Consider the following 57,671-nt stretch of genomic DNA (forward strand, 5'->3'; position numbering starts at 1 on the left):
GGTAGATCCTGAGTTTATTGTGGCTGACGAACCCATCTCAGCACTGGACGTTTCTATTCAGGCGCAGGTGCTCAATCTGTTGATGGATGCTCAGCAGGCGCATAACCTGACCTATCTGTTTATCACTCACGACTTGGCTGTTGTCGAGCATTTCGGCACGCGAGTGGCGGTCATGTATCTTGGTCGAGTCTGTGAAGTGGCACCTACGGCTACGCTGTTTGCCGAGCCACTCCACCCTTACACGCGAGCCTTGATGTCAGCTATTCCTCGCCTTGAGGATGAACGGCCACAACATTTGCGCCTTGAAGGCGAGGTACCAACACCGATTCACTTACCCTCAGGCTGCGTATTTCATGGGCGCTGCCCGCATGCTGAGCGGCGCTGCCGAGAAGAAATTCCACGTTTGATTGCTACAGATAATGGCGCAATGGTGGCCTGCCACGGTATCGAGGAAGGACGTATTCCACTCTGATTGCACCCTTTGATCGCGCTTAGCTTAGCGGACAACTCACCCCGGTGCCTTGCAAACCGCAATAACCACCGGGGTTTTTGTGTAAATATTGCTGATGGTATTCCTCAGCGTAGTAGTAATCATCTAAGGCGATAATTTCCGTCGTTACCGGGCCTTTCCCTGCCCTGGCTAACGCTTGGCTATATGACTCACGGCTACGCTCAGCTACTCGCTGTTGGTGGGCATCACACGTCAGAATCATTGAACGGTATTGGGAGCCAATATCGTTACCCTGCCGGTTACCTTGAGTTGGGTCGTGAGCTTCCCAGAAATGCCCTAACAGTGTTTCAAAATCAATGATCGCTGGGTCGAATACCACACGCACAACCTCAGCATGTCCCGTTTTCCCAGAGCAGGTTTCATCATACGTTGGGTTAGGCGTGATGCCGCCCGCATAGCCTACCGATGTTACAACAACCCCGGGCAGCTGCCAAAACAGCCGCTCCGCCCCCCAGAAGCAGCCCAGCCCGAAAACAACGTCCTGCAAGCCTGGAGGCCAGGGGGGCAACATTGACTGACCATTAACCGCATGTACTGCGCTAATGACCATCGCTGTATCACGCCCCTCTGGGGCATTTTTACCAAAGTGCAACATCCCACATTTCTCCTGACGAATCGGTGGCTGGCACCTTCATTTAAGGGCTCGCGTAGGCTGTATTTTGGGCGGGTTGCCTGGCAGGCTAAATGTATAGATCAGGTCTACTGCTTGAGCAACGCCGGAGACCGCCTCGACATAGAGGTTATTCAAGATTTTATAACGCAAGGTTAGTCTGGCAATGGGCGAAAATATCCCAACGCCATAACTCATGCTCAATCTATCGGTTAAATTACCACTGACTTCTACTTGACTGTCATCGCCACTACCTGATGTATCTAGGCTAAGATCTTGAATGCCAAACGCTTCGCCTATTGCTCCAACAGCTCCCCCCGCTTTTCCTAATGTCATACCAAGCAGCGCGCTCGTCAGAGCATCGCTGGCCCCGCCGCCCTCGCTTGGGCCTCGGCCTTGGAGCAAATAGGAAAGTGCGCTGGCCTCATCAAGCGCTGGTTCAGAGAAAATCTGAAGGCTAGGATTGCTGGCGAGGCCTGTGACCCTAAGCCCGGCAATGACATTATCGGCAGTACTTGATGGATTACGAATCGCCTCAAAATCCAATAGCGGCTCTGCTGGAGGACCACTGAAATAAAGTACGCCTTCTCGAATAACCAGGTCTTGACCGAAAGCCTGGAAACGACCGTCTTTGAGCGTAACGTCTCCGAATAGCTGTAGCGGGCCATTTTTCTGACTCACATCCAGCTTACCAACCAGCTTTGTTTTAAGCCCATAAGCTGACAGCCGCATATCAGGGCCAAGCGTTAAGCTGACTTGAATATCAGTGACCATACCGGCCTTTCTCACCGCCTCAGCGGTTGTTTCGCCACGCGCCACTAGCTCCTGCCGTAGTCTTTCCTCGCGGTCTTCCTGCTCTGTAATAATGACTTCATCGGAACTGGGAGAAACCGCCGAGGGCGGTATGCTGCCAATTTCAAGGCGTGACCAGGGAATATGAACTTCACCGCGCACGGTCAAACGTGCCGGTGTGGCACGAATTGTTAGGTCCGGAGCAAGCTGCAGTTTACCAAATGCGGGCAACGAGGCTTGTAACGGTTCATCTCGTGCCTCTAGCGCAGCGGCAACCTGCCATTGGTCCACAGAGGGCCAGCTGGCATTACCCGTAACATTCAGACGACCTGTCTCGCTAGCAATAAAGCCGTTGATTCTGGCACGATCTCCATTAAGCGCAACGTCCAGTTGGCCATCCTTGATTTCCAAGGGCAGGTCCAGACCACTGGCTTCAAGCTCGGTGAGCCCGATATTGCCTTGCATTACCGGATTATTGCGATCACCACTAATGCTAACGACACCAGCCAAATTGCCGCCCAGGGCATCCACCCCACCAGCCAATGGTGCGTATGGCTTAAGTTGAATGTCATCGATTGTCAGTCGGCCTTCCAGAGCGCCCTTACCCATCGGATCAGCAATAGCAAGTTCTACGCGAAGATCTCCCGTGTCTCCCAGGTTGAGAGCTACCGTGCTATTAATCTTTTCCTGATCCGCATCCAGCTGCACCGTCAACGCGCTACCTGGTACCGTCCATGGTTGCCCATAGGCATCTTCACCCGTTATTTCAGCATTGCTGTCTAGTGTAACGTTAGCCTGCCAACGCGCGGCACCGGCTGACCACTGAGCTTGAATTGTGCCTTCAGTGGTTCCGGTAACACTCCAGCCAGGAGGTAGCGCGGCGTCAGCCAAGTCCATAGGCAGCTCACGAATCTCAAGGTTAGCATTACCGGCATCTGCTGAAGCCAATAAGGGGTCAATCAAGCAAATAGCGCCGCCCTGTTCACGCTGAATACAAAATGGCTGTAATTCAGCGCTGGATTTAGCCAAGTCAGCATCAAAAACCAGTGCGTTGCTAAGAGCAAAGCTGCCGTAGGGGGTTTGCGCGTCCAGTCGCTCAAGCTGGCCAGCATAGTGCTGGGCTTGCTGATCCAGTCCGCTTTCCAGGACGACATCCAAGCGTGTTAGTGGGCCATCACTCTGGCCATCAAGGTCAATTTCCAAGCGGTGATTAGATAACAGACCATCCAGCGCAACCTGTACTGAATCAATAGATTGGCCGCCAGCGAACACGTTCTCGGCCAGAAGAGCAAGGTCAATTTCCGGGTCCTTAACGCCAGCTACCTGGCCTTCAACAGTCAGTGAGGCAATTTGATTGTCGGCAAATATCAGTTGCTGGCCGGCAATATCAATATTCATCTGCGGCGTCTCAAGGCTGCCTGCCGCCTTGATGCTACCTTTGAGTGTACCAGCCAGTTCTGGGTACAGTGTATTCAGTGCGGGCATGTCGATGTTGGCTGCAATGTCCATCAACTCCGGTGACACCTTGCCCGACGCGCTCAGATGATTTTTTCCCTGATAAAAGTTTAGCGTATCTATCTGCCAGTTCATGCGACTGTCACCGGCAAGTTTAGCGCTTAGTGACAGCGGGTAAGACGCCAGTGTGCCATCAACTGAGATACCTGGCACTGTGACGCCCCAACCATCATCCCCTTGGTGAAAGCTTACTTCCGCCTGACCATTAAGGCGCCCTTCCAGTCCTTCAACAAACGCCTCAGGATTGATGTTATCAAGGGTCAGCGATGCGCTGACATCCAGCGCCTCAGCCCAGCCAACACGGCCGCTACTGGCCAAACTGCCCTCTGCTATTCTTACGTTGAGCGGCGCCCAATTAAAGTGTTCCAAATCACCGTTTCCGGTCAGGTCTAGTTGCGTCAAGGGCAGCGACGGCCCTTGAGCTGCCAGGGCTAGCTGTAATGAGTAGTCAAGCAGTGACCCTTCGGCTGTCAAACGAACATCACGGGCTTCCCAGGGTTCGGCACGTTGACTTTCTGCCGCTTGGTGTTCTGCACTATTATTCGTAGCCTCTTCCATACCTGGCAGTGGCCATTGCAAGCCAGGGCTCTCGAGTTGGGCATGAAACGGTAGCGTCGGAGCCAGTGCATCTAATGTGGCGTCAAGGCGAGCCTGAGCTGGGCCGTTCATCGCTAGCTTGACCGCCAGATCCGATAGATCGCCGCTAAGCTCAAGGCTTACGTCTTCACCATTAAGAGCAGGAAAACGCTCAGGAAGAAAGAGTTGGCTGCTCAGTGAAAACTCCAGCGGATAGTTGCCACTAAGGGTTATGTTGCCAGCCAAGCGTGCATCGGCTTCACGGCTGACAATCGTCAAGGGTTTTATCGTGATCGTTTGACCGCTGGCGCTGACCGCTAGCTCCAGTCGCTCGACACCGTACAAACGTGAGTGCTCAGATCCGCCTTGCAGTTCAGCATTTTCAACCAACAGGCTAGGAATATTCACGGTTAATGGTAGGTTGATTTCAGGCAATTGAATTCGTGGTTTATCCGCTAGGTCTAACTGCTGTAGGCCCTCTGCCTCAGCGGCAATAGCCGCAGGCAGCGGCGATTCGACGGCAATTGCCGCATCAATCGCTTGCGCGGAGAGTGCTGTACCCTCATGTTCCGCATCGCTCAACGCCAATTGTTGGCCCGCGCTTAGAGGCAAGCGTGTGATAAGCCCTGCTAAGCGTGTGGGTAATAGGTCAACCTGTTGTTGCTGTGCTGTTACCCCACTACTGAACGACGCCCAATAAATGCGTGTACCGTCGGCCAACAATATGTCGATGTCATCCGCCACGATCTCACGCAATGCCACGGGAAATGGCAACGTGATATCGCTCATCGCACTTTTCTGTTCAGGCTCGGTGCTTTCTTCACTACTACCCAACCGGATGTCAGCACCCTTTGCTGCTAAGCGGTCGATGCATACTTTGCCCTGCAACAAGCAGTCGTCAGCCCAGGCCAGCTCAAGGTAGTCAAGATCCACTGCGACAGGGCCTGCAGAGAGATGAAAATCGTTGAGTACTAGGGTTTCCAGCGGCGAGCCTTTAACCTCTCCGACTTCAAATAGTCCCAGGCGCTGCCCCTGATTAAACAGAAAAGACGTTCCCCAGGGCGATAGCCCTAAACCTAACAACAAAGCCAGTAGGCCCAGCAAGGTGATGGGGGCAATAATTAGCAGGCGGGCCAATGCCCATGTCAGTCGACGTAATCTCACAATAGCTGTCTCAGAATTCTGGGCCAATGGCAAAGTGAATGCGGAAGTTGTCGTCGTTATCAAACGGATGTGCAACGTCAAATCGAATGGGGCCAACGGGTGAGATCCAGCGTACACCTAAACCGGCACCGGTATACAGGTCGTCAGGTGCCCATTTAGTGAAAGCATCTCCCGTATCAATAAAGCTGGCCAACCACCATTTTCCAGTTAGTCTGCGCTGGGCTTCGAGACTTGCAACGAAACGCTGCTGACCGCCGATAAGGCGCCCTTTGCTATCTCTTGGGGATAAGCTTTCGTAAGAATACCCTCGTACACTGTTATCCCCGCCAGCAAAGAAGCGCAATGATGAGGGAATATTACTGAAGTCGTCTGTTTCGATGGCACCTACATTCATTCGTGCAATGAAACGGTTGTTGTCTCCCAGCATCCGTATCCATTGGGTATCACCATTGAGGCGGAAAAAGTCAGCATCAGACCCCCAGGCCTTGTTGGAGTACTGCAGGGTGAGCTGCTGGCTATCCCCCCAGGTGGGGAAGTTCGGATGTTTGGTACGACTACGGCTCCAGCGCACCCCAGGGTATAGGAGCAGCACTTGGTTCTTCTCTCCCGCCAAGGTGAAGTCTTCATAAGTTGCCCGCAAATAAATGGTTTGTTCCCAGTCGTTAGCGAACGTCCAGTGGCGGCCAAATTCAACACTGGCTTCCAGTGTTTTGATGTCATTGTTGTCTTGGTTGCGAAGCCCGTATTGAAGGCGGTAGCTGTCACGCAGCGGATCCTTTAGCGGCATCCGGTATTCGCCGGTGAATTTCTGCTCCGGCCCCGAGACATAAAGATCATGATTCAGGCTGTGGCCATAACGATTAACCCACGGCTGGTTCCAGCTCATCCGCGCACGCGGGCCCACATCGGTAGAAAACCCAACGCCAAACTCGAACTGGTGGCGGTCAGCCGGTGCAAGTACGACATCAATTGGAATACTGGGTGGACCAACCTGCATAACATGGGTGGCCGCCAGAATCGCATCACTGGTCAGCTGAGGCTGCTGGGGGGAGGGCTCGACGCCATTCACATCCAGCTCATTATAGAACCCTAACTCCTGAGGCGGTAAAGCCAGCTGTCCGGTATCCAAGCGCGGCTTAACGCTGATCAGGCTAAACCAGCGGGTTTGAGCCAAGTCTTGACTGAGTTTGGCAATGTCACTCGCTAAATAGAAGTCGCCAGTATGATAGGGAAGCAAGTTGGACAGTCGCTCTATCTCAATATGGCTACCATGGAACAAGGTGTCGCCGAAGTGGTAACGCTCACCACTATTCAGGTCTAAATAAAGCCGAGCACTGTTCTCCCATGGCCGTATTTCCATGCGGTGCTCAAGAAGGTCCCAGTCGAAATACCCTTTCTGTAGTGATAATGACGTAAACTTTTCGCGCAACGCGTCGTAGGGGGCGTGCTCCAGTATGTCGCCTTTTTTCTGGGGGTAGGCATCAAGAGCACTGATAAACGAGGGGTCACTCTTGGCATCGCCCTGAATGGAGAAGTCGATAACCTGAATCCGCACCGGCTCGCCTGGTTTAATACTGACCTTGGCTTGTTTTTCCTGCAGGGTGACCTCGACTTCCGGCGCGTAGTAACCGAAAGGTCGCATGGCGGTTTTCGTCAACCGCTCAATTTCACCCACTAACCGTTCAGGGCTATATGCCTGAGATTTGATAGGGTCGAGATAGATTTTGACGTTGTTCTCTACCGCTTCGTCAACACCTGTCACTTCGGCATCTATGGCTAGCGCCGACTGATGATGCATTACACTGACGAGGACCAGACTCGCCACTGCTGCGTTACAAGCGAGTCGCTGCAGAGAGTTTTGAGCACGTAGGGGCGTCACTGTGCCATACCCTCCAGTTGGGCATTGATAACCAGTTGTGTCTGGCGCATTTCTCTGACCTGCTGTGCTAGTGCATCAAGGCGTTGCACCTGTTGTTCGCCACGCGTAAGGCGCTCATTCAACTGTGTTTGAATGGCGTCGATGTGTTCAGCCATATTTTCCTGCTGTTTCTGATAGTCGGGCATACGCTCTATCACGGGATCCAAATGGTTACTCACACTTTCCTGTAACCCGCTTATTTGTTGTTGCTGTGTTCGCTGCCGCTGACGAAGCGTCTGTTGCTCCGCGGCTAACGTATCACGATGTTCTTTACTTATCTTCTCGAAAGCGGCCAGCGATGTTTGAATCGCAGAAATTCGCCGATCAAGCGACGCTGATACGGCTCCTTCATGCTCACTGTCGTCGCGGCGCTGCTGAATGCGTGCCTCAACACTATCAAACGCCTGAGCAACAGAAGCTAAGCGTGCCTCAACGTCTTCAGAATAACGACCTTGTTCGCTTTCAAAGCGGTCAAACCTCGCCGCTAACCGGCTGATTTCATCGTTATACTGGCGCTCACTTTCACGTTCGCCAGCCTGCTGTGCGACCAAGTTGGAGAGCTCTCCCTGCATGGTTTCCAACTGTTGCTCAAGCTGCTGAGAATACCACCACCCATAAGCAGCTAGCGATGAGAGTGTTGCCAACAACACACAACAAAGAAGCCATAGCGGCCATAGTCGTGGCCGTTGGAAACGATATGGCCGTTGACTCAGGCTGGCTTGTGGATCTGGCACAATAGGTCGCGCCTTTGGCGATAGCTCAGAATGCTCAGCCATGACAGTCTCCTAGTCTCAGGGTGTGGTCAGGAAAAACAATAACGATGGACTCATTCGATTGACAACATATGTAAATTCAGCCGCTGAATCAGAATTGGCGGACCTCCAGACGAGTGTTATGATATTTAATGAAATCGAAAACCACATACTCTACTGAATAGTGTAAGGTTTTTTTAACAACGCAGCGAACTGACTAGCACAGCATATAAGCCTAGCTGGGTTGATCGCTAGCGTCATATGACACAACATGCGTTGGAACATGGGGTGTAACGAAAACTACACTCCCCCATTGATGATGAGGAGAATAACGATGGCATTTGAACTGCCCGCACTTCCCTACGAAAAAAATGCTCTTGAACCGCATATTTCTGCTGAGACGCTGGAATATCACCACGGCAAACACCACCAGGCCTACGTCACAAAGCTTAACGAGCTGACCGAAGGTACGGATAACGCCAACAAGTCACTCGAAGAGATTATCAAGACATCTTCTGGTGGCCTATTCAACCAGGCAGCTCAAGTCTGGAACCACACTTTCTACTGGCACTGCCTTTCTCCCAACGGTGGTGGCGAGCCGACGGGGGCTCTGGCAGATGCGATTAACGCCAAATTTGGTTCGTTTGCTGAATTCAAAGAAGCCTTCAATGCCAAAGCAGTAGGTAATTTCGGTTCTGGCTGGACGTGGCTGATCAAAACAGCAGACGGTGGTGTGGATCTTGCCAACACCGACGACGCTGACTGCCCGATCGCCCATGACCAAACGCCGCTGATGACAATTGATGTGTGGGAGCATGCGTATTACATCGATTATCGTAATGCGCGTCCGAAGTACCTTGAGCACGTGTGGAACGTGCTGAACTGGGACTTCGTTGCCAAGAATTTTGGCTAAATAACGTGAGTTAAAAAGACATTAGCCACAAGAGTTTTGGTTAATGTGTGGCAAGTAAGCCGCCTCTAAAACGACCTCACTTATCACCTATTGGCGAGGTCGTTTTAATACGTGTTACTCACCTGACGGCGGATCAGCTCGGCGACCAATGCCGCGATAGTGTAAGCCGACGCTAGCCACGTGGCCTGGATCGTAGATGTTGCGGCCATCCAGCAGTAGCTTTCCCTTTAATGCACTAGCGAGAGTTTGCCAATCGGGATTCCAGTAAGCCTTCCACTCAGTGACCAGCATAAGCACGTCCGCGCCCTGCAGCGCATCCATAGGGTCGCTTGCATACAGAGTTAACTGCGGGTGGTCACCAAATTTATCCTGAAGGGCCGGCACAGCGGCGGGATCATGCAACTGAACTTGGGCACCTTGCGCCCATAGCGCATCAAGTAATGGCAAGACCGGCGCATGATCAATGCGGGCGGTACCAGGCTTGAAGGCGGCTCCCCAGATAGCGACAACACACCCTTCTAGCTTGCCTTGATAGTGGTGCCATAGCCTGCGAAAAAGCGCTTCTTTTTTCTGCTCGTTGATATCCAGTACGCGGTCGAGTAACGCCGAATGACGCCCCGTCGTATTCTGGGCATCGGCTAGGCGCATCAGGTCACGTGAAAAGCTGGGTCCGCCAAAACCGCAGCCAGGGTAAAGATACTCATAGCCGATACGGCTGTCTGACCCCATGCCTTGACGAACATACTCCACATCAACATCCAAGCTATCAGCCAGCCCTGCAATTTCATTCATGTAGCTAATTCGTGTGGCCAGCATCCCGTTAATAGCTAGCTTGGTCAGCTCGGCAGCACGGCGTGGCATGCGATGAAAAATGTCGCTGCGGCGATTAAAAGCCCGCAAAACTTCCCGTACGGTTGCTTCTGCGTTGTCGTTATCACAGCCAAGCAGCCAGCGTGCGGGGCGGGTAAACGAGTCCCAGGCACGCCCTTCTTCGATCAGGTCAGGTAGTGATACAGCGCGCCCGCTTTGAGCCATTAGCGATTCAAGCTGTTCGGTCTCGCCCACAGGAAACGTAGAGTTATTTACTAATACAGCGGCTTCACTGAGCTGCGTTGCACTGCTGAGAACAATCTCAACAGCTTGGTCACGCTGCTCCGGTGACAGTGCAAGCCACAGTATGTCCTGAGGTACATCAGTGGCAGACCCCATAAACTGAAGACGGCCGCTGTGTATGGCTTCTTCAAGCCGTTCCATTAACTGGGGCTCACTGGCCAACCATTTGCTGGTAGAGAGTTGCTGCCAGCTTTTACCGTTCAGCAAGTGCCAAGTCACTTGGTGCCCTACCCAAGCTAAGGCGGCGGCGGCTGTTGCTGTGGCTAACTCATTACCGCATATTATAATACGCATGCATCATCCTTCGGCTGCATAGCGCGTTAGCAACGCGCGAAATTCTTGCCCGAAACGAGGGTGGCGACTTGCGTAAGCCAAGGTGGCTTCTAAGTAGCCCAGTTGGTGACCGCAATCGTGTGTGTGTCCCGTCATGCGCCATGCATCTACGCCCTTCTGCTGACGGAGTGTTTCGATAGCATCAGTCAGCTGAATTTCTCCGCCAGCACCTGGTGGTGTTTCCGCCAGTAATGTAAAGATTTCTCCAGGCAGAATGTAACGACCAATAACGGCCAAACGTGAGGGGGCAGAAACGGTATCCGGTTTCTCAACAACGCCATCCAGTGCGCAGCACTCTCCAGCCTGAGGCTCTTCTCCACGCGGCGCAACAATGCCATATTTACTGACGTCTTCGGCCGCTACCTGTTCAACCATTAACTGAGCACGACCTGTTGCGTCAAAGGACGCTATCATGCCGGCTAGATCGGTGCGTGGCTGATCACGGTTGTCTACCAGAACATCAGGCAGCAGCACAGCAAACGGCGATGCATCCCCGATGACAGGCCTTGCGCATAATACGGCATGCCCAAGCCCTAGCGGTTCCGGCTGACGGACGCTGATGATATTAACCGAGGCGGGCACGATGGAGCGTAGCTCTGCCAGCAGGTCATACTTGCCTTTGGCCTCAAGGCTGGCTTCAAGCTCGAAATTTTTGTCAAAGTGGTTTTCGATAGCCCCCTTACTCCCGTGAGTGACCAGTATAATATCGCGGATTCCTGCAGCCACAGCCTCTTCAACCACATACTGAATCACTGGTCGGTCAACGATGGTGATCATTTCTTTGGGAATGGCTTTGGAAGCCGGCAAACAACGAGTGCCAAACCCAGCAACTGGGAGTACAGCCTTGCGAATCATCAGTATTCCTTTTCAATTCACTGTGCATTGTATATCGGCAGATCAACAACGAATGCAGAAAGCCGAGCCAGTAGTGGGTAGAATGGCCTGTATGATACCGAATGCACGCACGCATGCCATATGCCATACGGCCGCGGCCAAGTGAACACGGAGAAAAGCATGACCGTAACGTCACCCGTTTCAGGCAACGTCGATACTAGTGAAATTGCCAAATTTGAAGCACTTGCAGATCGCTGGTGGGACCCTCACGGCGAGTTCAAGCCATTACACGAGATTAATCCACTCCGTTTGGACTTCATTGACGCCCGCGCTGGCTTGGCAGGCCACAAGGTCATCGATGTGGGGTGTGGTGGCGGAATCCTGTCAGAATCCATGGCACACCGCGGAGCAGAGGTCACCGGCATTGACCTTGGCGAAGCTCCGTTAGCCGTCGCGCGACAGCATGCCCAGCAAGCCGGTGTTGAGGTGGACTATCAACGCATTAGTGTTGAAGAGATGGCCGAGCAACATGCCGCTGAATTTGATGTCGTGACTTGTCTTGAAATGCTTGAGCATGTGCCTGATCCCGCGTCAGTCGTACGCGCCTGTATGCAGTTAGTGAAGCCGGGCGGCCAAGTCTTTTTCTCTACCATTAACCGCAACCCTAAGGCTTACGCCTTTGCCATCATTGGTGCGGAATACGTAATGAACATGCTCCCCAAAGGAACGCATGATTACTCACGCTTCATTCGCCCATCTGAACTCGCTGGCTGGTGCCGTGCAGCAGGTCTTACGGTATGCGAGCAAATGGGGATGAGCTATAGCCCACTCTCACGGCGCTTCCAGTTATCGCCCCGCGATGTATCAGTCAATTACCTGATGCATTGCCGCCGAGGGTTGGTATGAGCACACCACTTACGTTACCAGCTGCCTTGCTGTTTGACCTTGACGGTACCTTGGTAGATACCGCACCAGACTTGGCCATGGCAACTAATGCGCTACGCCAACATCATGGATTACCGCCGTTAGACTACCCAACGATACGCGCTCAGGTTTCTAATGGCGGAAACGCGCTAACCACGCTGGCGCTGAATATTGATGCGACACACCCTGACCATGCAACCGCTAGAGACTTTCTGCTCGATGCCTATGGCGCTGCGGTGGCTGTGCACAGCCGTGTTTTCCCTACGCTGGAAGCCCTGCTTAACACCTGGCAAAAGGCTGGCCGTGCATGGGGTATTGTTACCAACAAGCCGCGCCGTTACGCCGAGCCGCTGGTTGAGGCGCTAACGCTCTCGCCAGATGTGTTGTTGTGTGCTGACGATTTGCCCGTGCGAAAGCCCAACCCTGAACCGCTGCTTGAGGCGGCTCGCCGGCTAGGTGTGTCACCACAAGGTTGCTGGTATATCGGTGATCATCTGCGTGATATCGAAGCTAGCCTAGCCGCTAGCATGCCGGCAGTTGCCGTAGCTTATGGTTATTTGGATGACCCGAGTGAAGCGCTTGAGTGGCAGGCTGACGCCTGTTTTGACACGCCTCAGGCGCTCTCAGAACAACTATTGTCACTGCTGGAATCGGTAGCAATAGCCACTGATGACTGACGTACCCACGCTAATTCGCCCGAAGGTTATTCGGGCGAATTAGCGTGCAGCTGAAGGTGTCATTATGAACCTGCCGTCAGCCTTACGCTGGCTGGGCGTTAAACCTTTCGCCGTTGTGTCCGCGGCTATCAGGTCCCATCAGCCATAAGTAGGTAGGCATGATGTCCTCAGGCGTGCGCAGTGTCATTGGATCCTCTCCTGGATAGGCTCCTTTGCGCATGGAGGTACGTGTTGCTCCTGGGTTCAGCGTATTGATGCGCAGGGTGCCAAGGTGTTCCACCTCTTCTGCGAGTACTTCACTGAAACCTTCAACAGCAAACTTAGATACCGCGTAGGCGCCCCAGAAGGCACGCCCTTTACGCCCCACCGACGATGATGTGAAAATCACAGACGCGTCATCAGATGCCTGTAACAACGGCAGCAAGGCTTGTGTCATCCACAAAGGTCCATTGACATTGACCTGCATTACCTGTTCCCAAAGCTCAGGATTATATTGCTCAAACGGTGTGATCCGCCCAAGTAGCCCCGCATTGTGCAAAATGCCATCCAAGCGCCCAAACTCCTTGTCGAGCGTTTCGGCCATATCGTGATAGTCCTTGAGACTGGCCCCTTCAAGATTCAGCGGAAAAATGGCCGGTTGAGCCAACCCCTCCGCTTCAATAAGGTCATAGGTCGCTTCCAGTTTAGCAATGGTCCGCCCTAGAAGAATTACCGTAGCGCCATGGCGTGCATAGCTCAACGCTGCACATTGGCCAATGCCGTCACCGGCACCGGTAACAACAATAACGCGACCTGCCAGCAGGTCAGCCGGAGCCTCATAGTCAATCTTGCAGCTCATTGGTGCTCCCAGAAGTTATTCGCTTGAATCACGCATGAAGTCTTTGGCTAAGCCCGCTGCGGAACTGTCCGGATAATCGTTACGAACCTGATTAAATAGGGATTCGCTAGCCTTCAAGTCACCCTCGCGGGCTTTCAGCAACGCTAACTTATAGATGGCATCAGGCACTTTTCCACTTTGAGGGTAGTCATTAATGACACGCTGGAATGAATCGCTTGCTTTATCAGATTCTGATTTGGCTGAATATAGCTCGCCCAACCAATAGTATCCATTAGCCACTAACTCATCGTCAGGGTAATCGCTGACAAAACTTTCGAAAGCGCTGATTGCTGCATCGAACTTGCGATTCTGAACATTAGAAAAAGCCGCAGTATAGGCAGCTTTAGCATCACTACTGCTGGTGCTGGGAGACGCTTGCTCGTTCTCACTGTCGGGCTGGCTAGCGGTACTCGCCGCTGGCGCGCTGTTGCCCTGCTCTAACATGGCAAGGCGGCTATCAAGATCCATATATTGCTGTTGACTTTGTTGACGAAGCTTACCCAGTTCATGGGTAAGCTTTTCAATTTGCCCGCGCAGTTCACGAATAGTTTCTTGATTGCTCTGAGTTGCATTGAACAGCGCCAGACTGCCACCCGCCTCTTCACGGGTGACGGTCCTGTCATAAAAGCTGTTGCTGGTCAGATCATCAACCCTGGGTTGCTGGGCAAGTGAGTTCCCCGCCAACGCGAGTAAAGACACTGCAGCACCGGTAGTGAGCAGATATTTGGCACACTGTCGCATCAATGACTCCCTGTGTCGCAATAACACGCCAAATCAGTAAGCAAAAACCACGCGACGATTACGTGCAAAGTCTTCTTCCGTGTTGCCGCGCACGGCAGGACGCTCTTCGCCATAGCTGACGACTTCCAGCTGCGATGGGGAAACGCCCTGCACATCGAGATAGCGCTTGACCGAATTAGCACGGCGCTCGCCCAGTGCCAAGTTATACTCGCGAGTACCACGCTTATCCGTGTGGCCCTGCAGGATCACTTGAGTCCCTGGGTTAGCACGCAGGTAGCGAGCGTGTGCTTCAAGCACCGATTGAAACTCTGGGCGGATCGTGTCGCTGTCAAATGCAAAGTAAATAGTGCGCACGTCTGGTATCCGTGAATCAGCCATCTGGCCAGCCCCCGAACTCACACCAGTGCTTCCAGCCTGTCCGCTACCATAACCACTGGTGCTGGTGCCCGTACCGCCTGCGCCTGCGCCGCCAGCGCCAGAGGAAGTGCCACCTTGGGTGCCACCAGTACTTGAACAACCAGCAATAGCTACCAAAGACAACGCAATAGTCAGCGAACGAACATAAGGTTTGAGACGCATCGTAAAACTCCTTTTCAAGTACATGTGTGAAATTAATTCAAAAAAGGTGACCAAGCAGGATCGCGCACATCACCTTGGGCTGCCGGCAGGAAAAATGAGGCCCTGCCATCGGCAGAGACTGCCCCCAGCACTCCCTTGCCGTTTCGCTGAGTCGCAAAGATTACCATGGTGCCGTTGGGTGCAACACTGGGAGACTCTGCAAATCGACTGTCGCCCAACTCTACCAGACGGCCACTACTAAGGTCTTGACGCGCCACCTTGTACCCTCGGTTGCCGCGATGAATCAGAAATAGCTGTTCTCCATCAGGAGAAAACTGGCCGCGAGCATTGTAGCCACCCGTATAGGTCAGACGCTCTGCACTACTGTCACCCAGCATTTGACGGTATACCTGAGGGCCGCCGCTGCGGTCAGAGGTGTAGATCAAGCTGCGTCCATCGGGCGACCAGGAAGGCTCTGTTTCAATGCTGCCACCGTCTGTAAGGCGCTGCAGATTACCTGAGCCAATATCCATCAGATAAATATCTGGCTGGCCATCTTTCGATAACGCCATAGCCAGTTTACGTCCATCCGGTGACCACGCTGGCGCGCTGTTGAGGCCCTCAAATGATGTTAGCTTGGCGCGTCGGCCACTGGCCAAGTCCTGCACATAAATTGCTGGGCGTTGAGTTTCAAAAGAGACATACGCCAGTTTTTTACCATCTGGCGACCAGGCTGGTGACATCACAGGCTCATCCGAGCTGAGTATCTCTTGGCTGTTACGGCCATCAGCATCAGCGATATACAGACCATAGCGTGTGTTATCGCCCAGCCCACTCGAAGTAACGTAAGCAATACGCGTGGAAAAGGCGCCACGGATGCCGGTAATTTCTTCAAAAATTCTGTCACTGATACGATGAGCTGCCGCACGAAGTGCTGTAGGAGACGCATTGACGGTCTCTTCCAGCATCAATGACTCGCCACCGATGTTAAGCAGCTCATAGCGAATAGTAATGTTATTTCCGTTTTGGTTAACTTGCCCTACTGCCAGATAGCGCGTATTAAGCGCTTTCCAGTCGCCATACGTTACCTGGTCGCGGCTGCTTGGCTGGGTAAACATGGCACTGCGCGCCAACGGCGTAAAATAGCCGCTGCGCTCAAGGTCATCAGCAACGATTTGCGCCAAATCCTCAGACAGCCCTTCGCCACCAGCAAACGGAACTACAGCAATAGGAGTCGCCTGCTCATTACCTCGTGTGATATCAATGGTGAGATCAGCCTGCGCCAAGGCGCTGAACATCATCAGTATGGCGAATAGCCAAGGTGTCATCAGATTTCGCATCAGCGTATGTCTCCTGGTCGGAATCGAAGATTGAAGTTCCTGAAGTCCCGCTGCACTGATGCGGGAAGCTGCGTTAACTCAGAGAACGGTGCCGCTGCTTGCACTGCTTCTTCTACTGAGCGGTCAAATGCAGTGTTACCACTGCTCTCGGTGATTCTCACAGCAAAAATCTCGCCAGAAGGACCAAGCGTTACGGCGACTTTTGCTTGAGGATTACCCATCACATTAGGCGGGATAACCCATGCCTGCTCTACAGCACGCCGTACCAGTGAAATAAAGCCGCTGGCCGCTTGCTCACCCTGAGCCGCATTCGACTCACTTGCAATTGCCTGTTCCAGACTACGCTGAGCGGCTTCTGCCGCAGCCTCGGCTTGGCGTTTGGCTTCAGCGGCTGCCTCGGCTTCGGCCTGGCGTTTGGCTTCAGCGGCGGCTTCGGCCTCGGCCTGACGTTTGGCTTCAGCGGCGGCCTCGGCTTCGGCCTGGCGTTTGGCTTCAGCGGCGGCTTCGGCCTCGGCCTGGCGTTTAGCTTCAGCGTCAGCGGCGTTTTGACGCGCCTGCTCGGCTTCGTCTGCTCGACGTTGTGCTTGCTGCTCGGCCTCTTTTGCCTGTTCACGCTGTCGGTCGATTTCAGCTTGTCGCTCTTGCTCAGCCTGACGCTGACGAGCCAGCTCTTCTCGTTGCTGCTGTTGCTGAGCTTCCGCCTCTGCCTCTGCTTGCTCTGCCGCCTGAGCTTGTCGAGCGTCTTGTTCAGCCCGTTCTTTATCAAGCGCCTGCTGCGCCGCGGCCTTGGCTTGCTCTGCACGCTGAGCACGGTCTGTCACACTTTCTGTGCTGACCAGTGTTGCGTGAACAATCGGGTCCTGGGGCGCTTCAACGTCTGGCGTGGGAAACCGCAATACACTTATCACCACGACACCAAGGTGCAGGCTAATCGCTAAAAACAGAGGTAGTCCGTAGCCTTCGCCACGACGATGTCTGGCCATTTTTATCAGCCTTCGGCAGGTGGCGGTTCGGAAATCAGCCCCACATTGGCCACACCAGCCACCTGCAGGGTGCCCATCAACGTAACAATATCGCCATAAGGCACCCTACGATCGCCGCGCACCAAAACTTGAGTACCAGGGTTACGCTCCATCAGGATGATTACCCGTTGGCTCAACTCGTCCAGGCTTACTTGGGTTTCATCGCCGCTCAGGCTGACGAAATATTCACCACTGGAATCCACTGACACAATAATAGGATCTTGATTGTCGTTGGAATCAATAGGCTCAGACGTCACCTGTGGCAATTCGACGTCAACCCCCTGGGTCAGCATCGGGGCTGTGATCATAAAAATGACCAGCAGCACCAACATCACATCGATGAAAGGTACCACATTGATTTCATTCATCGGCTTGCGCCGACCCATCCGGTTAAATGGTCCTAGCATGGCGTGTCGTCCTCAGCTGTCGTCAGACTCGCCGCGTCCTTGCAGGTTGCGGTGCAGAATGGAGTGGAACTCTTCGGCAAAATCTTCATATTTACCCAGCAGCCGCGAGGACTCAGACGACAGTCGGTTATAGAAAATTACCGCCGGAATCGCGGCAAACAAGCCCATCGCCGTTGCGATCAGAGCTTCAGCAATCCATGGCGCCACGGTAGAGAGTGTCGCCTGCTGCGACATGGATAAAGACTGAAACGACCCCATAATTCCCCAAACGGTGCCGAATAGCCCGATATAAGGGCTAGCGGAGGCCACAGTGGCCAAAAACACTAAGTGATGGTTGAGCCGCTCTTCTTCGCGCGACCAGGCCACTCGCATACTGCGCTGTACACCATCAAGAATGGCCGCAGGACTGCGAGTACGCGACAGTAGTCGGTTAAATTCACGAAAGCCCGCACGGAAAAGATGCTCTGACCCCTGTGGTTCGCCGTTTGCTGGCTCTTCGCGATACAGCTCGTTTAGATCCACTCCCGACCAGAAGCGTTCCTCAAACTGCCGGTGGGCTTTGGCGGCATGACGCATCACGATGCTGCGCTGAAAAATAATAACCCAGGACAATACCGACCCAACTAATAACAGCAGCATAACAGCCTGAACAACACCGCTGGCATTAAGTACAAGGTGAGGGATAGACATCGTTTCGTTCACGGAATACCTCGTGTGTAGCAATCGACAGAAGTCAGTTGTGATCTGTTGCCTGGCCTGCAGGCGACAGTCCAAAATGAAGCCAGGCCTGACGCGTAACGACTCGACCTCGGGCAGTTCGCATCATCAGACCTTGCTGGATCAAATACGGTTCAATCATGTCTTCAATGGTGCCCCGCTCTTCACCAATGGCAGCGGCCAATGAATCGACCCCCACTGGTCCGCCCTCGAATTTTTCGATCATGGCCAACAGCAGCCGGCGATCCATATGATCCAGCCCATGATGATCGACGTGCAGCATATTCAGGGCGCTATCAGCAATATCCGCGCTAATAACACCATTCCCTCGAATGTCAGTAAAGTCTCGAACCCGCCTTAACAGACGGTTGGCAATCCGCGGAGTTCCCCTGGAGCGGCGCGCAATTTCATAGGCCCCTTTCGGATCACTCTCAACCTGCAATAGACGCGCAGAACGCTCAACAATGACAGCTAAATCTTCCGTACTATAAAATTCAAGCCGTTGCACAATACCAAAGCGGTCGCGCAACGGTGACGTTAATAGGCCTGCTCTGGTTGTCGCGCCCACCAACGTAAAGGGAGGCAGGTCAAGTTTGATAGAGCGTGCCGCTGGCCCTTCACCAATCACGATATCCAGCTGAAAGTCTTCCATGGCTGGGTACAGAACTTCTTCTATGGCGGGTGCCAGACGATGAATTTCATCGATAAACAGAACATCACCAGGCTGCAGGTTAGTCAGCATGGCGGCTAAATCACCGGCACGTTCAAGTACTGGCCCGGAGGTGGACTTTAGCCCCACCCCCATTTCGGCAGCAATAATATTTGCCAAGGTTGTTTTTCCCAAGCCTGGCGGGCCAAATACCAGCGTATGGTCAAGGCTTTCCTCACGTTGACGCGCCGCGCCGATGAAAATTTCCATTTGCTCACGCACTCGCGGTTGGCCGATATAATCGTCCAACCGCTTAGGCCGAATGGCATGATCCAGCCGAGTTTCGCCCGAATGGGTATCACCAGCTATCAGCCGATCAGACTCCAGCATGCCGCACGCTCCTGAAAATGAAAGACGCCTGGAGGCATATGTTAAAGGACAAACGCCGACAAGTACTGTGATGCTTTTGCGTCATCAATTACCTGCCATACGACGGGCAAGCGCAGCTTTGATCATGGCTTCAACGCTGACTTCATGCTCAAACCCGGATAGCATGCGTGTGGCTTCAGCAGGCTTGTAGCCTAGGCTGACCAGGGCCGCCTCTGCGTCAGCCAGCAGAGAGGCGCCATGATTTGCCTCCGTGTGGCTTTCGCTTATTAATTGCCCTGTGGGTTCCCAGTCAGGCAGTCGGTCACGCATTTCAATGATCAAGCGCTCCGCGGTTTTCTTGCCGACACCAGGTAAGCGCGTTAACGACTTGGTATCGTCTTCGCGAACACTGCGTACGAAAGCGTCTTCATCCATGCCAGAGAGAATCGCCAATGCTAAGCGTGGCCCCACGCCGTTAACCTTGATCAAGGCGCGAAATAGAGTGCGCTCGCGCTCCCCGGCAAAGCCGTAGAGTAAGTGAGCATCGTCACGCACCGTCAAATGCGTAAACACCACCACGTCTTCGCCGGTGGCGGGTAGCGCCGACAGTGTTGTCATGGAGATTTCCAGCTCGTAGCCAACCCCAGCCACATCAACCAGTAACCAAGGTGGACGTTTTTCTAACACAGTGCCACGCAGGCGTCCGATCATGTTTTTTGGTCCTTAGGGAAGGCAAAAGGCATCCTCAAGCAGAGGTGCGGTATATCTCATAGCGAAGCAATGACCGCCCACTATACTGCTCAGCCAGCAGTCATGCCAGTTTGAGCAAACAGTGTTCGCTAAAAGAAAGAGTGTTCACAAAAACGGGCAAACCTGCTCGGCGAAAGCGCGCTCAGTCAGGGCGGTATTCCCGCCAGCTGGAGCTGCGTTTGGCTTGTCGGCCATAGCCCTTGCGAGGCACGAGCCCTGTGCGTGAATACGCATGGGTTAGCGCTATCGCCAAGGCATCGGCGGCATCGGCCTGGGGTGTGCTCGAGAGCGCTAAAATAGCAGTAACCATGTGCTGTACCTGAGCCTTCTCAGCAGCACCTGTGCCAGTGACTGCCTGTTTGATCTGGCGTGGGCCATACTCATTGACCAATAAGCCGTGGTTGGCAGCACACACAATCGCACAGCCTCTGGCCTGCCCAAGCTTTAAGGCGGAGTCAGCGTTTTTGGACATAAACACCTGCTCGATGGCAAATTCACCCGGCGCATAACGAGCAACTACTTCACTGATGCCGGCATATATCTGTGCCAGACGCTGGGCCAGGTCGTCACCCGAGGTGCGAATACAGCCGCTGGCCACGTAACATGGTTGGGCGGCCGAGACATCAACGACGCCATAGCCGGTAACCCGTGATCCCGGGTCAATGCCAAGAATCAGCACGACGCTTTCCCAGCAAGGCTCATGCGCCGGCCTCACTGTTCATTGTTTCGACGATGGCATCGCTGAAATCAGCATTAGTCACAACATTTTGCACATCGTCTAAGTCGTCAAGATGGTCTACCAGTGCAATCAGGCGCTGACTCAGTTCACGATCATCGATCAACGTATAGGTCTCAGGAAACAATCCCACCTCTGAGGCTTCAGGGATAATGCCCGCCACGTTCAACGCATCTTTGACCGCGCCGAACCCCTCTACCGTTGTCACTACCTCGATGCGGCCATCTTCCAGTATTTCGATATTTTCAGGCTCTGCCTCTAAGGTGGCTTCCATGGCGTCTTCTTCGCTAATCTCCGCTGGTAACGTTAATCGGCCTTGACGATGGAACATGAAAGCAACCGAGCCAGACGTTCCCAAATTTCCGCCATGCTTGCTGAACGCGTGGCGAACTTCCGATACGGTTCGATTACGGTTGTCGGTCATGGTCTCAACCAGAATCGCCACACCGTCAGGTCCATAGCCCTCATACACCACCTCATCCATGTCGACGTCATCACCGGTACCTGCTCCACGGTCGATTGCTCGCTGAATGGTCTCTTTGGTCATGTTACTGGCCAAGGCTTTGTCGACTGCAGCTCGCAAGCGCGGATTATCTGCTGGTTCGCCGCCCCCTTGGCGGGCAGCAACAGTAAGCTCGCGGATCAGTTTGGTAAAAACCTTGCCCCGTTTGGCGTCTTGAGCCGCCTTACGGTGCTTAATATTCGCCCATTTACTATGGCCGGCCATGTCGCATCTCCTTACCAGCAAGTAGAAACGTCACACATTCTCAGACAGTAGACAAGACACCGGCGCCACATGGGCGCCGGTGGAACAGCTCTAGCCGCTGACTAACACTCAGTGACCGGCGGTTTCTTCTTTATCACCTTCTGCTTTGACCTTCTGGCGCAGCCGAATATTCAGCTCTTTAAGCTGTTCCGGACGCACATCACCAGGGGCATCGGTCATTAGACACGCAGCACTCTGGGTTTTCGGGAAGGCAATGACTTCACGAATGGTGCGCGCACCACTCATCAGCATCACCAGACGGTCAAGACCAAAGGCCAAACCACCGTGAGGCGGCGCGCCATATTGCAGCGCATCCAGCAAGAAGCCAAACTTCTCATTGGCTTCTTCCTCGCCAATGCCCAGTAACTCAAGCACGCTCTGCTGCATGGCTTGGTCATGGATACGAATCGAGCCGCCACCCAGCTCAGTGCCATTCAGTACCATGTCATAAGCTCGTGACAGCGCGGCCTCGGGGTTGGCCTTGAGTGTTTCAAGGTCACAAGATGGCGCTGTGAATGGGTGATGAAGCGCTTGCAAACGCGTGCCATCGTGTTCGAACATCGGGAAGTCGACCACCCATAACGGCGCCCATTCAGCGGTGTAGAGATTCAGGTCTTCACCCAGCTTAACGCGCAGCGCACCAATTGCCTCGTTCACGATATTGGCCTTGTCGGCACCAAAGAAGATGATATCGCCATCTTCAGCGCCCACGCGGTCAAGCAACTCTTCAATCACGCCTTCCATGAACTTCACAATCGGTGATTGCAGTCCTTCAAGCCCAGCGGAGCGGTCATTCACCTTGATCCATGCTAGGCCTCGAGCACCATAGATACCAACAAACTTGGTGTACTCATCAATTTCTTTACGTGACAAGGAAGCGCCGCCCTTGACTTTAAGTGCCGCGACGCGCCCGTCTTCAGCATTCGCTGGGCCGGAGAATACCTTGAAATCAACGCCTTTCATCAAGTCGTCGACGTCAGTAAGTTCCAGAGGAATGCGCATATCCGGCTTATCAGAGCCAAAACGATTCATGGCTTCGCTATATGGCATGCGGCCAAATTCAGGCAGGTCCACATTAAGCACATCGCTGAATAGCTGGCGAATCATGCCTTCGGTGATCGACATAATGTCCTGCTCTTCAACGAAGGAGGCCTCGATATCGATCTGGGTGAATTCTGGCTGGCGGTCAGCACGCAGGTCTTCGTCACGAAAACACTTGGCAATCTGATAGTAACGATCGAAGCCAGACACCATCAGTATTTGCTTGAATAGCTGCGGTGACTGAGGCAGAGCGAAGAAGCTACCGGCATGGGTACGGCTAGGTACCAGATAATCACGCGCACCTTCTGGTGTCGCGCGGGTCAGGATCGGAGTTTCGATATCAAGGAAACCCTCGGCCTCTAAATAGCCGCGGACACTGTGTGAGATACGCGAGCGCAGCCGCAGCTTGTCGATCATTTCTGGGCGACGCAGGTCGATATAGCGATGTTTCAGGCGAATTTCTTCACCGACTTTGCCGTGCTCATCGAGCTGAAAAGGTGGTGTTGCAGCACTGTTTAGCACTTCAACATCCTTGGCCAGCACTTCAATCAGGCCTGTCGGCATACCTGGATTTTGAGTGCCCTCAGGGCGCAGCCGTACACGGCCCTGAATGCGCAGTACGTATTCGCTACGCGCACGGTCTGCCGTGGCAAAGGCCTCGGCGGTATCGGGGTCTACCACGACCTGGGCTACACCTTCCCGGTCGCGCATGTCGAGAAAGATCACCCCACCATGGTCACGGCGGCGATGAACCCAGCCGCACAGAGTGATCGTCTGATCCACCATGGTTTCATTGAGCTGGCCGCAATAATGGCTGCGCATGTCGTTTCCTGTTTCGTTGCGTTGGCGTTTAAGAGGGAGCGGCAAAGCGTTTACGCTGATGCTCCGTCCTTGGTGCTGGGTGTTGTAGCGTTGCCCGAGGCGCTGTCGCTAGCCAAATTTTGCTTGCTGCCGGTTTTGAAATCGGTTTCATACCAGCCGCTTCCCGCCAGACGAAAGCCTGCCGCGGAAACCAAGCGAGCCAACTCTGCCTGCTCACAGGCAGGACAATCACGTAATGGCTCAGCGGAAAGCCGCTGCAGTTTTTCCAAACGATGGCCGCAGGCCTTGCACTTGTATTCGTAGATGGGCATGTTTGAAGCTCCAAAGACGACGATGTTGACAATATTTCAGTGGGCAATGCAACAACGCATCGCTGTTTATTCACATGATTCAACAGATGCCTGAAATCAAGGCGCACTATTATACCCTGCTGCGTCGATCAAGGCACAATTCTGTGTGATTACCTGATGATCGCGCAGTGAGATCGCTCTATATTCTTCTTTCACTTAGCCATCTTCACTCACTTCAGCTCCAGGGGAGCCAGATACCATGCACGCAGTCATACTTGATGCCGATAGCCTTGGCCAGGGAGTTGATCTATCGGCAATCAAAACACTCACAAGCCAACTGACCATCCATGGAAAAAGTGAACCAGAGCAGGTTGTTGCGCGGCTGAAAGGTGCCGATGTTGCGCTGGTCAATAAGGTGCGCCTGACCGACGATGTGCTGTCTTCATTACCATCCCTGCGGTTGATTTGTGTCATGGCGACGGGAACCAATAATATTGATATGTTAGCCGCTGAGCGACGAGGCATCAGCGTGCGTAATGTGACAGGCTATGGCACAGAAAGCGTCGCTCAGCATACGCTGATGATCTTGCTATCGCTGGCGGCTCGCACTCCGCTTTATCAGCGTGATGTTGCTGATGGCAAGTGGCAACAAAGCCCCTACTTCTGCCTGTTTAATCACCCAAGCATGCAGCTTTCAGGCAAGCATCTCGTCATTGTTGGCGAAGGAGAGCTTGGCTCGCGTGTCGCCACATTGGCAGGGGCCTTCGGTATGCGAGTCAGCTTTACGGCGCGTCCTGGAGCGGCGGATGACCCGCGCCCAGGCCTCGATAGCCTTGCCCCTGACGCTGATGCCATCAGCTTTCACTGTCCACTAAACGACGACACCCAGCACGTAATGAACGCCACCCTAATTAAGCGCCTGAAGCCAGGAGCACTGCTAGTAAACTGCGCGCGCGGTGGCATCATTGATGAAAAAGCGGCACTGGATGCTCTGCGTGAAGGACATCTTGGTGGGCTGGGTGTTGACGTGCTGCCAGTCGAACCACCTAGCGATGGCCATCCGTTGCTGGATGCGTTACATGAGCCGCTCAATCTGATAGTAACGCCACACAATGCCTGGATAGCCCCTGAAGCACGCCAGCGGATTCTCGATTTAACTGCCGAAAACATCCGCTCTTTTACTAACCAAGCTGTTAACCCGTCGTAAAGGCATCAGGCAAGGGCTTGCTGGCGTCGTGATTCACCGGCTCCAGCTCAACCTTAGCTACCTGGGCGTCTTCAGAGCCCTGCCACAGCCATTGGCTAAGTGCGTCCACTTGCATAGCACCGCCATACATCAGCACTTCAACACTGCCATCCTCCAGATTAATGGCATGCCCTGTCACTCCTAAGCTAACGGCTTTTTGCTGAGTCGAGCGTCGGTACCATACCCCCTGCACTTTGCCACTAATTCGTGCTTTTACGCATAAGCTGCTCACTTGATGTCCTCTCCTTCGGTCTCCAGCTCTTGGCTAACGCGTACAGCCGTATTGCGCGGGATCACTTGTCGTCCCGTCGCTAACAGGTGGCACTTAGTGAAGGCCGCCCCAAACAACAAGATCAGTGATGAGTAGTAAACCCACAGCAAGATTACGACGACAGAGCCTGCCGCTCCATACGTTGAAGCGGTAGCGGTGTGGGCGAGATACATGGAAATGGCTGTACGTCCAATGACAAACAGGACAGCGGTTACCCCTGCGCCCATCAATACATCACGCCAGCTGAGCACAACATCAGGCAATACCTTGAAAATTGTGGCAAATAGCGCCGCCACAACAATCAAAGAAACCAGAAGCTCAACGCCACTAGACAACAGGCTCACAAATGGCATCAAACTGTCAGCTGCACGCAACATTGTTCTGACAACCACACCAAGCGCCAGAGAAACCAAAAATATAAAGCCGATAGAAACAACGACAGTCAACGAAAGGACTCGCTTCTTGATAAATAACCAAGCGCTGTTTGCACTAGGACGAGCGGTGACGCCCCACAACGTATTAAGCGAGAACTGCATTTGGCCAAATACCGTGGTTGCCCCCACCAGCAAGGCGCCAACGCCCAGCAAAGAAGGCAACAATCCAGACTCTTGAATGCGCGACTGAGCCACCGCATTTTGCACGGCTTCAGCAGCGCCTTTCCCCATCGTGTCCTCAAGCTGCTTAACAATTTGGCCCGTTGCTGCATCTTCTCCTAACACCAGGCCAATCACTGTCACCGCGATGATAACGATCGGTGCCAATGAAAACAGCGTGTAGAATGCCAGTGAGCCAGCATAACTAAACGCATTACGCTGCAGCCATAGCTTAATAGCACTTTGGGTGACACCAAACCAGAACAGAATCGTCGACTTCATCGCGGGCCTCCTACCCTAATGTTTCTGCATGCGCTGAAGCATACCGAAGCGCTCGGAAGATTGCAGGCGGTTTGCGTGCGTAACAGCAGCTCAGCATAATGATGCAACTTTTTGTGGAGGGCAGTCATGGGCCAAACAGTGCAGCAAGAGGAGCCGTTAGCAGCCCCTCAACAAGATAGCGTTGACTTCGACTGCCTAGTGTTTATCGGCCGTTTTCAACCCCCTCATTTAGGGCATTTGGCTGTTATTCACCAGGCATTAAAACGCGCCCGAAAAGTCATTGTACTGGTCGGTTCCGCCTGGCAAGCGCGCTCTTTGCGCAACCCTTGGCGCTTTGAAGAGCGCAGTGGAATGTTGCGTAGTGCTTTTGATGATGAAAGCGCCTCGCGTCTTGAGTTTGTGCCTCTGCTTGATGCCCTTTATAACAATGATGTCTGGGTTAGTGATGTGCAGCGCAAGGTTAGGGATTTTGCGCCGCCTAACCTCACTCGACTACCACGCATCGGACTAATTGGCGCCAGGCGCGGTCAATCAAGTTATTACTTGTCGCTGTTTCCACAATGGGAGTCTGTCAGCGTTCCCATGGTAGAAGGGATCTCAGCAAGCCAGATTCGTGAGCGCTTGTTTCGGTCACCTGCTGCGGCGCTCGACTACCTGATGACGACGGCCAGCCATGATCTACCTCCTGGCGTGGTCAGTAACGTTCAGGCATTTATTAACAGCGATGCTTACCGGCTACTGCTCGAAGAGCAGCAACTGTTAGACCAGTATCGTGAGGCTTGGTCACAAGCCCCCTATTCGCCAATTTTCGTTACCGTCAATGCTGTTGTGGTGCAGTCTGGCCATGTGCTGCTGACTCGGCGCCGCTCGTCGCCCGGCAAAGGATTATTCGCCTTGCCAGGTGGATTTATTAACTCCCATGAACGGCTGCTGGATGCCTGTTTGCGCGAGCTACGCGAACGTGTGCGGTTGAAAGTACCAGAGCCGGTGCTGAAAGGTTCGTTGCGTGGCCAGCGCTTGTTTGATGAACCACACCGTAGCTCACGAGGACGAACCCTAGCCGAGGCATTCTACTTTGCGCTACGCCCAGAACAACAGCTTCCTCAGCTTAAGCCAGTTAAAGGGGGCGACCAGGCTCGCTGGGTTGCATTGGCAGACCTGGAGCCTGATACGCTATTTGAAGATCACTTTTTCATTATCCAAGATTTTCTTGGCTTACCCGCGGGCTTTTCAGGCGCCTAAGCTATCTGGCGGCAATGGCAGCCCCCTGCTTCTAGCCTGGTAGCTATTTACCTTGCAGCTATTAACCTTGGAGTACGTCTCTTGGCAGCTCTATCATCTGCCGCCATAAGCGCTCAACACCTGGTTTATGCACTAATGAACAGCGATATAGGCGAATTTCCAATGGCACATCGTGATGCGAGTCTCCAGCGGGCACTAAGCGGCCATCCTTGAGTTCATTACGGATACAAAAATCCGGCAACCAAGCTAGCCCCATCCCTTGCATCACCATGCCTTTCAGCCCTTCTGCCATGGCCGTCTCATAGACAGTACGCAAACGCAGACTCAAGGGGTCATTTTTCAGTAGCATACGCACACTGCGCCCTAAAAATGCGCCTTGAGTATAGGATAAGTAAGGTATGTCACCCTCGTCCGCGAGGCTAAAGCGGGGGCGTCCTTGCTCATCGGGAAGACATACTGGCAACATTTTTACTTGGCCGATTGAAAATGATGGAAACACTTTGGCATCAAGCTGCATGCTGGCATAAGGATCATAGTACGCCAGCATTAGGTCGCATTTGCCTTCGCGCAAGACGTGAATGGCCTCACCAACATTCATCGCAACCAAACGAGTCGGCAGCTGCCCCAACCCTTTTTGTAAACGAGAGATCCAGGGGGGATAAAAACTCAGCGCCAGTGAATGCGCCGCCACAATATCCAGCGCTTCCTGAGCAATTGACAGCCCTTTCAAGTGCCCCAGGCTTTCATTAAGCTGCTCTATCACGTTGCGTGCGGTAATAACGAACAGGTGCCCTTCTGATGTTAAATCAACAGGTGTAGTGGAGCGGTCTACCAATGTTGTTCCCAGAGCCTGTTCAAGCGCACGTATACGGCGGCTGAATGCCGGCTGAGTTACATGGCGCTGACGCGCCGACGCCGAAAAACTTCGTGTTTGGGCTAGCGCCAGAAGATCTTCAAGCCATTTTGTTTCGAGGTTCACCGCTATTCCTGCCCTGTTGTTTCGTCGTTTTCTTCCATGCTACGCCACTGTTGATGTGACTTGGCACGCATTTGACAGGCGCTACTAGCTCGCAGTTACCTATCGGTATAATCATTCAGGTGTCTTATCATGTCACCGTTAGACGCATAACTTATTGAATCGGCGCAAGCAGATAAGCCGCTCGTGAAAGCAACTTGCTCAAACCGGAACGCTCGGTTATTTCACTCAATTCAACGCGTCGGCTAACGGCTAAGTCTTTCTCAAGCATACGCTCAATAGTGGCGGCAAAATCCTTGTCAGGTAGAAACGCGGTAATTTCAAAATTTAAGCGAAAGGAACGGTTATCAAGATTGACCGTGCCGACACTAGCTGCCTCATCATCGATTAGTATGACTTTCTGGTGCATAAAGCCTGGTTGATAGCGATAGATTTTAATACCCGCACGAATCATGCTGGGCAAAAATGAAAAAGCTGACAAGAAAACCAGTAGTTGATCAGGGCGCTCTGGCAAAATAATACGCACATCAACGCCACGCATGGCGGCCAGTCGCAAGGCATCGTGCACACTGCGATCAGGAACAAAATACGGACTGGTTAACCATAGGCGTTGTTGCGCGCTATGAATCGCATGCTGAACCAACAAGCTAGCCGTTTCCTGGTGATCTGCTGGCCCCGAAGGCACAATGACAACACGATGGTCTTCAGCACAGCTTCCGCGCGGGGTCCAGTTGAGCGACAGAATATCTCCAGTAGCCCAGTGCCAGTCTTCCCAAAACGCTTCTTGCAAACCTTGTACACTAGGGCCGGTCAGTTTGAGATGGGTATCTCTCCACGCGCCATGATGTTTGTCTTCACCGAGATATTCTACACCGACGTTGAACCCGCCAACCCAACCAGACTGACCGTCTATCACTGTAATTTTACGGTGATTACGAAAATTGATCTGGAAACGGTGGCGTCTAAAACGTGACGAATGAAACGCACTGATCATAACCCCAGCCTGAACCAGGCGCTCTAGATAGTGCGTCGGCAAGCGGTGTGACCCCAGCTCATCATACAGTAAGTAGGTGTGTACGCCACGCTCTGCAGCAGCGATCAAATGTTGCTGTAAACGCTGGCCCAGAGCATCGTCACGGATGATGTAAAACTGCATCAATACGTAGTCTTCTGCTGCATCAATACCGGCGAAAATGCTTTTGAACGTTGCCTCGCCTTCAACCAACAGTTCACAGCAATTTCCCCGTGTCAAAGGCATCAACGCCAAGCGTTCAACGGCCAGAATATCGGGATTATTACTACTTGCCAGGTATGGGTCCACACTGTTTTGGTACTCTGACAGTGCGCGTCGCAGCACAGTATCCTTGTGTCCACGTGCAGAAACATAGCCATAAAAACGCGGTTGGCCAAACACCCAATACGTGGGAACGGCCAAATACGGCATCAAAATCAGGGAAATAATCCAAGCAATCGCGCCTTGAGAGGTGCGGCTGGACATCAGTGCATGCAGCGCTGACAGCATGCCAAGAATATGAATGAGCGGGATGATTACACCCAGCAGCCAGGACGCCATGGATACCTCACATGCCCGAGCGTGCGTCAGGCTTTAAGAAACAGAGTGAAAAATACAGCGGCTTACTGCCCGTTCAGGTGATAAACAATCAATCGGCGGCCCACAATGGGACCGCCGTATGGCATAAACCAACGGTGTCTGCGGTCGCCGATAGAGCAAAGCGACCTCAGACTCGCGCGTTACGCACGTTTAGCAATAATTTCTTTCCACTTAGCAGGCCCCGTTTTATGTACCGAGCTGCCTTTGCTATCAACCGCAACTGTCACCGGCATATCTTCAACATCAAACTCGTAGATGGCTTCCATGCCTAAATCGTCAAAGCCCACCACTCGCGCTTTCTTGATTGCTTGAGCGACTAGGTACGCAGACCCACCAACAGCCATCAAGTAAACGGCTTTATTGTCACGAATTGCTTCAATGGCCGCATCGCCTCGCTCAGCTTTCCCCACCATACCTAACAAGCCGGTTTGCTCAAGTAGAGTGCGTGTAAATTTATCCATGCGAGTTGCTGTTGTTGGCCCTGCTGGACCAACCACTTCATCACGCACGGGATCAACCGGACCCACGTAATAGATGAAGCGCCCTTTCAAATCAACCGGTAGCTGCTCACCGTTAGCGAGCATTTCTGTCATGCGCTTATGGGCGGCATCCCTGCCTGTCAGCAGTTTACCGTTCAGCAGCAAGGTATCGCCTGGCTGCCAAGTCAATACATCCTCCGCTGTAATCGTATCCAGATTCACTCGCTTAACGTTATCGCCGGTCTCGCGGGTTATCTCTGGCCAATCTTCAAGCGCTGGTGCAGGTAGCACGGCTGGGCCAGAACCATCGAGAACAATGTGTGCATGACGAGTTGCAGCACAGTTAGGAATAATAGCAACCGGCTTATTGGCCGCATGAGTCGGGTAGTCTTTGACCTTGATATCAAGCACTGTGGTCAAGCCGCCCAGCCCTTGCGCACCGATACCACTCTGGTTAACTTTTTCAAACAACTCAAGGCGCAGCTCTTCAGCACGATTTGATGCACCACGAGCCTGCAATTCTTGAATATCAATAGGGTCCATTAAGGCTTCTTTGGCAAGCAGCATGGCTTTTTCAGACGTGCCACCAATCCCGATACCCAACATCCCCGGCGGACACCAGCCTGCTCCCATCTTGGGAAGCTGTTCTAACACCCAGTCCACTACGCTATCAGATGGGTTAAGCATCGCAAACTTGGACTTGGCTTCACTGCCGCCTCCTTTAGCGGCCACTTGTATATCTACCGTGTCACCCGGGACTAAGTGGTGGTGAATGATCGCAGGTGTATTATCTTTGGTATTCGTTCGCTTGCCGTCAGGGTCAGCTAGTACCGATGCACGCAATACATTATCCGGTAGCTTATAAGCTCGACGAACGCCTTCATTGATCATGTCATCAAGGCTCATATCTGCTTCAAAGCGCACGTTCATGCCGACATTGACAAACACGGTAACGATCCCCGTATCTTGACAAATCGGACGCTTACCGAAGGCACACATCCGTGAGTTAATCAGAATCTGGGCGATAGCATCCTTGGCAGCGGGGTTCTCCTCGCTTTCATATGCCGCCGCCATGGCGTCGATAAAATCCTTAGGATGGTAATAGGAGATGTACTGCAGGGCATCGGCGACGCTCTGGATTAGATCATCCTGGCGAATCACGGTCATGAGCAAGACGCTCCTTGGCTGGAATCGAAATCGGAATACCCGCTTCTTGGTCATGAGTAAGACGGTATGGCGGGCTTTTCAACAGTCGCCGCATTATACCCTATCTGATATACGCTCCGCAGGCGCAAAATTGTTTTAGCGCCACCCCTGTTTTCGAGTTTTTTTGAGGGAGTTTGTAAGGTTTAGACCTAGAAAAAAGATAACGGTATAAAACATACAACACATCGTATCTGTGTGCTCAAAATGGTTTCTTTAATCCAATGGCGGTGGTATGGGACGCCGTCATACTCACTAAACAGCACCGACTCTAAGCTGGCGCTCCTTGATCTGGTGTAACTGGTCACGTAACCGAGCTGCCGTTTCGAATTCAAGGTTCTGGGCAGCTTCTACCATGGCGTCTTCCAGGCGTACGGCTTCTTTACGCAATTGATCACTCGTCAAACTGTTCAAGTCATAAGCGGCTTCCTGCTCAGCCACCATACGCTCATTTTTACGGCGTTTACTGTTGCTGCCGGGTGCCTGAGCCGCTTCAAGAATATCAGCCACTGACCGTGTGATTGTTGTGGGGGTAATACCGTGTGCTTCGTTATGCGCGATTTGCTTGGCACGCCGCCGTTCGGTTTCATCAATCGCTCGGCGCATAGAGTCCGTTGTACGGTCGCCATACAAAATTGCTTTGCCGTGCGCATTACGCGCCGCGCGACCAATGGTCTGGATTAACGACCGTTCATTACGCAAAAAGCCTTCTTTATCGGCGTCCAGAATAGCAACCAGTGAAACCTCCGGAATATCCAGCCCTTCACGCAGCAGGTTGATACCTACCAGGACATCGAACTTACCGAGACGCAGGTCGCGAATGATTTCAACCCGCTCAACAGTATCAATATCCGAATGTAGGTAACGCACGCGTACATCATGTTCATCGAGATATTCGGTCAAGTCTTCTGCCATGCGTTTGGTCAGGGTGGTAACCAACACGCGCTCGCCCACCGTCGTTCGCAGGCGAATTTCTGACAACAAGTCATCGACCTGGGTTGATGCTGGCCGCACTTCCATCTCAGGGTCCAACAACCCGGTCGGCCTCACCACCTGCTCAACTACCTGCCCTGCATGCTCTTCTTCGTACTTGCTGGGTGTGGCCGAAACAAAAATGGTCTGCGGGCTGACATGCTCCCACTCTTCGAATTTCATTGGTCGATTATCCAGCGCGGAGGGAAGCCGGAATCCATATTCCACCAAGGTTTCCTTGCGCGAACGGTCGCCTTTGTACATTCCACCGACTTGAGGAACGCTGACATGAGATTCGTCAATGAGCAGCAAAGCATCATCAGGCAGATAATCAAAAAATGTTGGCGGTGGCTGGCCCGGCTCACGTCCAGACAGGTAGCGTGAATAGTTCTCGATACCGTTGCAGTAACCCAGCTCCAGCATCATTTCAATATCATACAACACGCGTTGCTCAAGGCGCTGTGCTTCCACTAAGCGATCATTGTTGCGCAGCCATTCCAGACGCGCTACCAGTTCCTTTTTGATCTCGTCAATGGCTCCCAGAATGGTTTCCCGCGGAGTTACATAATGCGATTTCGGGTAAATCGTCATACGCGGTACCCGCCCACGTACTTCACCAGTCAGCGGGTCAAATAAACTAATGGTATCGATCTCATCGTCAAACAGCTCAACACGTACCGCTTCGTCTTCGGCATCTGCTGGGAAGATATCAACCACATCACCACGCACACGATAGGTGCCGCGCTTAAAGTCCATATCATTGCGGGTGTACTGCAGTTCAGCCAAGCGCCGTAAAAATGAGCGTTGATCAATCAGTTCACCACGCGTGAAGTGCAAGCGCATCTTCAGATATAACTCTGGGTCACCTAGACCATAAATGGCTGATACAGAGACGACAATTAACGCATCTCGCCGCTCCAGAAGCGCTTTCGTCGCTGACAGACGCATCTGTTCTATGTGGTCGTTAACCGAGGCGTCTTTCTCAATAAAAGTGTCGGAAGACGGCACATAAGCTTCAGGCTGGTAATAGTCGTAATAAGAAACGAAATATTCGATAGCGTTATCAGGAAAAAACGCCTTGAACTCACCATACAACTGAGCCGCCAGTGTTTTATTCGGCGCCATGACAATAGTTGGCCGCTGCATTTTTTCCACCACATTAGCCATGGTGAATGTCTTGCCGGAGCCGGTAACACCCAGCAACGTCTGATGAGACAAGCCAGATTCCAACCCGCTAACCAGTTCGGCAATGGCTGTGGGCTGATCACCGGCCGGTTGAAAGGCAGACTGTAAACGAAAGGGCTTGCTCATGCGCTCTCCTGCGTGACGGCCTGTGGCGTAACTCGCGCACAGGCGTCTGATCTTGATCGTGCGTTATGCAGTCAACTGCCGTGTGGTCACTTCAACGCTCGATGTTGTCATCAAACGATGAATTGGGCACTTATGGCTTATTTCTTCTAGGCGCGTACGTTGCTCTTCACTGAGCTCACCATGAAAGGTCATTGCTACATCGAGCCGGTAGATACCGCGACGCTCATCACTTTCATCACGCTGCACCACTACCGAAACACCTTCCAGCGGCCACCCTTTGCGCTTGGCATACATGCGCGAAGTAATCGCCTTACAAGCGCCCAACGACAAGTCAAAATAGTCATGCGGATCAGGCGCCTTACCTTCGCCGCCGAAGGCAACAGGTACATCAATCAGTAAATCGTCAAACCCCTCGATTTCAGCCCGTTGGCTCAACTTTCCATCAGCAACACTGTACAGTTTGATACTCATCAGGAGACCTCGATATTGAGCTTGAGCGAATTGATCGCGTCAATCAGTACATTACGACGCACGCGACCTTCAACTTCAGCACCATGCTGACCAACCTCGACACTTTCTACTCCGTCCAGCATCATCAGGACAGTTGTCAGGCGGTTGACCTGATCAGCATCTTTAACACCTTTGAAACTCAGGCTCTGATGGGCCATTGCAACCTCTCTGACAGGTTAATGTAGTGATCTATTCACCTGATTCTACCACGTCACCCTGCTACCAGCAGTGCTTGTAAAGCTAGCTAATCGCCCGCATCACTCATTGCATGTAGCAACATATAGGCAACAACATACATAGCAACGCTGTATCGCTCTGACAAGGAAACCATAATGACAGATTGGATCACCCGCAATGGCGGCCATCGCCATGATTCACGGGTCGAGTTCAACACCCCTGAACAGGCACAACACGCATTTGACACTACTGTCATCACGCCACTGGTGCAGTTTGGCGTTCTTGATGTCATCGGCAGTGATGCTGAACGCTTCTTACAAGGCCAGACCAGCACACAGCTCAGCCTGATTAATGGGCACTTCGCAGGGTTAACCTGCTTCTGCTCAGTGAAGGGAAGAGTTATTGCTAATGCCCAGCTGTTGCGAGTTGAAGAAAACCACTACCGGCTACTGCTTGATCAATCTGCTGTCGGGCCGCTTGCTGCCCACTTGAAAAAATTCATCCCTTTCTACAAGGCAGAGCTAACATCACGCGATGATGTGGCTATCATCGGCATAATGGGCAAAGAAGCCCATGCCATTGCAGAAGTACAACTCGATGTCAGCACACCGACGGTTTGGCATCAATCTGGCGACAGTCAACGTCAGCTCTTGGCGCACCCTGGCCCCTGCCCGCGCCTGGTGGTTTGTGTTCCGACAGACAACGCTGACGCGCTATGGCAAACGCTGATAACACAGACATCACCGGTCAACAGCAATATTTGGACACTTCATGATATCCAAGCTGGGCTTGCTTGGTTAAGCAACGAGCAAAGCGATACGTATCTGCCACAAATGATTAACTGGGAAGCCTTGGGCGGTATCAGTTTTAGAAAAGGCTGTTACACCGGCCAGGAAGTCGTCGCCCGGGCTCACTTTCGCGGCCAGGTCAAAAAACGGCTGATGCGAGGCCAACTGGATTGCCAAACTCTGCCAGCACTAGGCAGCCTCATCACTGACGAAGCAGGAAAACGATTAGGTGACGTCATCAGCGCCGAATATGACGCGTATCAGAAAGTAGAAGTACTGGCGGTAGTGACTCAGCGCGACCCTGAACCAGAACGCTATATTGATGGACACAAACTTCAGCGCTTAAACCTTCCCTACTCCATCGAGCGCGTTGATCCTGAACAGCTGGCTGAGGACAGCTGATACTACAGTGCCGCAGGCTGAAACAGAGCACGGACATTGGCTGTTGACTGAGCGGCAATTGTCGCCGATGCCTCACCGCGTAGTGAGGCCACAGCTTGACACACTCGTGCAACTTGCGATGGTTCGTTACGCTCGCCCTGACACCCCTTAAGCGGCATGTCAGGGCTGTCTGTTTCAAGAACAAAACCATTATCGGGCAGTGCTGCTACCGCACGATGCAGCCGCTTGGCACGTGGGTAAGTCAACGCGCCCCCCAACCCCAGCATAAAGCCAAGATCAAGAAATGCCTGCGCCTGCTCAGGCGACCCAGCAAACCCATGAATCAACCCGCCAGCAGGAAGTGCCAGCTGACGTAACCGCTTCGCCACTTGATCATTAGCCTGCACACAGTGCACGACAACAGGGAGCCGTCGCTGCTTCGCCAGCTTGAGCTGAGCATCGAACAACGCCCATTGGGCTTCTAAGGTTTCGGGAAAGCGAGCGTCGACCCCGCACTCACCAATGCCAACCACGCCAGGGTGTGCTGCAAGCACCTCACCCAGTGCCGCCACGTCATCCGGCTCATGAGAGTCCATAAAATAAGGGTGCAGTCCCAAACACACGCTGACGTCAATACGCTGACCTAATGCCAGCACACCCTGCCAACACTCACGCGTTGTCGCTGGCACAATAAAATGACACACACCTGCCGCCTGGGCTCTTTTAATGACGATCTCACGGTCAGTATCAAAAGCAGCAAAATCAAGATGGCAGTGCGCGTCAATCAGCATGTGAAAACCGAGTATTCCTAGTGCTCCCGCGTGTGATGGAACTCGACATCTGGCCAACGCTCCTGGGTCATCTGCAGGTTAACCCGAGTCGGGGCGATATAGGTGAGGTGCCCGCCACCATCAATGGCCAGATTAGCGCTGGCTTTGCGCCGAAATTCATCCAGCATTTTTTCATCTTTGCAGGAGATCCAGCGGGCCGTCTGCACATTCACGCCCTCATAGATGCAGTCCACGCGATATTCTTCTTTCAGGCGATGAGCTACCACATCAAACTGCAGTACCCCAACAGCCCCAAGAATCAAGTCATTATTATCAACCGGCATGAATACCTGAGTTGCGCCTTCTTCGGATAGCTGTTGCAAGCCTTTTTGCAGCGCTTTCATCTTGAGCGGGTCTTTCAAACGTACACGCTTAAACAACTCCGGAGCAAAGTGAGGTATGCCGGTAAAGCGCATGTCTTCACCTTGAGTGAACGTATCACCAATCTGAATAGTGCCGTGGTTATGCAGACCGATAATATCGCCAGGCCAAGCTTCTTCTACTTGCGCACGGTCAGAGGCCATAAAAGTCAGCGCATCGGCAATTTTAACGTCTTTGCCGATACGCACATGACACATCTTCATGTTTTTCTCATATTTCCCTGAGCACACACGCAAAAAAGCAATACGATCACGGTGCTTGGGGTCCATATTGGCCTGAATCTTGAATACAAAGCCGGTGAAGCCCCCATCATCTGCGGTGACAGTGCGGGTATCGGTATCACGGGGCTGAGGCGGCGGTGCATACTCAACAAAACCATCAAGCATTTCACGCACACCAAAGTTGCCCATAGCCGTACCGAAGTAAACAGGCGTTAATTCGCCGCGCAAATACGCAGCATGGTCGAATTCGTGAGAAGCACCGCGAACCAACTCGACCTCCATACGCAACTCTTCAGCTAAATCCGCCCCCAACACCGTATCAACCTCGGGACTGTCGAGCCCCTCGATGCGTTTATCTTCGGGAACACGGCTACCCTGGCCTTGGGTGTAAAGGTGAATGACATCGTTATAAAGGTGGTAAACCCCTTTAAACTGTCGCCCCATCCCAATCGGCCAAGTCATCGGTGCACACTGGATATTCAGCACCGTCTCGACTTCATCCATAACTTCTATCGGGTCACGAGTTTCTCGGTCCATCTTATTGATAAAGGTCAGGATAGGCGTAGTGCGTAACCGACAGACGTCCATCAGTTTAATGGTCCGGTCTTCAACGCCCTTCGCGCCATCAATCATCATCAACGCGGAGTCTACGGCTGTCAGAGTCCGGTAAGTGTCCTCGGAAAAATCCTCATGGCCCGGCGTATCAAGCAGATTGACCATCCGCCCACGATAGGGGAACTGCATCACCGAGGTGGTTACCGAGATGCCCCGCTCTTGCTCCATCTTCATCCAATCTGAAGTGGCATGACGGTCATCACGCTTACTTTTAACTGAACCTGCCAGCTGGATGGCATTGCCAAACAGCAGCATTTTTTCGGTAATAGTGGTCTTGCCCGCGTCGGGGTGAGAAATGATGGCGAACGTGCGTCTAAGCCCCGCCTCATGAGCTATCTGAGCGTCTTTCATTTTACCTCTAAGAAAATTTGTACTCAGACTTGTACTTAACCTTCAAAGTGCCGTCGCTGAGTTATTCAGAATAGCGCAGATTGTAACGCTATGGCGCTAATGGTGCTATGTTGATCAAAACGATCAAGAAAAATGCTTGGGCACCCGCAAGTACCCCACATAATGAGCAACGACCAGTATAAGTACCTAGCGACAAGACAAAATGGCGCAAATCAGAAGTCACGCCCCGACGACTTAGTGAACACCAAGCTACCCAGCGCGCTGGCTTTTGCTGGATCACTTGAATAATTCCTATTCGTACTGATAGTCTCCAAGCTCACCATAATCTGAGGAGACTGGCACATGAGCAGAGAAACTCCCGAATCATGAGTGGCCTGATCGGTTCCCATTCGCTCCGCGAGAATGTGAAGCTGCTGCTACAGATCGGCCATGGCCTTACCAACCAGTAAGATTGGGTTTAACAGTTTTTATCACTCAGAGAGTACGGGATGAAAAGGCGTTAACAGCAATAGCAGACCTGTTGGAGCCAGTCATCAAGATACATGTGGCAGCGTACTATTTTTAGTTTTTCGCTGATATTTCTATTAAACAATCGAAAACAAGGAAATAAGTAATGAAGGCTAACTCTATATTATTAGCGGCAACAGTTTTTTTGGGATCCCTTCACTCTCTCATGCTCAAGACTTTTCCTTCGGCCAGTATTCAAAGTTAGCAACAAACACACTCAAGCTGTTACCGAATTAAACGGCCACGAAAGTGTCACTATGATTCAAGAGGCACATTGGATTAAAGAAGACTGCTAAAGTAGTGCCATCGCCTAATTGATACTGATTAAAGGCTTCCCAGGGAAACGCTGACCAGTTCGGCTTCGAGTGCCTGAGTGGCTCGACCACCTCCTCGGCAATCATTTATCGACCACTACGCTCTCGATAGACAAAGCTTCCCCGTCCAGCCCAGTCTCCCTGTTCAGCTTGCTCACTTAGCCTTGGCCGATTGCGCCCCAAGGCGTTAAGCCGCTGCCTGACGTTATCAAAGTCTGTATAATGATAGGCCAGTCAGCCTATGGAGGCGCCATGCACTCACCTCACCCTTCACTCCTGCCTCTTTCGACACCTAATCGAAATCTAGTGAGGCTGACCATTGTCCGTGGTATCAGTTGGACCGGTTTTTTAGCGGGGCTAATTATTGGCGTTGAAGGCTTAGGTTTTAGTCTCAATGTGCCTGCGGTCATTACCGTTATTCTCCTCATGGGGCTGATTAATGTTGCCACGTGGTGGCGACTGAGCAGGCCGCGAGATGTCAGTCATCAAGAATACTTAGTGCATTTATTGATCGATATATTTGGCCTGACGCTGCTTTTTCACTTGACCGGCGGCCCTACCAACCCTTTTATCAACTATTACTTAATTCCTGTGACTATTGCAGCAGCCACCCTGCCTTGGCGTCATGCCTGGATCATTGCTAGCACCTCACTACTGGCTTATAGCTTGCTGATGTTTTTCTATCATCCCGTACCTCAGCTGGGCATGTCACACGCAGGTAGCACGCTAAACCTACATACATTAGGCATGTGGCTTAACTTTACCCTCTCGGCTGGGCTGGTAACTTTTTTTGTCTACAAGATGGCCGGCGCACTGCGCGCCAAAGAGCAAACCCTCTCACATACCCGTGAGGCCTCACTTCGTAACGAACAAGTGTTAGCGGTTGCTACCCAGGCCGCGGGCACCGCTCATGAGCTGGGTACACCTCTATCAACCATGGCAGTGCTGTTATCAGAAATGCGTCAAGACGCGGCGGAAAACACTCAGCTAACAGGTGACATCGATTTACTGCGTTGCCAAGTAGATACCTGCAAATCACACTTGCAACGACTCGTGGAGGTTGCCGACCGCCGGCACATGACAGCCGCCGACACGCGTGATGCACGGCAATGGCTAAGTGATATTGTGCAACGCTGGTTGGTTCTGCGGCCTGATGTTAGCCACCAGCTGGACATGCTCAGCACCAGCGATCCTTCAGGCGACGATATTGACGACACGCCCTGGATCAGCGTTGATGCAACGCTGGACCAAGCCTTAACCAACTTGCTCAATAACGCTGCTGATGCTAACCCGGATAGCATTGCCGTCTACCTGAACTGGAACCACACAGAGGTCGTAATCGATATTCGCGACCATGGGCCAGGCGTGCCGCTGGAAATTGCTGATCAGTTAGGTGAAACCTTCGTTTCCACCAAGAGCAAAGGGATGGGTATCGGGCTGTTTCTTACTCACGCCACCATTAACCGACTAGGCGGCGGCGTCAGCCTTTATAATCATCCCGAGGGCGGCACGCTGACAGAAGTGGTACTGCCCCGCCGCAACCCAAGCAATTAACCCGCCGTGTTTCGGCTCGGTTGAGGAGACCACCATGCAAGAGACATACCAACAAGACAGCCAGACCCTGCTGGTCATCGACGATGACGAGATGTTTTGCCAGGTTATGCAGCGTGCCTTGAGTCGCCGCGGTTTCAACGTCCTAGTGGCCCACTGTGGCAATGACGCGCTCACTCTCGCACGGCTGCACCAACCGTCGTTAGCAACCCTAGACCTCAAGCTGGAAAATGAATCTGGTCTGAAGCTGTTACCAGAGCTGCTTGACGTCGTGCCACAGTGTCATACCATTATCCTGACGGGTTACTCCAGTATTGCGACAGCTGTCGAGGCAACCAAGCTGGGCGCGATCAATTACTTGTGTAAGCCGGTGGATGCTGACGACATCGTTGATGCTTTCAGTCGCCAACAGGGCAACCCAGAAGCCGAGCTTGCTGACAATCCACCCTCAATTAACCGATTAGCGTGGGAGCATATTCAGAAAGTACTGCATGAGCATGACGGTAATATTTCCGCCACCGCTCGCGCCCTTGGCATGCATCGCCGCACGCTGCAGCGTAAACTACAAAAGCGCCCTGTGCGACGTTAACCGTACGGATTCATGGTGCAGCCATTAGCGACGTCACCAGCCGTTGAGCCAGCCGACTCCCTTGCTCTAGTGAGTTGATATCAGAGACATCTTCTAGCAGCACGCAATGCCACACCCAATCTCGCTCATCCAGCACTAACGGTGTCAGCGGATAGTTACCCGCTGGCAAGCTCAACCAGCGCACCGTTTCCAACGGAGGGCTGCTATTGCCAGCAACAGGCACTAGCATCAAGCTAAGCGTAAGCGGGGTTATCAAGGCACCAACCAACAACTCACCCTCATCTTCATGCCACCGCTGAAAACACAAGGCATCGGCTGCAAGCTTTGGGTTGAAGCTCGACTGCTCCTTAGCATGACGTAAATAGCGACGCTCCCAACTCTTCACTAACCGCTGCAATTCGGCATACTGGCTAGGTGTTAATGCCTGCATAATGGCTCCTCAACAAGAATCCCCCTGTTTCAAGCGGGCCCTATTTTATCACCGCTTCCCCTGTTCGATAGGCGCGGCGATAGTCATTGCATATCGTATGATCAAATTCAGACTATTGGATAAAGCACAACGTCTGCTTCACAATATACCTAACAGCAACACCATTTACCGCCAAAGCGGTTCATAAGGAGAGTATTAATGTTTGTGGTTATTTTTGGTCGCCCAGGCTGCCCTTTCTGCGTACGTGCCAAAGAGCTTGCTGAGCAGCTCGATGACGCCAAGGCGATTGAAGGCTTTCGCTATGTCGACATTCACGCCGAGGGTATCTCCAAGGCCGATATGGAAAAAACCATTGGCAAGCCAGTAGAAACTGTTCCGCAGATCTTTGCTGACCAAACTCACATTGGTGGCTTCACTGAATTTGATCAATACGTAAAAGACAAAGGGTTACTGAGCGCCCAGTAATAAGAGCACTTAGTTTGACGAACAAAAAGCCGCCGCCCAAGCACAACGTCTTGGGTGGCGGCTTTTTATCATTATCGCAGGGTTAATTTACCACCAACGACTTGACCAGCATCGACTATCAATCAAATATCATTTCAGGCACATGGTCAGGTACGATCAGCTTACCTGCTGTTTTTTCGACAATCTCTTCAACACTAACGCCTGGGGCACGCTCTTTAAGTACAAACGCACCATTTTCAATTTCTAAATAGGCCAGATCCGTCAACACTCGGCGAATACATGCAGCCCCCGTCAACGGAAGCTCACACTTTTCCAGCAACTTCGACTCACCGTGCTTGGAGGCGTGAGTCATGGTACAAATGATGTTATCTGCACCGGCCACCAAATCCATCGCACCGCCCATGCCCTTAATCAGCTTGCCCGGAATCATCCACGAAGCAATATTGCCCTGTTGGTCGACCTCGAAAGCTCCAAGGACAGTCAGGTCTACATGACCGCCACGAATCATCGCGAACGACTCAGCAGATGAAAAAATAGCCGCTCCCGTACGCGCCGTCACGGTTTCTTTGCCGGCATTGATCATATCGGCATCTAACTCTGCCTCAGTAGGGTAGCGCCCCATACCTAGCAAACCATTTTCAGACTGCAGCATCACATCAATATCATCCGGCACATAGTTAGCCACCAGTGTTGGAATACCAATGCCCAGATTGACATAGAAGCCATCTTCCAGCTCGCGCGCGACGCGCTGAGCCATTTGTTCACGTGTAAGTGCCATCTTATTATCTCCTGTCAGGTATTGAGAAACCGTGTAAAAACGCTAGCGAGTTTTAGCCTTCGCGAACCATGCGTCTTTCGATGCGCTTCTCAAAGCTGCCCTGAATAATGCGATCGACGTAGATACCCGGTGTATGAATCTGGTCAGGCTTCAACTCACCAGGTTCAACAATTTCTTCAACTTCAACCACCGTAATACGACCAGCCGTTGCAGCCATTGGGTTAAAGTTCTGGGCAGTATCACGATAAATCACATTGCCGTAGCGGTCCGCTTTCCAGCCTTTCACGATGGCAAAGTCACCAACAACACTTTCTTCAAGAATATGCGGCCGTCCGTTGAACTCACGCACTTCCTTTCCATCACCAACGGGTGTGCCATACCCAGTCGCCGTGTAAAACGCTGGAATACCAGCACCACCAGCTCGCATTTTTTCAGCCAGGGTGCCCTGAGGAGTTAGCACGACCGTGATTTCCTCATTGAGCATCTGGCGCTCAAAAAGTGCGTTCTCACCCACATAAGAGGCGTAAATCGTGCTGATTTGACGGTCCTCAAGTAAAATACCCAAACCAAAACCATCAACGCCGCAATTGTTGGAATAAACCGTGAGATCCTTGGTGCCACGCCGCTTGATCTCAGCAATCAGGTTTTCGGGGATACCACAAAGGCCAAAACCGCCTGCAATTACGGTCATGCCATCCTCGATACCTTCCATTGCCTCTTCGTAGGAACTCACACGCTTGTCAAATCCGGCCATCTAATGTCTCCAGAGTGAGGGATGCTGGTAGGTGAAGCTGTTGTCCTGTAGGGACCGTCAAATTATTACTGATGCACTACCTGAAAACTGGCGCGACTTATTAATCGCTTGTTTCCTGAAACAATCTTCCCGTTGATTTCAATGACCGTCAAGTTGCTTCACGCAATTGCAACAGATGATGTGAGACTGGGCAGACGCGCTCTCATCCATTAGCATAATACGCCCGATAAGGCTCAGGAGTCCGGCATGTCACTATTGACTGGCATCGCCAGTGTTATACTGCTCATCTTCAACACCCTATTTTGGGGAGTACCGCTAATCATTCTCACATTGGTGAAGCTGGTAGCTCCCTCCAGGCCGTTACAACGCAAGGTCTTAAGCGGCCTTAATGCGGTTGCTCTAAACTGGATAGGCTTCAATCTCTGGTGGATGCGCTGGCTGTTGCGCCCCGACCTACATGCCACTGTGCCTGAAGAACTCAGTATAAATGACTGGTGGCTAGTGATATCCAACCATAGAAGCTGGACCGATATTTTTATGCTGCTAATGGTGCTGCACCGGCGTATTCCCATGCCGCGCTTTTTTCTCAAACAGCAACTGATATGGATTCCTATCGTCGGCTTAGCTTGGTGGGCACTGGAGTTTCCCTTCATGCAACGCTATAGCCGAGAAAAGCTAGCACGCAACCCAGCGCTTGCTGAGCGCGATCGTTTGGCGACCGAACGCATGTGCCGCCGCGCCCAAGAGTCACCCATTACCATTTTTAACTTTGTTGAAGGAACACGCTTTACAGCTGCCAAACGTGAGCAGCAACACAGCCCCTACCGCCACCTGTTACGACCCAAAGCAGGCGGCACTGCCCAGGTACTCAACCTGCTTGGCAGCCGACTCGGGGGAATCATTGATATAACATTGGACTATACCAACCCGACACCCAGTTTCTGGGGGTTTCTGTGCGGAAAAGAAGGCAGGATCACACTTCACGCACAGCGCCTGGAGGTTCCCGAATGGATGCTTTGCGGGAATTATCATCAAGACCCTGACTACAAGGAACGCTTCCACACATGGTTGAACGAGTTATGGCAGGCCAAGGACGCCGCTCTCGATGCAAAAAAATTGCATCACTGATCTGCGCTGTGAGCTTCGCCCTTTTGCTGGCGAGTTGTGCCTCAACATCTCAGCAACAAAACGCTGCACGTAGCAGTGGGTCAATTGCTGGCACCTGGGTGACTGTTCAGCGTGGTGACACGCTGGGAGAAATGGCCAAGCAAGCTGATGTGCCGCTGCTTCGCTTACAGCGTTTCAACCCAGGGGTCAAAAGTCGTGGACTTGCAGTAGGCCAACGTATCCTTGTGCCGTATGGAACCGAAAGAGCTCCCTCAGGAGGGCCATACCGCTACCAAATCCGCTCAGGCGACACCTTCAGTAAAGTTGCCCGTCATTTCGGCACAACATCCAATGCCATTATTGCCGCCAACAGCCAAGTTAACCCTTCCAGCCTGGCAATCGGCCAGCTGGTCAACGTGCCGCTGAAACAAAGCACGGGTAAAAGCCGCGCGGTCGTCGCGTCATCCCGTAAAAGTGTCACATTGCCTAACCCCGGGCCGCTACCAAAAACCAATAGCAACTGGAGCTGGCCGTTAGAAGACTACAATATTACTCGCCGCTTCGGAAAAGACAGTCGCGGCACCTTGCAGCCTATGTTGTTAAGTACCAGCAAAGGGGCGACAGCGAAAGCCATCAATGATGGCGAAGTGAGGTTTGCTGATAGTATGCGTCAACTCGGCCAGGTCGTGATTGTGCATCATGATGACAACCTACAAAGCGTTTATGCTAACTGTAAAACTTTACGGGTAAACAGCGGTGCTAATGTCAAGCGTGGCACGCCGTTATGTGACGTAGACGTTAATGAACGCGGCCAGACAGAGCTGTTATTTGACATGCGCCACGGCGGAAAACCGGTGGATCCCTCTCGTTTGCTACAGTAGTGCATGCAGGCCACCCGCTCTTTGCCTGACTAAATGCCTCTTGCTAAACAATAAATCACCTGGACGTTTTGACGGACAGGTGATTTAAATTCAATCGTAGCTTCCTCCCTAACAAGGGGTAAAGGAAGACGTAGAGGGTGTGCGTCAAAAAGTAGATAACGGTATAAAACGGCGTTGCTTAACGTTGATACCCCGACTGAACAAATGGCATTTTACTAACGGCCATAGGCAGTCGCTTGCCACGAACTTCCGCATAAATGGTGTTGCCAATCTCTGACTCAGTTACGCAAACATAACCCATCGAAACCGGCTTACCTACGCAGGGACCAAAACCACCCGAGGTCACGTGGCCAATGGCATTTCCCTCGCTATCAAATAACTCAGTTCCCTCACGTACTGGAGCACGCCCCTCACCCAACAAGCCTACTCGCTTGCGCTGGGCACTCTTATTGGCGAGTTGTTCAATGATAATATCAGCGCCTGGAAAGCCCCCTTCTCGCTCCCCCCCTTGGCGACGAGACTTGCCAATAGCAAAATTCAAACCAGCCTCTACCGGTGTCGTGGTCGCATCGATATCATGTCCGTAGAGGCATAATCCCGACTCTAAGCGCAATGAGTCACGCGCGCCAAGACCAATAGCCTCAACCTCCTCTTCAGCTAGCAGCCTGCGTGCCAGAGCCTCAGCTTGATCGGCCGCCACCGATACCTCAAAACCATCCTCGCCGGTGTAACCACTACGACTGACCCATACCGGAATGCCATCAATCTCAAAATGGCCATGCTGCATGAATTTCATTTCACAAACGCCAGGGCAGAGTCGCTCCATGACGTCAGCCGTTTTTGGCCCTTGTATCGCAAGAAGCCCGCGATCAAGAACATCCAGTACATGCTCCGGCAGCTCTTGGCGTAAATGATCAATATCAGCGTTCTTACAGGCCGCATTCACGACGAGATACAAGTGATCTCCCGCATTCACCGTCATAAAGTCGTCGAGAATGCCTCCCTTGTCATTGGTAAACATGCAGTAACGCTGCACTCCCTCAGCAAGTCCCACCACATCAGCAGGTACTAGACGCTCCAATGCCTCAGCGGGGTTATCACCACGCAACAACAGCTGCCCCATATGAGACACATCAAACAACCCGCAAGCAGTGCGCGTATGTTCATGCTCCCGCTTTACACCCAGCGGATACTGCACCGGCATTTCATAGCCAGCAAAAGGCACCAACTTTGCACCGAGCTCGACATGCAGCGCATAAAGCGGTGTACGGTTCAATTGAGTCATGCTCATTACTCCTCAGGGAAATGGTGCAGCACAAGCACCTGCGGTTAAAACAAGAGAGGTGCCCCGTAGGGCACCTCGTCCAACCTGAACCACTGGCTCAAGCTTTGTCGTGATCAAGCTCTTCACCTGGCAAAACCTCTTTGCCATTGAAGTAGTCCTTCGCCAACTTGAATACCACCGGCGACAGCAGTGCCAGAGCGATAAGGTTGGGAATAGCCATCATCGCATTGAACGTATCAGCCATCAGCCAGATAAAGCCAAGCTGTGCCATCGCGCCTACCGGTACGGCCAGCACGAACAATACGCGATACAGCATGATGGAGCGTGTCCCAAACAAGAACTGGAAACACTTCTCACCATAGAAAGACCAACCAAGAATCGTGGTGAACGCGAAAACAGATAGCACGATAGACACTATCGCCTCGCCATAGCCGGGCAGCGCATTATCAAACGAGAGTGCTGTTAGCGAGGCTCCTGCCTCTCCCATTTCCCACACCGGCGCTGTCAAAATCACCAATGCGGTAATGCTACATACCATGATGGTATCAATGAACGTGCCCAGCATAGCAATCAGGCCCTGACGCACAGGATTCTTGGTTTTAGCGGCAGCGTGGGCAATCGGCGCACTTCCCAAGCCTGCTTCGTTAGAGAAAATACCCCGTGCCACACCGAAGCGAATTGCAGCCATCACCGCAGCACCAGCAAAGCCACCCAGTGCGGCATGCGGGTTAAAGGCGTAGTAGAAGATATTGCCGAACGCCGCCGGAATCTGGTCGGCTTGAATAATCAGCACCACAATGCCCGCCACGATATAGGCGATACCCATGATCGGTACCAGTTTGCCTGCCACTTTAGCGATCCGTTTGATACCACCGAGAATCACTGCGCCAGACAGCACCATAATAGTTATACCGGTCACCATGGGCGGAATGCTGAAGCTGCTTTCAAGCGCATCAGCCACCGAGTTGGACTGCACCGTATTACCGATACCAAACGCGGCTACCGCACCAAAGAAAGCAAATGCACCCCCCAACCACAGCCACTTACGCCCCAAACCGTTCTTAATGTAGAACATCGGCCCACCGATATGGTTTCCGGTGCTATCTGTTTCACGGTAACGTACCGCCAGTACCGCCTCGGCAAACTTGGTTGCCATACCTACCAACGCCGTGATCCACATCCAGAACACTGCACCTGGGCCACCCAAGGCAATAGCGGTTGCCACCCCCGCAATATTACCGGTACCGATAGTCGCTGATAATGCGGTCATCAGGGCGTTAAATGGCGAGATCTCACCGTCGTCGTCTGACTTAGCCTTACCACTTGGCGTACTTTTTCCATCACGCCCTTGCCACATTAGTTTAAAGCCGACCCCCAGCTTCCGAATCGGCAACAACTTCAGGCCCAGCTGCAGGTAGATACCAACACCAAGCAGCAGGATAAGCATCAACGGTCCCCAGACCACTCCGTTGATTTGGCTGAATATATTGTTGAGAGTTTCCACAGACATCTCCTAGAGATTTTTAGTTTTTTATTCAAGAGAGAAGTACCGGCCTAATTGCTCAACCCAAACCGGCGCAGCACTCAATCTCACTCTCATGCAGCTACGCCGCTAATCATAACGAATCGTAGCGCTGATGCGACCCCTGACAGCACAACGATAGACGCCCTGCCGTTCTTAGAGTATCTGTTTAGCCATAACAAGCACGCTATGTTTCCTATTGGAAACGATACCTCATTGATAAGTTTTATGCCTACCTCATTGGTAGAAAAAGAGCTCAGCAGATGTGCCTAACAATGTTCTGTCTTGCTATAATTCGTTTCACCTGTTCTCGCAATTTCGCTACTGCTGGACAAAAGCGCCTTCTCGGCCATGCTATTTTGCGGGTACTAAGGCGGTCCGGCTTTCTCTCTTGATCTTGGCCTCAGTCATGCTGTCCAATGGCAAAAGGCATCAGGAGCCATTAAAACTTTTTCGTATAGGAAACAAAACATGAGTTCAATTCCCACCGAGCTACGCTATGCCAAAAGTCACGAATGGACCAAAGACAATGGTGACGGCACCGTCACTATCGGCATCACCGAACATGCTCAGGAAGCACTCGGAGATGTGGTGTTTGTAGAGCTGCCAGACGTCGGCACCCACCTCTCCAAAGGGGACGAGTTTGGGGTAGTGGAATCAGTCAAGGCGGCTTCAGACCTATATTCACCAGTTACTGGCGAAGTGCTTGAGGTCAACGAGGCCCTAGAGGACGCGCCAGAGTCTATTAATGAGTCACCCTATGAGAACGCTTGGATCATGAAGCTGCGCCTGGATAATCCCGAAGACCTCGACGTGCTGCTCAGTGCTGATGGCTACAAAGCCTTTCTTGAAACCGAAAACTGATACAGCGGCGGCTGGGAACTGCTATTTGCCCAGCCGCCTGTCAACTCAGGCTTAACCGATACAGTAACCTGCTACCACCGACAGGGTATTCCATGGCTTTCGATACTAGAAGTTTGGCCGACCTGGCCAACCACGATGCATTCATTTCGCGTCATAACGGCCCACGAGCTGACGATGCTGCAACAATGCTTAGCACACTTGGTCTGGATGGAATCCAGAGCTTGCTGCAGCTTACGGTTCCTGCCGATATTCGTTTAGCTGATGACCTTGAGTTGGATCCGCCGCGCAGTGAAGCCGTGGCATTGGATTACCTGTATCGGCTAGCTCGTCAAAACCGCGTTGCCAAATGCTATATCGGCCAAGGTTACTATGACACGTTACTGCCCGCTGTCATTCAACGTAACGTGCTGGAAAATCCCGGCTGGTATACCGCTTATACGCCCTACCAGCCAGAAATATCTCAAGGCCGCCTCGAAGGCCTGCTAAACTTCCAGCAGATGGTCATGGACCTCACCGGCATGGAGCTGGCCAATGCCTCTCTGCTAGACGAGGCCACTGCTGCCGCAGAAGCCATGGCGTTGTGTCGTCGTGCCAACAAGAAGGCTAAAAGCAATGCCTTCTTTGTTGCGGATGACGTTTTCCCGCAAACACTCGATGTCGTTCGCACTCGTGCGCACTACTTCGGATTCGAGCTGATTGTCGCGCCCGTTGAGCAACTGGTTGAGCACGATGTGTTCGGCGCATTACTTCAATACCCTGGCCAAAGTGGTGAAGTACGCAACCTCGCGGAGGTTGTAGAGCAAGCCAAAGCACACGGAGTTATGACCACTGTCGCCGCCGATATCATGTCGCTGGTGCTACTCAAAGAGCCCGGCGCACTGGGTGTCGATATCGTCATTGGTTCAGCACAGCGTTTTGGTGTCCCCATGGGGTTTGGTGGGCCTCACGCCGCCTTTTTTGCAACAACCGACAAATTAAAACGCGCTATCCCTGGGCGCATCATTGGTGTATCTCAGGACAGCCGTGGCGAAATGGCCCTGCGCATGGCCATGCAAACCCGTGAGCAGCATATTCGTCGTGAAAAAGCCACCTCAAACATCTGTACCGCTCAGGCGTTGCTGGCCAATATTGCCGGTTTTTATGCGGTCTACCATGGTGCTGAAGGTTTACGTACTATCGCTAGTCGTATTCACCGCCTAACCACCATTCTAGCCGAAGGATTAACGCGTGGCGGTATCACATTAGCCCATGATAGCTGGTTTGATACGCTCCGCCTGACCAGCGTCGATGCGCGCAAAATCCATGGCCGCGCCATGGCACACGACGTCAACCTGCGCTACTTCGAGAATGGTGATATTGGCCTGAGCATCAACCAGACCACCACTGCTCACGACCTAGCGCTGCTGCTGGACATTCTGCTTGATGAAGAGCATGGACTCTCGGTGACAGCACTTGATGAAGACGTCACCCGCTTGAGCAAGAGTGGTATTCCGGCAGACTGCCAGCGCTCTACCGACTTCCTGACTCACCCGACATTCAAACGCTATCACAGCGAAACAGAAATGCTTCGCTACCTTAAGCGCTTGGAAAATAAAGACTTGTCGCTGGCTCATGCGATGATTCCATTGGGTTCATGCACCATGAAGCTCAATGCCACCACCGAGATGATGCCGATCACTTGGCCAGAGCTCGCACGCATCCACCCATTCGCCCCGCGCGACCAGGTAGCAGGCTATCGCCAGATCATCGATGAACTGTCAGACTTCCTGGCAGAAATCACCGGTTATGATCATGTATCCATGCAGTCTAACTCTGGTGCACAGGGTGAATATGCGGGACTAGTGGCGATCCGCCGTTACCAACAAGCCCAAGGCGAGCAGCATCGTGATATCTGCCTGATCCCAAGCTCTGCCCATGGTACCAACCCCGCATCTGCGGCCATGGCCAATTTGAAAGTGGTGGTCGTGGAGTGCGATAAAGACGGCAATATCGACCTAATCGATTTAAAGGCTAAAGCCGAGCAACACAGCGCGGCTCTATCTGCCATCATGCTGACTTACCCCTCGACCCATGGTGTCTTCGAAGAGGGTGTCAGGGAAGCCTGCGATATCGTTCACCAGCATGGTGGGCAGGTATATATCGATGGCGCCAACATGAACGCTATCGTCGGCCTCGCGCGGCCTGGCGACTTTGGCGGCGATGTCTCGCATCTTAACCTGCATAAAACCTTCTGCATCCCACATGGGGGTGGCGGCCCAGGCATGGGGCCCATCGGGGTCAAATCGCACCTAGCCCCCTATGTCTCTAACCATGTGGTCACTCCGCTGGACGGGGTCGAGCCCAATGCTGGCGCCGTATCCGCCGCCGCTTATGGCAGTGCCTCTATTCTGCCGATTTCATGGGCCTATATCAAAATGATGGGCGCGCGCGGGCTGCGCGAAGCATCACAGCTGGCTATTCTTAGTGCCAACTACATCGCCAAGCGCCTGGAAGGCCACTATCCCGTGCTGTACAAAGGACGCAACGGCTATGTGGCGCACGAATGCATCATTGATATTCGTCCCCTTAAAGCAGCATCAGGCATCAGCGAAGAAGATATTGCCAAGCGCCTAATGGACTTTGGCTTCCACGCACCCACCATGTCATTCCCAGTGGCTGGTACGTTGATGATCGAGCCCACTGAGTCTGAGTCACTGTACGAAGTCAATCGTTTCTGTGACGCCATGATCGCTATTCGTGAAGAGGTGGCACGAGTGGAATCCGGGGACTGGCCGCTAGACAACAACCCTCTAGTCAATGCCCCGCACACCATGGCCGACCTAATGGATGCTGACTGGAAGCGCCCTTACTCGCGCGAACAAGCCGCCTTTCCTTCTGATGCCGTGAAAGCCAGCAAGTATTGGCCTGCAGCAAACCGAGTCGATAACGTACTTGGTGATCGTCAGCTGATCTGCTCCTGCCCAAGTATTGAGGCTTATCGCGACTGATATTGCCAACGGCAAATAGCGCCACAATACACCACAGCTAGGCCCTGCTTTAGCAAGGCCTAGCTGTTAGCGCAGCCTAATTGTCTGCGCTGCGCTAGCTGCCTCTTCTCCTGCGTTGTCAGAACGCCTGCCACTCCTGCTGACGATGCTCTCGAAAGGCGTCCAGCAAACGCAAATATCGCCGTGGTAACCGGCTGTCGGCCAGTGTCGCCAAATACAGTGTTTCATTAAGCGAGTGAGGCAACGCCAACTCTTTAACTTGTCGCTGCCAGGGCGATGTTTCAAGAACCAGGCGTGACACCACCGTAAAACCTAGCCCCCGAGCAACCGCATCCAGCACCGCACCCACGTCGTTGGTGAACCCCTGAGTTGGAATATGACGCATGGAGCGAAACTCGCCAGGAAAATTCTGACGCAATAGCATAACGGCCAAGTCACTGCCGCCGGTATAACCGATATAACCAATTCCCATCAAGTCAACCAGGCCACTCCCCGTAAAGTCAGCAGGTACCAGAAGGCACAACGGCTCCTGATGCCAAGCCTCACAACGAATCTCAGGGTGACGCACCGACTCCGTCACAATTCCGACATCATGGCGCCCGGCCACTAAGTCAGACACAATGTCATGATTGAAAGAGAAGCTGTAATTGATAGTCAGTCCTGTGCGCATCTGCTGCTGACCCAATAAAAATGGGTACAGCATGACACCGACACTGCCTGGCGATGCTAAGCGGCACTCGCCACTATCCAAACTCTCGTCATCCAGTGAGTGACAGAATTGCTCATGCTCAGCAAACAGTCTCAACGCATAATCGTAACTACGTCGCCCTGTTTCTGTCAGGCTGAAACGACGCCCCTGCCGCTCTAGCAGCGGCATTTTCAAGTAGTCTTCAAGCTTACGGATATGTTGGCTCACGCCAGGTTGCGTCATGCCTAAACGTTGAGCGGTGCGCGTAAAACTTCCCGTTTCGACTAAGGTAATGAAGGTACGAAAGTACTGCGCATTGAACATGGTGCCCCTCTGGCTCGGCAAATATCATTTTGATAGAAATGCGCATCAAACCTCGTACGTCTAGTGCGAGAAAGGATGGCGCAAGGCGCGCAGCGCCTCTTAGTTGACAGCGTGTTTTAAGCGCACTAGATTCGGAATGGCTATTGTACATCGTGCCTACCGTTATCGATTTTATCCCACGTCCGAGCAAGTCGACCAGCTTGCTCGGACGTTTGGCTATGTGTGATACGTTTACCACCACCTCCTGCGTCAGCGTTTTGATGCGTGGTGCGAGCGTTAGCAGCGGATAGGCTACAACGCCACTGCCAACACTCTCACCCCCCTCAATAAGCGGCCAAGTGAGGAGGCTAAAGGCTGCACTCTTTTATGAATTTATGAAGGATCTGCCAATGAATCAGCGTTCTGATACCGAAGCCAGTAAAGGCGTGGCCTTTGGTCTCGGTGCTTATATGATGTGGGGGTGCTTCCCGCTGTTTTTTGCGCTTTTTGATGGCGTCCCCGCCTACGAAGTTCTGATTCACCGAGTTATTTGGTCATGTGCCTTCCTAGTGCTACTGGTTAGCTTGCTCAAGCGCTGGTCGCCCGTTCGCAAAGCGCTATCCCAGCCACAGCGGTTAGGCCGAGTGCTAGCCTGCGCAATACTTATCGCTGTCAACTGGGGGCTCTATATCTACGCCATAGAAACTCACCATGTCCTTCAGGCGAGCCTTGGGTATTTTCTCACACCGCTGGTTAACGTCGGCCTTGGCATGCTGGTGCTACGTGAGCGCATGGCATCGTTGCAGCTCATCGCGCTAGCACTAGCGGGTGTCGCGATTATGCTGCAGCTGATCATGTTAGGCGAGTTGCCTTGGATCAGCCTCACCCTAGCAGCCTCCTTCGGTACCTACGGGTTATTGCGCAAGCAGGTAGCACTAGATGGCCTGTCAGGTTTGCTAGTTGAAACCCTGCTTCTGCTGCCACTTGGGCTTTTGGCGTTAGGCGGCCTAAGTGTCACTGGGCTCTCGCACTTTCTTGAAACACAAACACAGTCATTACTGTTGATTGCCAGCGGCGTAATTACCGCCCTACCATTATTGGCTTTCGCTGGAGCTGCCCGCCGTCTGAAACTGTCAACACTAGGATTTCTCATGTATATCAATCCTACAATGCAGTTTCTCATTGCCTTATTAATCTTCAATGAACCGCTAAGTCGCGTGCAATTAGCGACCTTTGTACTGATTTGGGTCGGCTTAGCCATGTACTCCTGGTCAGCTTGGCAACAAGCCACACGGCGAGCAAGCGCATGAGGTCATCCCAAGCGCCTCTCGCTCTGGTTGGTGCAGGTCATGCACATCTTCATTTGTTAGCGAATCGTCATCGCCTTCCAGTGCAACACGTCATTCTCATCGAGCCAAGAGGCTTCTGGTATTCCGGCATGGCGAGTGGGGTATTGGGTGAGCAATATTCCCCAGCTGATGACCGGCTTGAGCCCGCCAATATCGTAAAGCAGGCAAATCAGCACGGTAAGGTCAGCCTAATACGCGCTCGTTTAGTCGGACTAAATAGGCCCCAGCGTAAGATCCTTTTAGATAACGGGGCTTCTTTTAGTGTGTCAGCCGTGTCGCTAAACCTGGGTTCTCGTACGGCTCTCAAGGAAGTTGATTGCCATTCCCCCCAAAACATAGATAACGGTATAAAAAACAAGCGACCCCACGCGCCTTTACCATGGCTATGGCCGGTGAAGCCAATTAGCGCGCTCGTTAAGCTTCGCCAGCAGCTCACGTCTGAGTTTTACCAAGGCATTAATCCTAGACTTGTGGTCATTGGTGCTGGCGCTAGCGGCATAGAAATTGCCTGTAACCTACGCGCCTTAGCCAACCATCATGGCAGCGATGCTAGTGTCACGGTGGTCAGCCGCAGTGCTGACCCACTGCCTGGTGCCCCACCCAACGCTAGCCGCTGGTTAATTCATTACTTCAAGAAAATGGGCATTGCGTTACGGGGGGCACGGGATTTCCTGCAGTGCGTTAACGGCGGCGTATTGCTCAGCAGCACCACGACCGTAATAGAACACGAATATATTGATGCTGACCACGTCGTAATAGCTAGCGGCCTTGCGCCGCCAGACGTGATGACAAACCTGGGATTACCCACTGTCGAAGGCCGTGGGCTAGCCGTCACAGACACATTACAAAGCACTGCAGCTGACTGGGTCTTTGCCGCTGGTGACTGCGCCGCGATGATCAATCACTCGCTACCACGCTTAGGGGTCTATGGTGTTCGCCAGGCACCGATACTGCGCGACAACCTGTCTGCCTGGTATACCCACAAACCATTGAGCCGCTACCACCCCCAACCTCATGCCTTGACTATTCTCAATTTAGGCAATGGCACAGGCCTGGCGATACGGGGGCGTGCGTGGTTTGCTGGGCGCTTGGCCATGAAGGCCAAGCGGTGGCTAGACAAGCGTTTTCTCGATCAATTCACACCGTAAGACCAGCAGGAATGATCAATCAGCCGACGCGTCCAGTGCTTGGTCAATGTCTGCAATCAGGTCATCAATGTGTTCAATACCAATCGACAATCGCACCATATCTGCGGTCACACCGGCTGACGCCAGCTCTTCATCATTAAGCTGTCGGTGAGTGGTCGACGCAGGAATCGATGAACAGCTTTTTGCATCACCGATATTAACCAAGCGCAGAATCAGCGCTAGCGCATCGTAGAAGCGCGCCCCTGCCTCACGGCCGCCTTCGATACCAAAGCTCAGGATGCCCGATGCCTGACCGTTCATGTAGCGCTGAACCAGCGCATGATCAGGGTGGCTCTCAAGCCCTGCGTATTGTACCCAAGTAACACGGGGGTGTTGCTCAAGGTAGTGCGCCACCGCTAATGCATTAGATGATACGCGCTCAATACGCAGCGCCAGCGTTTCAAGCCCTTGTAACAGGTTCCAAGCCGCCTGAGCCGACAGTGCTGCCCCCATATTGCGCAGCGGAACAACACGCGCTCGACCAATGAATGCCGCCGCACCTAAATCGCGGGTGTAGCAAACGCCATGGTAAGACGGGTCGGGCTGATTAAGCAGCGGAAAACGTTCTGCATTCTCAGCCCAGGGAAACTTGCCACTATCCACAATAACGCCGCCGATAGTCGTACCATGCCCGCCGATATACTTAGTGGCCGAGTGAATAACAATATCAGCGCCCTGCTCAAACGGCCGGCACAAAAACGGCGTTGCTACCGTATTATCAACCAGCAGCGGCACACCATGGCGGTGGGCGATCTCGGCCAGTTTAGCCAAATCCACTACGCCCCCAGATGGGTTACCGATACTCTCGCAGAAGACTCCCCGAGTCCGCTCATCAATCAGCGCTTCAATGGCGTCAAAATCATGGCGGTCCGCAAAACGTACCTCAATGCCCTGGCGCGGTAACGTATGAGCAAACAGGTTATAGGTACCGCCATAAAGCTCACTGATTGAGATGATGTTATCCCCCACCTCAGCAATCGTCTGAATGGCATATGTGATGGCTGACATGCCAGACGCCACAGCCAAACCAGCAATCCCGCCTTCAAGCGCGGCGACACGCTGTTCCAGCACAGCGCATGTCGGGTTCATGATCCGTGAGTAGATATTGCCTTCTACTTTAAGGTCAAACAGGTCCGCCGCATGCTGGGCGCTATCAAAGGAAAAAGACGTCGTTTGATGAATCGGCACCGCAACAGCGTGCTGGCTATCTGGCGCATAACCGTGGTGCAAGGCAAGTGTTTCACGTTTCATTGAGGTGTCCTGTCAGTCAGCATGAAGAGTTAACGAGGGTTGGCACCTTCCTCATGCACAGAGCTCTGCACACAAAGGGGCAGCCTGCTATACCGAGGCAACGATGCCTTACCGTGAACCTAACGTCTTGGTGTAATTCACTATACTTGGCCGCTGCACAAAAACCACCCTTGATTGACGTGTTGGCACAGTTGCAACAAAACTTACCAATGGTATAGTTACCAATAGTAAGTTATGCCGAGTTTCCCTGAACTCGCGTTAATCTAACTTGCAAACACCGTGCTAGACGCTACCTACCACGATATATTTACGCTATGAGGTATACGATGAACCCCGTCAATCTTGATACAGCTGATGAGCTTGCCACCCCTATTCTGAAAGGATTTCAGGAAAGCTACGGCATGATTCCTAACTTCTACACCGCGCTGGGTATCGATGGAGCAAGCCTGACAGGCTATTTGGCATTCGAAGAAGCCATCGAAAACAATGGCGTGCTAAGTGGGCGCCAGCGAGAGCTAATTGCTTTGGCTGTAGCCAACCGCAATGGATGTCACTACTGTGTTAGCGGACATACCTTTTCAGCCCGAAAACTCGGTTTAAGCAAAGAGGAATGCCGTGCTGCCCAGAGTGGTGAGGCCAGCGCCCCCTTAGAGCAAGCCATGCTCGACCTAGCGCTCAAGGTAATGGAACATAACGGAGCT

General features: G+C 52.7%; 54 protein-coding genes (2 of these 54 cut by a window edge). 18 read left to right on the plus strand and 36 right to left on the minus strand.

Annotated elements, in window-relative coordinates; genetic code table 11:
* A protein-coding gene (locus tag H616_RS0107920) for an ABC transporter ATP-binding protein (protein ID WP_205619070.1) crosses the window boundary here: on the plus strand, positions 1-472 show its 3' portion. The gene continues 635 nt to the left of window position 1, outside the view; the window shows 472 of its 1,107 coding nt (coding positions 636-1,107); its start codon lies off the left edge, out of view; its stop codon occupies positions 470-472.
* 19 nt (positions 473-491) lie between these two features.
* Here H616_RS0107920 and msrA read toward each other — a convergent pair whose 3' ends face one another.
* Genes msrA through H616_RS0107940 form a run of 4 tightly spaced genes read right to left on the minus strand, consistent with a single transcriptional unit; the run spans position 492 to position 7,862 of the window.
* Positions 492-1,106 (minus strand): peptide-methionine (S)-S-oxide reductase MsrA, encoded by a 615-nt coding sequence (gene msrA / locus H616_RS0107925; protein ID WP_027966883.1) that lies wholly within the window; start codon positions 1,104-1,106, stop codon positions 492-494.
* A gap of 36 nt (positions 1,107-1,142) precedes the next feature.
* Positions 1,143-5,168 carry an autotransporter assembly complex protein TamB gene (tamB, locus tag H616_RS0107930; protein WP_027966884.1) on the minus strand — a complete coding sequence of 1,342 codons (4,026 nt, stop codon included), beginning with the start codon at positions 5,166-5,168 and terminating at the stop codon, positions 1,143-1,145.
* A 10-nt stretch (positions 5,169-5,178) separates the two neighbouring features.
* Complete coding sequence (tamA, locus tag H616_RS0107935) at positions 5,179-7,047, minus strand: autotransporter assembly complex protein TamA (RefSeq protein WP_338035746.1); 1,869 nt, start codon at positions 7,045-7,047, stop codon at positions 5,179-5,181.
* Positions 7,044-7,862 (minus strand): coiled-coil domain-containing protein, encoded by an 819-nt coding sequence (locus tag H616_RS0107940; RefSeq protein WP_027966886.1) that lies wholly within the window; start codon positions 7,860-7,862, stop codon positions 7,044-7,046. The genes tamA and H616_RS0107940 overlap by 4 nt, the downstream gene beginning before the upstream one ends.
* Before the next feature lie 310 nt (positions 7,863-8,172).
* Here H616_RS0107940 and H616_RS0107945 point away from each other — a divergent pair, with 310 nt between their 5' ends.
* Entirely contained in the window at positions 8,173-8,751 is a 579-nt protein-coding gene (locus H616_RS0107945; protein WP_027966887.1) for a superoxide dismutase, read from the plus strand.
* A 114-nt stretch (positions 8,752-8,865) separates the two neighbouring features.
* On the opposite strand, the gene H616_RS0107950 is transcribed toward H616_RS0107945, so the two are convergent.
* Positions 8,866-10,158 (minus strand): nucleotide sugar dehydrogenase, encoded by a 1,293-nt coding sequence (locus tag H616_RS0107950; protein WP_027966888.1) that lies wholly within the window; start codon positions 10,156-10,158, stop codon positions 8,866-8,868.
* 3 nt (positions 10,159-10,161) lie between these two features.
* Complete coding sequence (gene galU, locus H616_RS0107955; RefSeq protein ID WP_027966889.1) at positions 10,162-11,052, minus strand: UTP--glucose-1-phosphate uridylyltransferase GalU; 891 nt, start codon at positions 11,050-11,052, stop codon at positions 10,162-10,164.
* A 159-nt stretch (positions 11,053-11,211) separates the two neighbouring features.
* On the opposite strand from galU, the gene ubiG reads away from it, so the two are divergent.
* Together ubiG and H616_RS0107965 are read left to right on the plus strand one after the other, a co-directional pair.
* Entirely contained in the window at positions 11,212-11,937 is a 726-nt protein-coding gene (gene ubiG, locus H616_RS0107960; protein ID WP_027966890.1) for a bifunctional 2-polyprenyl-6-hydroxyphenol methylase/3-demethylubiquinol 3-O-methyltransferase UbiG, read from the plus strand.
* Positions 11,934-12,632 (plus strand): HAD-IA family hydrolase, encoded by a 699-nt coding sequence (locus H616_RS0107965; RefSeq protein WP_027966891.1) that lies wholly within the window; start codon positions 11,934-11,936, stop codon positions 12,630-12,632. Before ubiG ends, H616_RS0107965 begins: the two co-directional genes overlap by 4 nt.
* Positions 12,633-12,714: 82 nt before the next feature.
* Here H616_RS0107965 and H616_RS0107970 read toward each other — a convergent pair whose 3' ends face one another.
* From H616_RS0107970 to H616_RS0108030, 13 genes are all read right to left on the minus strand, one after another.
* The gene (locus H616_RS0107970; protein ID WP_027966892.1) at positions 12,715-13,470 is read right to left on the minus strand and encodes a YciK family oxidoreductase; all 756 of its coding nucleotides are present in this window, start codon (positions 13,468-13,470) and stop codon (positions 12,715-12,717) included.
* Positions 13,471-13,485: 15 nt separating this feature from the next.
* A complete protein-coding gene (gene ybgF / locus H616_RS0107975; RefSeq protein WP_027966893.1) occupies positions 13,486-14,250 on the minus strand; it encodes a tol-pal system protein YbgF in 765 nt (254 codons plus the stop codon).
* Between the two features lie 33 nt (positions 14,251-14,283).
* Positions 14,284-14,829: a peptidoglycan-associated lipoprotein Pal gene (pal, locus tag H616_RS0107980; RefSeq protein WP_027966894.1), complete on the minus strand. Its 546-nt coding sequence runs from the start codon at positions 14,827-14,829 to the stop codon at positions 14,284-14,286.
* Between the two features lie 32 nt (positions 14,830-14,861).
* On the minus strand, positions 14,862-16,148 hold the full coding sequence (tolB, locus tag H616_RS0107985) for a Tol-Pal system beta propeller repeat protein TolB (protein WP_027966895.1): 1,287 nt from the start codon (positions 16,146-16,148) through the stop codon (positions 14,862-14,864).
* Complete coding sequence (gene tolA, locus H616_RS0107990; RefSeq protein WP_027966896.1) at positions 16,148-17,131, minus strand: cell envelope integrity protein TolA; 984 nt, start codon at positions 17,129-17,131, stop codon at positions 16,148-16,150. The genes tolB and tolA overlap by 1 nt, the downstream gene beginning before the upstream one ends.
* Before the next feature lie 5 nt (positions 17,132-17,136).
* The gene (gene tolR, locus H616_RS0107995; RefSeq protein ID WP_027966897.1) at positions 17,137-17,577 is read right to left on the minus strand and encodes a protein TolR; all 441 of its coding nucleotides are present in this window, start codon (positions 17,575-17,577) and stop codon (positions 17,137-17,139) included.
* Between the two features lie 12 nt (positions 17,578-17,589).
* Positions 17,590-18,267, minus strand: a complete 678-nt coding sequence (tolQ, locus tag H616_RS0108000; RefSeq protein WP_205619074.1) for a protein TolQ — start codon at positions 18,265-18,267, stop codon at positions 17,590-17,592.
* A 43-nt stretch (positions 18,268-18,310) separates the two neighbouring features.
* Positions 18,311-19,333 carry a Holliday junction branch migration DNA helicase RuvB gene (gene ruvB / locus H616_RS0108005; protein ID WP_027966899.1) on the minus strand — a complete coding sequence of 341 codons (1,023 nt, stop codon included), beginning with the start codon at positions 19,331-19,333 and terminating at the stop codon, positions 18,311-18,313.
* A gap of 84 nt (positions 19,334-19,417) precedes the next feature.
* The gene (ruvA, locus tag H616_RS0108010; protein WP_027966900.1) at positions 19,418-20,023 is read right to left on the minus strand and encodes a Holliday junction branch migration protein RuvA; all 606 of its coding nucleotides are present in this window, start codon (positions 20,021-20,023) and stop codon (positions 19,418-19,420) included.
* A 181-nt stretch (positions 20,024-20,204) separates the two neighbouring features.
* Positions 20,205-20,741, minus strand: coding sequence for a crossover junction endodeoxyribonuclease RuvC (gene ruvC / locus H616_RS0108015; RefSeq protein ID WP_027966901.1), 537 nt, complete (start codon positions 20,739-20,741; stop codon positions 20,205-20,207).
* A gap of 19 nt (positions 20,742-20,760) precedes the next feature.
* The gene (locus tag H616_RS0108020) at positions 20,761-21,525 is read right to left on the minus strand and encodes a YebC/PmpR family DNA-binding transcriptional regulator (protein ID WP_027966902.1); all 765 of its coding nucleotides are present in this window, start codon (positions 21,523-21,525) and stop codon (positions 20,761-20,763) included.
* A gap of 108 nt (positions 21,526-21,633) precedes the next feature.
* Positions 21,634-23,427 carry an aspartate--tRNA ligase gene (gene aspS / locus H616_RS0108025; RefSeq protein WP_027966903.1) on the minus strand — a complete coding sequence of 598 codons (1,794 nt, stop codon included), beginning with the start codon at positions 23,425-23,427 and terminating at the stop codon, positions 21,634-21,636.
* Positions 23,428-23,477: 50 nt separating this feature from the next.
* Positions 23,478-23,738: an FmdB family zinc ribbon protein gene (locus H616_RS0108030; protein ID WP_027966904.1), complete on the minus strand. Its 261-nt coding sequence runs from the start codon at positions 23,736-23,738 to the stop codon at positions 23,478-23,480.
* 238 nt (positions 23,739-23,976) lie between these two features.
* On the opposite strand from H616_RS0108030, the gene H616_RS0108035 reads away from it, so the two are divergent.
* Positions 23,977-24,924, plus strand: coding sequence for a D-2-hydroxyacid dehydrogenase (locus H616_RS0108035; RefSeq protein WP_027966905.1), 948 nt, complete (start codon positions 23,977-23,979; stop codon positions 24,922-24,924).
* Here the strand turns inward: H616_RS0108035 and H616_RS0108040 are convergent.
* Together H616_RS0108040 and H616_RS0108045 are read right to left on the minus strand one after the other, a co-directional pair.
* On the minus strand, positions 24,911-25,195 hold the full coding sequence (locus tag H616_RS0108040; RefSeq protein ID WP_027966906.1) for an acylphosphatase: 285 nt from the start codon (positions 25,193-25,195) through the stop codon (positions 24,911-24,913). The two genes, H616_RS0108035 and H616_RS0108040, sit on opposite strands and share 14 nt — an antisense overlap.
* Positions 25,192-26,109, minus strand: coding sequence for a YihY/virulence factor BrkB family protein (locus H616_RS0108045; protein ID WP_027966907.1), 918 nt, complete (start codon positions 26,107-26,109; stop codon positions 25,192-25,194). Before H616_RS0108045 ends, H616_RS0108040 begins: the two co-directional genes overlap by 4 nt.
* 126 nt (positions 26,110-26,235) lie before the next feature.
* Between H616_RS0108045 and H616_RS0108050 the strand changes: the two genes are divergently transcribed.
* Positions 26,236-27,351, plus strand: a complete 1,116-nt coding sequence (locus tag H616_RS0108050) for a bifunctional nicotinamide-nucleotide adenylyltransferase/Nudix hydroxylase (RefSeq protein ID WP_027966908.1) — start codon at positions 26,236-26,238, stop codon at positions 27,349-27,351.
* A 61-nt stretch (positions 27,352-27,412) separates the two neighbouring features.
* On the opposite strand, the gene H616_RS0108055 is transcribed toward H616_RS0108050, so the two are convergent.
* From H616_RS0108055 to H616_RS0108080, 6 genes are all read right to left on the minus strand, one after another.
* Entirely contained in the window at positions 27,413-28,330 is a 918-nt protein-coding gene (locus tag H616_RS0108055) for a LysR substrate-binding domain-containing protein (protein WP_027966909.1), read from the minus strand.
* 151 nt (positions 28,331-28,481) lie between these two features.
* A complete protein-coding gene (gene cls / locus H616_RS0108060; RefSeq protein WP_027966910.1) occupies positions 28,482-29,900 on the minus strand; it encodes a cardiolipin synthase in 1,419 nt (472 codons plus the stop codon).
* A gap of 179 nt (positions 29,901-30,079) precedes the next feature.
* A complete protein-coding gene (locus H616_RS0108065; protein ID WP_027966911.1) occupies positions 30,080-31,585 on the minus strand; it encodes a fumarate hydratase in 1,506 nt (501 codons plus the stop codon).
* A gap of 291 nt (positions 31,586-31,876) precedes the next feature.
* Positions 31,877-33,904 carry an excinuclease ABC subunit UvrB gene (uvrB, locus tag H616_RS0108070; RefSeq protein ID WP_027966912.1) on the minus strand — a complete coding sequence of 676 codons (2,028 nt, stop codon included), beginning with the start codon at positions 33,902-33,904 and terminating at the stop codon, positions 31,877-31,879.
* Between the two features lie 63 nt (positions 33,905-33,967).
* The gene (locus tag H616_RS0108075; RefSeq protein ID WP_027966913.1) at positions 33,968-34,375 is read right to left on the minus strand and encodes an OsmC family protein; all 408 of its coding nucleotides are present in this window, start codon (positions 34,373-34,375) and stop codon (positions 33,968-33,970) included.
* Entirely contained in the window at positions 34,375-34,572 is a 198-nt protein-coding gene (locus H616_RS0108080; protein WP_027966914.1) for a hypothetical protein, read from the minus strand. The genes H616_RS0108075 and H616_RS0108080 overlap by 1 nt, the downstream gene beginning before the upstream one ends.
* Before the next feature lie 174 nt (positions 34,573-34,746).
* On the opposite strand from H616_RS0108080, the gene ygfZ reads away from it, so the two are divergent.
* Positions 34,747-35,781, plus strand: coding sequence for a CAF17-like 4Fe-4S cluster assembly/insertion protein YgfZ (ygfZ, locus tag H616_RS0108085; RefSeq protein ID WP_035572750.1), 1,035 nt, complete (start codon positions 34,747-34,749; stop codon positions 35,779-35,781).
* Between the two features lie 2 nt (positions 35,782-35,783).
* Here the strand turns inward: ygfZ and H616_RS0108090 are convergent, their stop codons facing one another.
* Positions 35,784-36,551: a TatD family hydrolase gene (locus H616_RS0108090; protein WP_027966916.1), complete on the minus strand. Its 768-nt coding sequence runs from the start codon at positions 36,549-36,551 to the stop codon at positions 35,784-35,786.
* A gap of 17 nt (positions 36,552-36,568) precedes the next feature.
* Positions 36,569-38,158 (minus strand): peptide chain release factor 3, encoded by a 1,590-nt coding sequence (locus H616_RS0108095; protein WP_027966917.1) that lies wholly within the window; start codon positions 38,156-38,158, stop codon positions 36,569-36,571.
* A gap of 1,073 nt (positions 38,159-39,231) precedes the next feature.
* Here H616_RS0108095 and H616_RS0108105 point away from each other — a divergent pair.
* Both H616_RS0108105 and H616_RS0108110 read left to right on the plus strand, forming a co-directional pair.
* Positions 39,232-40,533 carry an ATP-binding protein gene (locus H616_RS0108105; protein WP_027966918.1) on the plus strand — a complete coding sequence of 434 codons (1,302 nt, stop codon included), beginning with the start codon at positions 39,232-39,234 and terminating at the stop codon, positions 40,531-40,533.
* Positions 40,534-40,567: 34 nt separating this feature from the next.
* Entirely contained in the window at positions 40,568-41,119 is a 552-nt protein-coding gene (locus tag H616_RS0108110) for a response regulator transcription factor (protein ID WP_027966919.1), read from the plus strand.
* A 10-nt stretch (positions 41,120-41,129) separates the two neighbouring features.
* Here H616_RS0108110 and hybE read toward each other — a convergent pair whose 3' ends face one another.
* Entirely contained in the window at positions 41,130-41,549 is a 420-nt protein-coding gene (gene hybE / locus H616_RS0108115; protein ID WP_027966920.1) for a [NiFe]-hydrogenase assembly chaperone HybE, read from the minus strand.
* Between the two features lie 198 nt (positions 41,550-41,747).
* On the opposite strand from hybE, the gene H616_RS0108120 reads away from it, so the two are divergent.
* Positions 41,748-42,014 (plus strand): GrxA family glutaredoxin, encoded by a 267-nt coding sequence (locus H616_RS0108120; protein WP_027966921.1) that lies wholly within the window; start codon positions 41,748-41,750, stop codon positions 42,012-42,014.
* A 118-nt stretch (positions 42,015-42,132) separates the two neighbouring features.
* Here the strand turns inward: H616_RS0108120 and H616_RS0108125 are convergent, their stop codons facing one another.
* Complete coding sequence (locus H616_RS0108125) at positions 42,133-42,792, minus strand: CoA transferase subunit B (protein ID WP_027966922.1); 660 nt, start codon at positions 42,790-42,792, stop codon at positions 42,133-42,135.
* 52 nt (positions 42,793-42,844) lie between these two features.
* On the minus strand, positions 42,845-43,546 hold the full coding sequence (locus tag H616_RS0108130) for a CoA transferase subunit A (protein ID WP_027966923.1): 702 nt from the start codon (positions 43,544-43,546) through the stop codon (positions 42,845-42,847).
* Positions 43,547-43,792: 246 nt separating this feature from the next.
* Between H616_RS0108130 and H616_RS0108135 the strand changes: the two genes are divergently transcribed.
* Together H616_RS0108135 and H616_RS0108140 are read left to right on the plus strand one after the other, a co-directional pair.
* On the plus strand, positions 43,793-44,674 hold the full coding sequence (locus H616_RS0108135; protein ID WP_027966924.1) for an acyltransferase: 882 nt from the start codon (positions 43,793-43,795) through the stop codon (positions 44,672-44,674).
* An 8-nt stretch (positions 44,675-44,682) separates the two neighbouring features.
* The gene (locus H616_RS0108140) at positions 44,683-45,534 is read left to right on the plus strand and encodes a LysM peptidoglycan-binding domain-containing protein (RefSeq protein ID WP_240470548.1); all 852 of its coding nucleotides are present in this window, start codon (positions 44,683-44,685) and stop codon (positions 45,532-45,534) included.
* A 178-nt stretch (positions 45,535-45,712) separates the two neighbouring features.
* Here the strand turns inward: H616_RS0108140 and gcvT are convergent, their stop codons facing one another.
* Positions 45,713-46,819 (minus strand): glycine cleavage system aminomethyltransferase GcvT, encoded by a 1,107-nt coding sequence (gene gcvT, locus H616_RS0108145; RefSeq protein ID WP_027966926.1) that lies wholly within the window; start codon positions 46,817-46,819, stop codon positions 45,713-45,715.
* 97 nt (positions 46,820-46,916) lie between these two features.
* A complete protein-coding gene (locus H616_RS0108150; RefSeq protein ID WP_027966927.1) occupies positions 46,917-48,323 on the minus strand; it encodes an alanine/glycine:cation symporter family protein in 1,407 nt (468 codons plus the stop codon).
* A 489-nt stretch (positions 48,324-48,812) separates the two neighbouring features.
* Here H616_RS0108150 and gcvH point away from each other — a divergent pair, with 489 nt between their 5' ends.
* Together gcvH and gcvP are read left to right on the plus strand one after the other, a co-directional pair.
* Positions 48,813-49,205, plus strand: coding sequence for a glycine cleavage system protein GcvH (gcvH, locus tag H616_RS0108155; RefSeq protein WP_027966928.1), 393 nt, complete (start codon positions 48,813-48,815; stop codon positions 49,203-49,205).
* A 92-nt stretch (positions 49,206-49,297) separates the two neighbouring features.
* The gene (gcvP, locus tag H616_RS0108160; RefSeq protein ID WP_027966929.1) at positions 49,298-52,192 is read left to right on the plus strand and encodes an aminomethyl-transferring glycine dehydrogenase; all 2,895 of its coding nucleotides are present in this window, start codon (positions 49,298-49,300) and stop codon (positions 52,190-52,192) included.
* Between the two features lie 118 nt (positions 52,193-52,310).
* Here gcvP and H616_RS0108165 read toward each other — a convergent pair whose 3' ends face one another.
* On the minus strand, positions 52,311-53,204 hold the full coding sequence (locus H616_RS0108165) for a LysR family transcriptional regulator (protein ID WP_027966930.1): 894 nt from the start codon (positions 53,202-53,204) through the stop codon (positions 52,311-52,313).
* A 136-nt stretch (positions 53,205-53,340) separates the two neighbouring features.
* Here H616_RS0108165 and H616_RS15700 point away from each other — a divergent pair, with 136 nt between their 5' ends.
* The 3 genes from H616_RS15700 (at position 53,341) to H616_RS0108175 (ending at position 55,680) form a co-directional block, all read left to right on the plus strand.
* Positions 53,341-53,430 (plus strand): helix-turn-helix domain-containing protein, encoded by a 90-nt coding sequence (locus H616_RS15700; protein WP_240470549.1) that lies wholly within the window; start codon positions 53,341-53,343, stop codon positions 53,428-53,430.
* A 163-nt stretch (positions 53,431-53,593) separates the two neighbouring features.
* Positions 53,594-54,493 carry an EamA family transporter RarD gene (rarD, locus tag H616_RS0108170; protein WP_027966931.1) on the plus strand — a complete coding sequence of 300 codons (900 nt, stop codon included), beginning with the start codon at positions 53,594-53,596 and terminating at the stop codon, positions 54,491-54,493.
* Positions 54,490-55,680 carry an NAD(P)/FAD-dependent oxidoreductase gene (locus H616_RS0108175; protein WP_027966932.1) on the plus strand — a complete coding sequence of 397 codons (1,191 nt, stop codon included), beginning with the start codon at positions 54,490-54,492 and terminating at the stop codon, positions 55,678-55,680. The genes rarD and H616_RS0108175 overlap by 4 nt, the downstream gene beginning before the upstream one ends.
* A gap of 15 nt (positions 55,681-55,695) precedes the next feature.
* Here the strand turns inward: H616_RS0108175 and H616_RS0108180 are convergent, their stop codons facing one another.
* Positions 55,696-56,970, minus strand: coding sequence for an O-acetylhomoserine aminocarboxypropyltransferase/cysteine synthase family protein (locus H616_RS0108180; protein ID WP_027966933.1), 1,275 nt, complete (start codon positions 56,968-56,970; stop codon positions 55,696-55,698).
* Between the two features lie 326 nt (positions 56,971-57,296).
* Here H616_RS0108180 and H616_RS14505 point away from each other — a divergent pair, with 326 nt between their 5' ends.
* Positions 57,297-57,671, plus strand: the 5' portion of a protein-coding gene (locus H616_RS14505) for a carboxymuconolactone decarboxylase family protein (RefSeq protein WP_051234090.1). The gene runs 165 nt beyond the window's last position; the window shows 375 of its 540 coding nt (coding positions 1-375); it begins with the start codon at positions 57,297-57,299; its stop codon lies beyond the right edge, outside the window.

It is taken from the genome of Halomonas halocynthiae DSM 14573 (assembly GCF_000425725.1).
In the GTDB taxonomy this organism is placed as follows: domain Bacteria; phylum Pseudomonadota; class Gammaproteobacteria; order Pseudomonadales; family Halomonadaceae; genus Halomonas; species Halomonas halocynthiae.

Bases quoted from the DNA above. Each gene is read 5' to 3' on its own strand.
- msrA (WP_027966883.1), bottom strand. From the start codon at position 1,106: ATGTTGCACTTTGGTAAAAATGCCCCAGAGGGGCGTGATACAGCGATG.
- H616_RS0107940 (WP_027966886.1), bottom strand. From the start codon at position 7,862: ATGGCTGAGCATTCTGAGCTATCGCCAAAGGCGCGACCTATTGTGCCA.
- H616_RS0107945 (WP_027966887.1), top strand. From the start codon at position 8,173: ATGGCATTTGAACTGCCCGCACTTCCCTACGAAAAAAATGCTCTTGAA.
- H616_RS0107950 (WP_027966888.1), bottom strand. From the start codon at position 10,158: ATGCGTATTATAATATGCGGTAATGAGTTAGCCACAGCAACAGCCGCC.
- galU (WP_027966889.1), bottom strand. From the start codon at position 11,052: ATGATTCGCAAGGCTGTACTCCCAGTTGCTGGGTTTGGCACTCGTTGT.
- ubiG (WP_027966890.1), top strand. From the start codon at position 11,212: ATGACCGTAACGTCACCCGTTTCAGGCAACGTCGATACTAGTGAAATT.
- H616_RS0107965 (WP_027966891.1), top strand. From the start codon at position 11,934: ATGAGCACACCACTTACGTTACCAGCTGCCTTGCTGTTTGACCTTGAC.
- H616_RS0107970 (WP_027966892.1), bottom strand. From the start codon at position 13,470: ATGAGCTGCAAGATTGACTATGAGGCTCCGGCTGACCTGCTGGCAGGT.
- ybgF (WP_027966893.1), bottom strand. From the start codon at position 14,250: ATGCGACAGTGTGCCAAATATCTGCTCACTACCGGTGCTGCAGTGTCT.
- pal (WP_027966894.1), bottom strand. From the start codon at position 14,829: ATGCGTCTCAAACCTTATGTTCGTTCGCTGACTATTGCGTTGTCTTTG.
- tolB (WP_027966895.1), bottom strand. From the start codon at position 16,148: ATGCGAAATCTGATGACACCTTGGCTATTCGCCATACTGATGATGTTC.
- tolA (WP_027966896.1), bottom strand. From the start codon at position 17,131: ATGGCCAGACATCGTCGTGGCGAAGGCTACGGACTACCTCTGTTTTTA.
- tolR (WP_027966897.1), bottom strand. From the start codon at position 17,577: ATGCTAGGACCATTTAACCGGATGGGTCGGCGCAAGCCGATGAATGAA.
- tolQ (WP_205619074.1), bottom strand. From the start codon at position 18,267: ATGTCTATCCCTCACCTTGTACTTAATGCCAGCGGTGTTGTTCAGGCT.
- ruvB (WP_027966899.1), bottom strand. From the start codon at position 19,333: ATGCTGGAGTCTGATCGGCTGATAGCTGGTGATACCCATTCGGGCGAA.
- ruvA (WP_027966900.1), bottom strand. From the start codon at position 20,023: ATGATCGGACGCCTGCGTGGCACTGTGTTAGAAAAACGTCCACCTTGG.
- H616_RS0108020 (WP_027966902.1), bottom strand. From the start codon at position 21,525: ATGGCCGGCCATAGTAAATGGGCGAATATTAAGCACCGTAAGGCGGCT.
- aspS (WP_027966903.1), bottom strand. From the start codon at position 23,427: ATGCGCAGCCATTATTGCGGCCAGCTCAATGAAACCATGGTGGATCAG.
- H616_RS0108030 (WP_027966904.1), bottom strand. From the start codon at position 23,738: ATGCCCATCTACGAATACAAGTGCAAGGCCTGCGGCCATCGTTTGGAA.
- H616_RS0108035 (WP_027966905.1), top strand. From the start codon at position 23,977: ATGCACGCAGTCATACTTGATGCCGATAGCCTTGGCCAGGGAGTTGAT.
- H616_RS0108045 (WP_027966907.1), bottom strand. From the start codon at position 26,109: ATGAAGTCGACGATTCTGTTCTGGTTTGGTGTCACCCAAAGTGCTATT.
- H616_RS0108050 (WP_027966908.1), top strand. From the start codon at position 26,236: ATGGGCCAAACAGTGCAGCAAGAGGAGCCGTTAGCAGCCCCTCAACAA.
- cls (WP_027966910.1), bottom strand. From the start codon at position 29,900: ATGGCGTCCTGGCTGCTGGGTGTAATCATCCCGCTCATTCATATTCTT.
- H616_RS0108065 (WP_027966911.1), bottom strand. From the start codon at position 31,585: ATGACCGTGATTCGCCAGGATGATCTAATCCAGAGCGTCGCCGATGCC.
- uvrB (WP_027966912.1), bottom strand. From the start codon at position 33,904: ATGAGCAAGCCCTTTCGTTTACAGTCTGCCTTTCAACCGGCCGGTGAT.
- H616_RS0108075 (WP_027966913.1), bottom strand. From the start codon at position 34,375: ATGAGTATCAAACTGTACAGTGTTGCTGATGGAAAGTTGAGCCAACGG.
- H616_RS0108080 (WP_027966914.1), bottom strand. From the start codon at position 34,572: ATGGCCCATCAGAGCCTGAGTTTCAAAGGTGTTAAAGATGCTGATCAG.
- ygfZ (WP_035572750.1), top strand. From the start codon at position 34,747: ATGACAGATTGGATCACCCGCAATGGCGGCCATCGCCATGATTCACGG.
- H616_RS0108090 (WP_027966916.1), bottom strand. From the start codon at position 36,551: ATGCTGATTGACGCGCACTGCCATCTTGATTTTGCTGCTTTTGATACT.
- H616_RS0108095 (WP_027966917.1), bottom strand. From the start codon at position 38,158: ATGAAAGACGCTCAGATAGCTCATGAGGCGGGGCTTAGACGCACGTTC.
- H616_RS0108105 (WP_027966918.1), top strand. From the start codon at position 39,232: ATGCACTCACCTCACCCTTCACTCCTGCCTCTTTCGACACCTAATCGA.
- H616_RS0108110 (WP_027966919.1), top strand. From the start codon at position 40,568: ATGCAAGAGACATACCAACAAGACAGCCAGACCCTGCTGGTCATCGAC.
- hybE (WP_027966920.1), bottom strand. From the start codon at position 41,549: ATGCAGGCATTAACACCTAGCCAGTATGCCGAATTGCAGCGGTTAGTG.
- H616_RS0108120 (WP_027966921.1), top strand. From the start codon at position 41,748: ATGTTTGTGGTTATTTTTGGTCGCCCAGGCTGCCCTTTCTGCGTACGT.
- H616_RS0108125 (WP_027966922.1), bottom strand. From the start codon at position 42,792: ATGGCACTTACACGTGAACAAATGGCTCAGCGCGTCGCGCGCGAGCTG.
- H616_RS0108130 (WP_027966923.1), bottom strand. From the start codon at position 43,546: ATGGCCGGATTTGACAAGCGTGTGAGTTCCTACGAAGAGGCAATGGAA.
- H616_RS0108135 (WP_027966924.1), top strand. From the start codon at position 43,793: ATGTCACTATTGACTGGCATCGCCAGTGTTATACTGCTCATCTTCAAC.
- gcvT (WP_027966926.1), bottom strand. From the start codon at position 46,819: ATGACTCAATTGAACCGTACACCGCTTTATGCGCTGCATGTCGAGCTC.
- gcvH (WP_027966928.1), top strand. From the start codon at position 48,813: ATGAGTTCAATTCCCACCGAGCTACGCTATGCCAAAAGTCACGAATGG.
- gcvP (WP_027966929.1), top strand. From the start codon at position 49,298: ATGGCTTTCGATACTAGAAGTTTGGCCGACCTGGCCAACCACGATGCA.
- H616_RS0108165 (WP_027966930.1), bottom strand. From the start codon at position 53,204: ATGTTCAATGCGCAGTACTTTCGTACCTTCATTACCTTAGTCGAAACG.
- H616_RS15700 (WP_240470549.1), top strand. From the start codon at position 53,341: ATGGCTATTGTACATCGTGCCTACCGTTATCGATTTTATCCCACGTCC.
- rarD (WP_027966931.1), top strand. From the start codon at position 53,594: ATGAATCAGCGTTCTGATACCGAAGCCAGTAAAGGCGTGGCCTTTGGT.
- H616_RS0108175 (WP_027966932.1), top strand. From the start codon at position 54,490: ATGAGGTCATCCCAAGCGCCTCTCGCTCTGGTTGGTGCAGGTCATGCA.
- H616_RS0108180 (WP_027966933.1), bottom strand. From the start codon at position 56,970: ATGAAACGTGAAACACTTGCCTTGCACCACGGTTATGCGCCAGATAGC.